General features: G+C 69.1%; 55 protein-coding genes, 1 tRNA gene and 1 pseudogene (1 of these 57 cut by a window edge). 29 read left to right on the top strand and 28 right to left on the bottom strand.

What is annotated here, in order from left to right; all coding sequences use genetic code 11:
* A protein-coding gene (locus NS3_RS02510) for a hypothetical protein (protein ID WP_067852913.1) crosses the window boundary here: on the top strand, positions 1-8 show its end. 448 nt of this gene lie to the left of the window's left edge; only the last 8 of its 456 coding nucleotides appear in the window; its start codon lies beyond the left edge, outside the window; its stop codon occupies positions 6-8.
* Positions 9-77: 69 nt separating this feature from the next.
* Positions 78-653, top strand: coding sequence for a TerD family protein (locus NS3_RS02505; RefSeq protein WP_067853501.1), 576 nt, complete (start codon positions 78-80; stop codon positions 651-653).
* A gap of 43 nt (positions 654-696) precedes the next feature.
* On the opposite strand, the gene NS3_RS02500 is transcribed toward NS3_RS02505, so the two are convergent.
* The 5 genes from NS3_RS02500 to NS3_RS02480 form a co-directional block, all read right to left on the bottom strand.
* A complete protein-coding gene (locus NS3_RS02500; RefSeq protein ID WP_067852912.1) occupies positions 697-2,094 on the bottom strand; it encodes an MATE family efflux transporter in 1,398 nt (465 codons plus the stop codon).
* Positions 2,095-2,140: 46 nt separating this feature from the next.
* Complete coding sequence (locus NS3_RS02495) at positions 2,141-3,175, bottom strand: PLP-dependent cysteine synthase family protein (RefSeq protein WP_067852910.1); 1,035 nt, start codon at positions 3,173-3,175, stop codon at positions 2,141-2,143.
* Between the two features lie 100 nt (positions 3,176-3,275).
* Positions 3,276-5,027 (bottom strand): alanine racemase, encoded by a 1,752-nt coding sequence (locus tag NS3_RS02490; protein ID WP_245649441.1) that lies wholly within the window; start codon positions 5,025-5,027, stop codon positions 3,276-3,278.
* Positions 5,018-6,028, bottom strand: coding sequence for an ornithine cyclodeaminase family protein (locus tag NS3_RS02485; RefSeq protein ID WP_174550426.1), 1,011 nt, complete (start codon positions 6,026-6,028; stop codon positions 5,018-5,020). Before NS3_RS02485 ends, NS3_RS02490 begins: the two co-directional genes overlap by 10 nt.
* On the bottom strand, positions 6,000-7,211 hold the full coding sequence (locus NS3_RS02480; RefSeq protein ID WP_067852908.1) for a TauD/TfdA family dioxygenase: 1,212 nt from the start codon (positions 7,209-7,211) through the stop codon (positions 6,000-6,002). Before NS3_RS02480 ends, NS3_RS02485 begins: the two co-directional genes overlap by 29 nt.
* Positions 7,212-7,443: 232 nt before the next feature.
* Between NS3_RS02480 and NS3_RS02475 the strand changes: the two genes are divergently transcribed.
* From NS3_RS02475 to NS3_RS02445, 7 genes are all read left to right on the top strand, one after another.
* Positions 7,444-8,169 (top strand): lytic transglycosylase domain-containing protein, encoded by a 726-nt coding sequence (locus tag NS3_RS02475; protein WP_373865273.1) that lies wholly within the window; start codon positions 7,444-7,446, stop codon positions 8,167-8,169.
* Between the two features lie 122 nt (positions 8,170-8,291).
* Positions 8,292-9,578 (top strand): phosphopyruvate hydratase, encoded by a 1,287-nt coding sequence (eno, locus tag NS3_RS02470; protein ID WP_067852906.1) that lies wholly within the window; start codon positions 8,292-8,294, stop codon positions 9,576-9,578.
* Positions 9,579-9,593: 15 nt separating this feature from the next.
* Complete coding sequence (locus NS3_RS02465) at positions 9,594-10,256, top strand: FtsB family cell division protein (protein ID WP_067852904.1); 663 nt, start codon at positions 9,594-9,596, stop codon at positions 10,254-10,256.
* Entirely contained in the window at positions 10,253-10,771 is a 519-nt protein-coding gene (locus NS3_RS02460) for a DUF501 domain-containing protein (RefSeq protein WP_067852902.1), read from the top strand. Before NS3_RS02465 ends, NS3_RS02460 begins: the two co-directional genes overlap by 4 nt.
* Before the next feature lies 1 nt (position 10,772).
* Complete coding sequence (locus tag NS3_RS02455) at positions 10,773-11,720, top strand: Ppx/GppA phosphatase family protein (RefSeq protein ID WP_067853492.1); 948 nt, start codon at positions 10,773-10,775, stop codon at positions 11,718-11,720.
* 124 nt (positions 11,721-11,844) lie between these two features.
* The gene (locus tag NS3_RS02450) at positions 11,845-13,311 is read left to right on the top strand and encodes a peptide MFS transporter (protein WP_067852901.1); all 1,467 of its coding nucleotides are present in this window, start codon (positions 11,845-11,847) and stop codon (positions 13,309-13,311) included.
* A gap of 17 nt (positions 13,312-13,328) precedes the next feature.
* Entirely contained in the window at positions 13,329-14,843 is a 1,515-nt protein-coding gene (locus tag NS3_RS02445) for an amino acid permease (protein ID WP_067852899.1), read from the top strand.
* 155 nt (positions 14,844-14,998) lie between these two features.
* Here the strand turns inward: NS3_RS02445 and NS3_RS02440 are convergent, their stop codons facing one another.
* Together NS3_RS02440 and NS3_RS02435 are read right to left on the bottom strand one after the other, a co-directional pair.
* Positions 14,999-15,424 (bottom strand): tautomerase family protein, encoded by a 426-nt coding sequence (locus NS3_RS02440; RefSeq protein WP_067852897.1) that lies wholly within the window; start codon positions 15,422-15,424, stop codon positions 14,999-15,001.
* A 37-nt stretch (positions 15,425-15,461) separates the two neighbouring features.
* Positions 15,462-16,163 carry an SDR family oxidoreductase gene (locus NS3_RS02435; protein WP_067852895.1) on the bottom strand — a complete coding sequence of 234 codons (702 nt, stop codon included), beginning with the start codon at positions 16,161-16,163 and terminating at the stop codon, positions 15,462-15,464.
* Positions 16,164-16,256: 93 nt separating this feature from the next.
* Here NS3_RS02435 and NS3_RS02430 point away from each other — a divergent pair, with 93 nt between their 5' ends.
* Entirely contained in the window at positions 16,257-16,793 is a 537-nt protein-coding gene (locus NS3_RS02430) for a winged helix-turn-helix transcriptional regulator (protein WP_218018186.1), read from the top strand.
* Positions 16,784-16,857, top strand: a tRNA-Leu gene (locus NS3_RS02425). The genes NS3_RS02430 and NS3_RS02425 overlap by 10 nt, the downstream gene beginning before the upstream one ends.
* Positions 16,858-16,995: 138 nt before the next feature.
* On the opposite strand, the gene NS3_RS28810 is transcribed toward NS3_RS02425, so the two are convergent.
* On the bottom strand, positions 16,996-17,133 hold the full coding sequence (locus NS3_RS28810) for a hypothetical protein (RefSeq protein ID WP_157101129.1): 138 nt from the start codon (positions 17,131-17,133) through the stop codon (positions 16,996-16,998).
* Positions 17,130-17,378 carry a hypothetical protein gene (locus tag NS3_RS02420; protein WP_067852893.1) on the bottom strand — a complete coding sequence of 83 codons (249 nt, stop codon included), beginning with the start codon at positions 17,376-17,378 and terminating at the stop codon, positions 17,130-17,132. Before NS3_RS02420 ends, NS3_RS28810 begins: the two co-directional genes overlap by 4 nt.
* A gap of 207 nt (positions 17,379-17,585) precedes the next feature.
* On the opposite strand from NS3_RS02420, the gene NS3_RS02415 reads away from it, so the two are divergent.
* Entirely contained in the window at positions 17,586-18,674 is a 1,089-nt protein-coding gene (locus NS3_RS02415) for a helix-turn-helix domain-containing protein (RefSeq protein WP_245649440.1), read from the top strand.
* A gap of 122 nt (positions 18,675-18,796) precedes the next feature.
* Here the strand turns inward: NS3_RS02415 and NS3_RS02410 are convergent, their stop codons facing one another.
* Positions 18,797-20,884: a GmrSD restriction endonuclease domain-containing protein gene (locus NS3_RS02410; RefSeq protein WP_245649439.1), complete on the bottom strand. Its 2,088-nt coding sequence runs from the start codon at positions 20,882-20,884 to the stop codon at positions 18,797-18,799.
* Positions 20,885-21,579: 695 nt separating this feature from the next.
* Here NS3_RS02410 and NS3_RS02405 point away from each other — a divergent pair.
* On the top strand, positions 21,580-22,770 hold the full coding sequence (locus tag NS3_RS02405; protein ID WP_067852890.1) for a helix-turn-helix domain-containing protein: 1,191 nt from the start codon (positions 21,580-21,582) through the stop codon (positions 22,768-22,770).
* A 139-nt stretch (positions 22,771-22,909) separates the two neighbouring features.
* On the opposite strand, the gene NS3_RS02400 is transcribed toward NS3_RS02405, so the two are convergent.
* Positions 22,910-23,335, bottom strand: a complete 426-nt coding sequence (locus NS3_RS02400; RefSeq protein WP_067852888.1) for a nitroreductase/quinone reductase family protein — start codon at positions 23,333-23,335, stop codon at positions 22,910-22,912.
* A 90-nt stretch (positions 23,336-23,425) separates the two neighbouring features.
* On the opposite strand from NS3_RS02400, the gene NS3_RS02395 reads away from it, so the two are divergent.
* On the top strand, positions 23,426-24,679 hold the full coding sequence (locus tag NS3_RS02395; RefSeq protein WP_067852886.1) for a serine hydrolase domain-containing protein: 1,254 nt from the start codon (positions 23,426-23,428) through the stop codon (positions 24,677-24,679).
* Between the two features lie 16 nt (positions 24,680-24,695).
* Here NS3_RS02395 and NS3_RS02390 read toward each other — a convergent pair whose 3' ends face one another.
* From NS3_RS02390 to NS3_RS02375, 4 genes are all read right to left on the bottom strand, one after another.
* Positions 24,696-25,955: a serine hydrolase domain-containing protein gene (locus NS3_RS02390; RefSeq protein WP_245649438.1), complete on the bottom strand. Its 1,260-nt coding sequence runs from the start codon at positions 25,953-25,955 to the stop codon at positions 24,696-24,698.
* 146 nt (positions 25,956-26,101) lie between these two features.
* On the bottom strand, positions 26,102-27,319 hold the full coding sequence (locus NS3_RS02385; RefSeq protein WP_157101128.1) for an MFS transporter: 1,218 nt from the start codon (positions 27,317-27,319) through the stop codon (positions 26,102-26,104).
* Complete coding sequence (locus NS3_RS02380; RefSeq protein WP_067852882.1) at positions 27,319-27,960, bottom strand: GntR family transcriptional regulator; 642 nt, start codon at positions 27,958-27,960, stop codon at positions 27,319-27,321. Before NS3_RS02380 ends, NS3_RS02385 begins: the two co-directional genes overlap by 1 nt.
* Positions 27,961-28,057: 97 nt before the next feature.
* Positions 28,058-28,285 (bottom strand): DUF6480 family protein, encoded by a 228-nt coding sequence (locus NS3_RS02375; protein ID WP_067852880.1) that lies wholly within the window; start codon positions 28,283-28,285, stop codon positions 28,058-28,060.
* 332 nt (positions 28,286-28,617) lie between these two features.
* Here NS3_RS02375 and NS3_RS02370 point away from each other — a divergent pair, with 332 nt between their 5' ends.
* Positions 28,618-29,079 (top strand): hypothetical protein, encoded by a 462-nt coding sequence (locus NS3_RS02370; RefSeq protein WP_067852878.1) that lies wholly within the window; start codon positions 28,618-28,620, stop codon positions 29,077-29,079.
* A 16-nt stretch (positions 29,080-29,095) separates the two neighbouring features.
* On the opposite strand, the gene NS3_RS02365 is transcribed toward NS3_RS02370, so the two are convergent.
* Both NS3_RS02365 and NS3_RS02360 read right to left on the bottom strand, forming a co-directional pair.
* Entirely contained in the window at positions 29,096-29,629 is a 534-nt protein-coding gene (locus NS3_RS02365; protein ID WP_067852876.1) for an Rv2240c family protein, read from the bottom strand.
* 140 nt (positions 29,630-29,769) lie between these two features.
* Positions 29,770-30,381 (bottom strand): AMIN-like domain-containing (lipo)protein, encoded by a 612-nt coding sequence (locus NS3_RS02360; protein WP_067852874.1) that lies wholly within the window; start codon positions 30,379-30,381, stop codon positions 29,770-29,772.
* 73 nt (positions 30,382-30,454) lie between these two features.
* Here NS3_RS02360 and NS3_RS02355 point away from each other — a divergent pair, with 73 nt between their 5' ends.
* Positions 30,455-31,606 carry a class I SAM-dependent methyltransferase gene (locus NS3_RS02355; RefSeq protein ID WP_245649437.1) on the top strand — a complete coding sequence of 384 codons (1,152 nt, stop codon included), beginning with the start codon at positions 30,455-30,457 and terminating at the stop codon, positions 31,604-31,606.
* 131 nt (positions 31,607-31,737) lie between these two features.
* Entirely contained in the window at positions 31,738-32,607 is an 870-nt protein-coding gene (locus NS3_RS02350; protein WP_067853480.1) for a Bax inhibitor-1/YccA family protein, read from the top strand.
* 86 nt (positions 32,608-32,693) lie between these two features.
* Here NS3_RS02350 and NS3_RS02345 read toward each other — a convergent pair whose 3' ends face one another.
* Together NS3_RS02345 and NS3_RS02340 are read right to left on the bottom strand one after the other, a co-directional pair.
* Positions 32,694-33,914 carry an acetyl-CoA C-acetyltransferase gene (locus NS3_RS02345; protein ID WP_067852870.1) on the bottom strand — a complete coding sequence of 407 codons (1,221 nt, stop codon included), beginning with the start codon at positions 33,912-33,914 and terminating at the stop codon, positions 32,694-32,696.
* 288 nt (positions 33,915-34,202) lie between these two features.
* Positions 34,203-34,664 carry a hypothetical protein gene (locus tag NS3_RS02340; protein ID WP_067852868.1) on the bottom strand — a complete coding sequence of 154 codons (462 nt, stop codon included), beginning with the start codon at positions 34,662-34,664 and terminating at the stop codon, positions 34,203-34,205.
* A gap of 73 nt (positions 34,665-34,737) precedes the next feature.
* Here NS3_RS02340 and NS3_RS02335 point away from each other — a divergent pair, with 73 nt between their 5' ends.
* Together NS3_RS02335 and NS3_RS02330 are read left to right on the top strand one after the other, a co-directional pair.
* Entirely contained in the window at positions 34,738-36,126 is a 1,389-nt protein-coding gene (locus NS3_RS02335; protein WP_067852866.1) for a cystathionine beta-synthase, read from the top strand.
* A 164-nt stretch (positions 36,127-36,290) separates the two neighbouring features.
* Complete coding sequence (locus tag NS3_RS02330; protein WP_067852864.1) at positions 36,291-37,436, top strand: cystathionine gamma-synthase; 1,146 nt, start codon at positions 36,291-36,293, stop codon at positions 37,434-37,436.
* An 84-nt stretch (positions 37,437-37,520) separates the two neighbouring features.
* On the opposite strand, the gene greA is transcribed toward NS3_RS02330, so the two are convergent.
* Together greA and NS3_RS02320 are read right to left on the bottom strand one after the other, a co-directional pair.
* Entirely contained in the window at positions 37,521-38,015 is a 495-nt protein-coding gene (gene greA, locus NS3_RS02325) for a transcription elongation factor GreA (RefSeq protein ID WP_040798294.1), read from the bottom strand.
* Between the two features lie 343 nt (positions 38,016-38,358).
* Positions 38,359-38,799, bottom strand: coding sequence for a DUF4307 domain-containing protein (locus NS3_RS02320; protein ID WP_067852862.1), 441 nt, complete (start codon positions 38,797-38,799; stop codon positions 38,359-38,361).
* A 103-nt stretch (positions 38,800-38,902) separates the two neighbouring features.
* On the opposite strand from NS3_RS02320, the gene mca reads away from it, so the two are divergent.
* The 4 genes from mca to NS3_RS02300 all read left to right on the top strand — a co-directional run bounded on the left by mca (position 38,903) and on the right by NS3_RS02300 (position 42,979).
* On the top strand, positions 38,903-39,787 hold the full coding sequence (gene mca, locus NS3_RS02315; protein WP_174550425.1) for a mycothiol conjugate amidase Mca: 885 nt from the start codon (positions 38,903-38,905) through the stop codon (positions 39,785-39,787).
* A complete protein-coding gene (locus NS3_RS02310) occupies positions 39,784-40,068 on the top strand; it encodes a hypothetical protein (protein WP_067852858.1) in 285 nt (94 codons plus the stop codon). The genes mca and NS3_RS02310 overlap by 4 nt, the downstream gene beginning before the upstream one ends.
* A 242-nt stretch (positions 40,069-40,310) precedes the next feature.
* Positions 40,311-40,874: a TIGR03086 family metal-binding protein gene (locus tag NS3_RS02305; RefSeq protein WP_067852856.1), complete on the top strand. Its 564-nt coding sequence runs from the start codon at positions 40,311-40,313 to the stop codon at positions 40,872-40,874.
* Positions 40,875-40,927: 53 nt separating this feature from the next.
* Positions 40,928-42,979, top strand: a complete 2,052-nt coding sequence (locus tag NS3_RS02300) for a thioredoxin domain-containing protein (protein ID WP_067852855.1) — start codon at positions 40,928-40,930, stop codon at positions 42,977-42,979.
* Between the two features lie 132 nt (positions 42,980-43,111).
* Here the strand turns inward: NS3_RS02300 and NS3_RS02295 are convergent, their stop codons facing one another.
* Positions 43,112-44,716 carry an adenylate/guanylate cyclase domain-containing protein gene (locus NS3_RS02295; protein WP_067852853.1) on the bottom strand — a complete coding sequence of 535 codons (1,605 nt, stop codon included), beginning with the start codon at positions 44,714-44,716 and terminating at the stop codon, positions 43,112-43,114.
* A 114-nt stretch (positions 44,717-44,830) separates the two neighbouring features.
* A complete protein-coding gene (gene trhA / locus NS3_RS02290; RefSeq protein ID WP_067853477.1) occupies positions 44,831-45,454 on the bottom strand; it encodes a PAQR family membrane homeostasis protein TrhA in 624 nt (207 codons plus the stop codon).
* A 219-nt stretch (positions 45,455-45,673) separates the two neighbouring features.
* Between trhA and NS3_RS02285 the strand changes: the two genes are divergently transcribed.
* Entirely contained in the window at positions 45,674-46,462 is a 789-nt protein-coding gene (locus NS3_RS02285; RefSeq protein ID WP_067852851.1) for an isoprenyl transferase, read from the top strand.
* Positions 46,463-46,492: 30 nt separating this feature from the next.
* On the opposite strand, the gene coaA is transcribed toward NS3_RS02285, so the two are convergent.
* Positions 46,493-47,425, bottom strand: a complete 933-nt coding sequence (gene coaA / locus NS3_RS02280) for a type I pantothenate kinase (RefSeq protein ID WP_067852849.1) — start codon at positions 47,423-47,425, stop codon at positions 46,493-46,495.
* A 192-nt stretch (positions 47,426-47,617) separates the two neighbouring features.
* Here coaA and NS3_RS02275 point away from each other — a divergent pair, with 192 nt between their 5' ends.
* Entirely contained in the window at positions 47,618-48,829 is a 1,212-nt protein-coding gene (locus NS3_RS02275; RefSeq protein ID WP_067852847.1) for a hypothetical protein, read from the top strand.
* A 41-nt stretch (positions 48,830-48,870) separates the two neighbouring features.
* On the opposite strand, the gene NS3_RS02270 is transcribed toward NS3_RS02275, so the two are convergent.
* The gene (locus NS3_RS02270; RefSeq protein WP_067852845.1) at positions 48,871-49,320 is read right to left on the bottom strand and encodes a PaaI family thioesterase; all 450 of its coding nucleotides are present in this window, start codon (positions 49,318-49,320) and stop codon (positions 48,871-48,873) included.
* 147 nt (positions 49,321-49,467) lie between these two features.
* Here NS3_RS02270 and NS3_RS02265 point away from each other — a divergent pair, with 147 nt between their 5' ends.
* Together NS3_RS02265 and glyA are read left to right on the top strand one after the other, a co-directional pair.
* Positions 49,468-50,055 carry a TetR/AcrR family transcriptional regulator gene (locus NS3_RS02265; protein ID WP_067852843.1) on the top strand — a complete coding sequence of 196 codons (588 nt, stop codon included), beginning with the start codon at positions 49,468-49,470 and terminating at the stop codon, positions 50,053-50,055.
* Positions 50,056-50,085: 30 nt separating this feature from the next.
* Entirely contained in the window at positions 50,086-51,381 is a 1,296-nt protein-coding gene (gene glyA, locus NS3_RS02260; protein ID WP_067852841.1) for a serine hydroxymethyltransferase, read from the top strand.
* Positions 51,382-51,469: 88 nt separating this feature from the next.
* On the opposite strand, the gene NS3_RS02255 is transcribed toward glyA, so the two are convergent.
* From NS3_RS02255 to phoH2, 3 genes are all read right to left on the bottom strand, one after another.
* A complete protein-coding gene (locus tag NS3_RS02255) occupies positions 51,470-52,336 on the bottom strand; it encodes an acyl-ACP desaturase (protein ID WP_067852840.1) in 867 nt (288 codons plus the stop codon).
* A gap of 114 nt (positions 52,337-52,450) precedes the next feature.
* Positions 52,451-53,038, bottom strand: a complete 588-nt coding sequence (locus tag NS3_RS02250; protein ID WP_067852838.1) for an LGFP repeat-containing protein — start codon at positions 53,036-53,038, stop codon at positions 52,451-52,453.
* A gap of 185 nt (positions 53,039-53,223) precedes the next feature.
* The gene (phoH2, locus tag NS3_RS02245) at positions 53,224-54,642 is read right to left on the bottom strand and encodes an RNA 5'-3' helicase PhoH2 (RefSeq protein ID WP_373865272.1); all 1,419 of its coding nucleotides are present in this window, start codon (positions 54,640-54,642) and stop codon (positions 53,224-53,226) included.
* 315 nt (positions 54,643-54,957) lie between these two features.
* Here phoH2 and NS3_RS02240 point away from each other — a divergent pair, with 315 nt between their 5' ends.
* Both NS3_RS02240 and NS3_RS02235 read left to right on the top strand, forming a co-directional pair.
* Entirely contained in the window at positions 54,958-55,248 is a 291-nt protein-coding gene (locus NS3_RS02240; protein WP_245649436.1) for a hypothetical protein, read from the top strand.
* 130 nt (positions 55,249-55,378) lie between these two features.
* A pseudogene (locus NS3_RS02235) lies at positions 55,379-56,779 on the top strand (hypothetical protein); the annotation flags it as partial.

Here is a 56,779-nt window from a genome sequence, read left to right as displayed (position 1 = left end):
CGAACTGATTCGCGAACCCGACGGAAAACTGTCACATCGAAAACCCCGTGCGAGGAAGCGCGGACGGAAAGGGGATCATGAGCGTCACACTGGCCAAGGGCGGCAACGTCTCGCTGTCGAAGCAGGCCCCGAATCTGACGAAGGTCGCGGTCGGCCTGGGTTGGGATGTGCGCACCACGACCGGTGCGGACTACGACCTCGACGCCAGCGCCCTGGCATGCGGGCCCAACCTGAAGGTGCTCTCGGACCTGCACTTCGTCTTCTACAACAATCTGCGCTCCCCGGAGGGCACCATCGAGCACACCGGTGACAACCTCACCGGTGAGGGCGACGGCGACGACGAGGTGATCAATATCGATCTGGCGGCCACCCCGCCGTCGATCACCAACATCTTCTTCGCCGTCTCCATCCACGACGCGGACGCGCGCGGTCAGTCCTTCGGGCAGATCCGCAATGCCTCCATCCGCGTCGTCGATCTCAACACCGATGCCGAACTGGCCCGCTACGACCTGTCCGAGGACGCGTCCACCGAGACCGCGATGATCTTCGGCGAGCTGTACCGGCACAACGGCGAGTGGAAGTTCCGCGCCATCGGCCAGGGCTACGCCTCCGGTCTCGGCGGCATCGCCCGCGACTACGGCGTCAACGTCTGACCTCGCGAACTGTCCGGCCGGACTTCCGGCCGAGCTACCCGGGCTACCCGGCCAGGGTCTGCGGCACCCGCCGCGGCCGTGGCCGGGCATGTTCGTCGAGCAGCGCGAAGTAGCGTCGCAACATCAGCACGGCGGTCGCCGCGAGCCCGGCGGTCAGCCCCCACCAGACACCCGCCGCGCCCAGTCCCAGCGGCAGCGCGAGCAGCAGCGCGCACGGCAGGCCGACGCCCCAGTAGCCGATCACCGAGAGCCGGAAGCCCGCGCCGGTTGCCTTCAATCCGCGCAGCAGGCCGGTGCCGATGTTCTGGGCGGCGTCGAAGAACTGCAACACGATGCCGATGAGCAGCAGGGTGCGCGCGACCTCCAGCCCGGCGATGTCGTCGGCGGCCAGGAACGGCCGCAGCACCAGGTGCGGCGCGAGCACATACGCCACGCCGGTCACCACGGCGACCACGCCCGCGTAACGCAGCGCCAGCCAGGCCAATCCACGGGCCCGCTCGTGCTCCTCGCGTGCCACGGCCCGGCTGACCAGGATCGAGGCGCCGTGCGAGATGCCGATGGCGACCTGGAACACGATGTAGATGATCTGGTAGACGACATTGTGGGCGGCCAGCGCGGCCGGGCCGAGGGTGCCCATGACCAGAGCCAGCACCGAGAACATGCCCGCCTCGGAACCGTAGGTGAGCGCGATCGGCGTGCCGAGCCGCAGCTCCGATCCGACCGTGGCGCGACGGACCGGCCACGGCCGCAGCGACAGCATCGGCGCGAGATCGTCGTCGCGCCGCACCATCGCCCAGAAGACGCCGAAGGTGATCAGGAAGACCAGCGAGGTCGCCACACCGATGCCGGTCAGTCCCAGCGCGGGCAGGCCCGCCCAGCCGTGAATGAACGTCAGCGCCAGCATCGCGTTCAGGGCGATCGAGCCGAGTGTCACCGTCAGCAGGGCCTTCGGCCGTTGCATCCCGACGGTGTACTGGCGCAGCACCTGGAACCACAGGCAAGGCAACAGCCCGGGCGCGAGCGCGATCATGAGCGGACGCGCGTCGGCGAGCACGCCCGCGTCCTGGCCGAGCCACGGCAGCGCCCAGCCGAGCCCGACCAGCAGCGCGCCGCCGAGCAGACCGGCCACGGTGGCGATGAGGACGCCGGCGCGCACGATCTCGCGCACCTCGCGCTGCGCGGATTCGCCCCGCTTGCTCGCGCCGCCGACCGCCGCGGCGACTCGATTGCCGGTGCCGGTGATCAAGCCGACGCCCATGGTGCGGATCTGGTTGAACAGCACCAGCGCCAGACCGCCCGCCGCGACCTCGCGGACGCCGAGCGTGCCCATGAGCGCGATATTGGTGGTGGAGACGGCGACCTGTGCCAGTTGGGTGAGCGCGATCGGCGTGGCCAATGCGGCCAGCCGCCGTCCGTCCGGGGTGATCGCGGCGAGATTCATGTGTCCACCTCGTCGGGAACGGCCGGATCCGGTTCTTCGCACTCGATCATCGGGCATCCGCCAGATCGGTGCGCCGGGTGGCGGGCGCGTACCGGCGCACCATGGCGCGCACCCGTTCCTCGGCGGCCGGATCGAGCAGTTCGCGCTCGCCCATCCAGCGGTCGTCGAAGACGGTGTCGAGGTATTTCTCGCCGCCGTCGCACACAATGGTGACCACCGTCGAACCGGGCGGGAACTGCTCGAGTCGTTCCAGGCCGACGAAGACCGAGCCGCCCGCCGAGCCGCCGATCATCAGGCCCAGCTCCGCGGCCACCGCGCGGGCGGTGGCGAAGGCGTCGACGTCGGAGACCTTCACGCCCTCGTCGAGCAGGGAGTAGTCCACGGCGGTGCCGATGGTGGCGCCCGGCGGAGTGCCGGTGCCGGATTGCCAGTACGGCCCGCCCGGCCCGCCGAAGGCGATCGAGCCCACCGGCTCCACGCCGATCACCCGCGCGGGGCAGCCCAGCTCGCGCAGCCGGGTCGCGGTGCCGAACAGCGAACCGCCGGTGCCGACCGCCGAGAGCAGGATGTCGACTCGCTCGACGTCCGCCAGCAATTCCTCGGCGACAGGGTAGTAGCCGACCGCGTTGGCGTCGTTGTTGTGCTGCTCGGTGAAGTAGGCCCCCGCCTGCCCGGCCACCATCGCCGCGGCCAGGTCCTCTCTGGCCGAGGTCGCCAGGTCGTCGTCGCCGTCGTCGGCGACGAATACCAGTTCCGCACCCATCGCTCGCATCGCGCGCAGTTTGTCCTTACAGGCGTGGTTGTCGACTACCGCGGTGAAGCGGTACCCACGTTCGGCGGCCACTACCGCCAGACCGAGCCCGGTGTTGCCGGACGTGGACTCGATGATATGCCCGCCAACTTCCAGCAACCCACGACGCTCCGCGTCGAGCACCATCTCGCGGGCCATCCGGATCTTGGCCGCGCCGGTCGGGTTGAACTGCTCGAGTTTGAGCAGCAATCGGGTGCCGGAGTCGGTGACGGCGAGTTCGAACAGGGGGGTGCGGCCGATCAGATCGGTCACGCGCGTGACGAGCGGCATGGCTGTCTCCTCGGGAACGGGGGCGGTCAGGGCGCGGCTGATCGGCGCGCGGGCATGACCGATGGGTCGTGGGTCGGCGGGGCGTGGGGGTGGGGCGCGCTCAGCGGGCGTCGAGAGCCCAGCGCAACCGGTCGCCGTCGGTCTCGTGCAGCACGACCTTCGGCGGGAGGGGGAGTTCGTGGAAAGCGGACTCGTTGGAGTCCATCTGGTAGCCGGCCGTATTCGGGTAGACCAGCAGGTCACCCGGCTCGGCGGGGCGCGGGAGCGGGATGCGCCGCCAGCTGACCATGTCCGATTCCAGGCAGCTCGACGCTCCGACGCTGGTCGGCGTCTCGCGCCCGTCCCGGCGGGGTGGCCACAGCAGCGGGTCGGGCAGGTATTCGCTGTCGAACCACTGCTCGGACAGGCTCAGGCTGGTGCCGTCCACGGTCAGCAGCCGGTAGGGACTGCCGTGCGCGTGACGGGTCTTGGCGCCGCGCACCCCGAAGACCGTGCTGCCCGCGTGCGCGAGCAACGCCCGGCCCGGCTCGACGGCCAAGCGGATGTCGTTGTCGCGCAACGCCTTCGCGAGATCGCCGTGGGCGGGATTGCCGTGGGCCAGATCGCCGTGGGCCGGTCCGTGGTGGGTCAGGATCGCCGTGAGCATGGCCGCGCCGGGGACCGGGAAGTGATACGGGTAATAGGAGGCGAAGGACTTGCCCGCGTGGAACCGGGTCGGCGCGGCCTGCGCGGTGAACTGTGACCACGCGTCGGCGGGCAGGTAGTCCACGCCGAAACCGCCGCCGATGGACAGTGTGGTGATGTCGTGGCCGAGTTCGCGCGCACGGACGCACCGATCGACCAGCTCGGCGGCGAACACGGCACGCGCCGCCGCGTCGTAGCCGGACAGGTGGAAGCTGAACCCTGTCAGGCGAACTGCCGTATCACCGGCGAGCCGCTCGACCGCCCGATCGAGTTCCTCCCCGGTCATCCCGAATCGACTGCTCGACCCGTCCGGCAACGCTCGCAGCAGTATCCGCGCCGCCGGGCCGGAGTTCAGCAGCCGATCCAGTTCGTCGAGCGCGTCTATCGCGATCAACGCGCCGTGCCGAGCCGCCAGCCACAGCAGCTCCGCCGACTTGGCGGGGCCGGTGACCATCAGCTCCTCACCGCGCACCCCCTGCGCCAGCGCCGCCGTCAGCTCCCCGACGCTGGACACGTCGACACCGGCGCCCTGCTCCGCGCACGCCCGCGCGACACACGCCGCCTTGTTGGCCTTCTTGCCGTAGTAGACGACGCCGTCCACACCCGCTCGGTCGAAGGCTCGCTGGAACTCGGCGATATTGCGCCGCACCCGCGCCGGATACATCAGGTGGAAGGGGGTGCCGACCGCGAAAGCGATGTCGCCCAGCAGATCCGGGTCCGCCAGCACCCGCTCCTCCCACGGGTCCAGATACGCGGGCATCGGAGCTGCCGTGATCGCCGCCTCGCCCTGCGCAACCACTCCCTCGGCAGAGGTACCGGGCACGCCAACCTCGCCACTGTCCGGTGCGTCCGCGGCCTGCGGCTCGGCGACCGGTGTATCGACGGGGTGCGCGACCTCTTCGGCCGCGCTGCCCGCGGATTCGCCGACCGGGGCGTCGGTCGGCTGCGGGGTGGAGGCGGGCATCGGCCACCCCGGGATCGGCAGCGGTTCGGTCATGTCGGGCAACGGCTCCGGTTCCGGAGCGGGAGCAGGCGGGTCGTCGTGCGTGTCCGGCGGCGGGGCCACCCGCTGGGCCGGGTCGACCTCGAAGAGGACCATGTCCTCGGTGACCTCGAAGAGGACCATGTCCTCGGTGGCGGCGAGGTCGACGGCGGTCTCTAGTCCCACAGCGCGACCTCCGTGCCGCGCCCCTGGGAGATGGCGAGTTCGGCGAGGGCGTGCGCGACGGCGATGTCGGTGAGCACCAGGCCGCTGTTGTAGACGAAGATCTTCTCCTCGTCGGAGCGTCGGCCGACCGCGCGCCGGTCGAGGATGCGCGCCAGTTCGGCGTCGACGTCGCGCAGCCTGCCGTCCGGCCCGGCCATGTCGGTGCCGGTCAGGCGCATCTGCTCGGCGCTGGTGGCGATCACCCGGTCGGCGCCGGCCAGTGCCGAGGGCGCGAGCCCGTAGCCGACCAGCACGGCGGTCGATCCGGGCGCGAGATCATCGGCCTCGAGGGCGACTTCGGTTCCCGGCCCGGCCGTGGCCAGCACCACGTCCGCGCCCGCGGCGGCCGCCCGCGGATCGTCGACGGTCTCGAGCACCGCGTGCCGGTCGTATTCGGCCAGTTGACGATGCACCGCCGCGAGTCCTTCGGGGTGCGTGCCGTACACCATGAGTTTGCGCAGTTGCGGATTCGCCGCCAGCAGGTGCGGCAGCGCGTTGCGGCCCTGCGTTCCGGTGCCGATCAGCAGCACGCTCTCGGCGCCGCGTCGGACGGTCTCGCGCACCAGCAGCGCCGACACCGCGGGCGTGCGCAACGCGCCGACGCGCGCGCAGTCCATCATGGCGATGGGCGCGCCGGTGGTGTCGTCGTAGAGAGTGATGGTCGTGTAGTAGCGCTTGGTGCTGCGGTCGTGGCCCGGATCGAACTTGTAGCTGGTCTTCATGGCGACCACCCGTCGCCTGCCGTCGCGGCCGAGCATGGCGTAGGCGACCGACCAGCCGTCCGGATTCGCCACGCTCAACTTGCGTGGGTTGTCCGAATCGCCCGCCGCGAAAGCCAGATACGCGTCCTCGACGGCGCGGACCACCTCGCCCGGAGTGATCGGCACATCGGCCAGATCGCTGCGGCTGAGCACGCGCAGGGGCGTGCTTCGGTCACGAGTGTTCACGGCGTCCTCGTCCATCAGGTGTCGTTTCCCGCTCTGCTACCGCTCGGCCTGTTCGTGCCCCGAACGGGGCTCGTCCGAACGGGGCCCGTCCGAACGGGGCTCGTCCGAACGGGGCTCGTCCGAACGGGGCAACGGTGTGCTGCCCGTACCCATTCTCGTCGGCTTCGGCCCTGCGACGCTTGCGATCCGGCACGCGGATGTTGACCCGCTTGAGCCAGCGGTCGGTGCCGTCGTATCGCGCGGTGAACGGTACCCGGCCGTGGACGGCGACGTCGTTGTCCACCAGCAGGAGTTCGCCCGGCGCCAGCACGACGGTGACGCAGACCCGTTCCAGCTCCGCGCCCAAGCGGGCGTAGGCGCCGCGGAAGGCCGGGCACGCGTTGTCGAGCGGTGTGTAGGCGGGATCGTAGCGCAGCGTGGGATGCGTTGTGTCCGTGCCGTTCCCGGCATCGTTCCACAGTGTCGGCAGGGGCGGGGCGGCGTAGCCGAGGTGGGCGTCGCCGTAGGAGACGTCCGGCAGGATCGGCACCGTCGGTGTGCCGAGCAGCGCCCGGTCCGTCGCGTCGAGATCGACCCGGAGAACCGAGGACACGGTGGTGCCGACCGCATCGGGATTGCGCAGGCACGCCAGCATGAGCAGATTCGCCCGATCCGGGTGGAAGGCGTCCTCGGTGTGCGGGCTGAGCAGGGTCGTGCTGCTGGCCCCCGACTGCTCGAGTTCGTGACCGGGGGTGGGCAGGATGTTGTTGACCAACCGGCCCGCCTGCTGTCCCGCCCAGCCGAACGGTTCGCCCACGCACCGGGCCAGCAGCAGCACCGCGATATCCAGGTTCAGCGATTCCCGGTGTCCCGGTCCACCCGCCTGCCGGGCGGCATCGCGCCAATTGTCCGGCGTGGCACCCAATGTCGCGTCGGACACCGGTAGTGTGCCGAGGATCGCCGCCCCGGCCGAGCCCTCGGGTGGGCGGACCGCGGCGCGCACATCCCCCGGCAGTTCGCCGACGCGTTGGTCCACCAGGTCGATCAGTGCCGGATCGGTGAGCGTCCGGCTGCACTCGGCGGGTTCGGATAATCGGGTCAGTGTGTCGGAGATCTCAGCGGCCAGCGCGCGCACGGCGCGCGCGGCGGCGGGGGCGAGCTCGCGTCGTTCGATGTCCAGCGGGTGAAGCGTCTTACGTTCGGGGAGAACGCTTTTCACCTGGGGTTCCCTTCTTCGCATCGGGTCGAAAAGCGGTGGGGGCGAACGGAATGCGAAGTTAGTCGGTCACTTCTGCTTAAGCAAGCCTTACCTAATAATGTCGCCGGAAAATAGCGAAATTGTATGAAAGGCTAGAGCCTTCGGCGGTCTCGGGGCGTCATCGACCGGGCCCGCCGAAGGATGTGCGATCGCGCGGCACGGCGTCCGTCGCCGAAATCGGCATTATTGAGAGGTGTTGTCGAAGAATTCCGGCGGTCTGATCGTCACAGCCGCGCTGGTGGCCGCCGTGGTCACCGGATGTGGGGTGGGCCGGCCGCCGATCCCGGAGGGCATCCCGCCAGGGCCGGGTACGCCGCTGCCCGTCATCGACGTGGACGCGCCGGGGCGCGCCGCGCTGCAACTGCGCTCCTGGGCCGAGGAACAGTCCGGCGCGCTGAGCATCCCGACCGTCGCGCTGGAGGCCTACGGTTACGCCGCCGCGGTCATGGCCGCCTCCCGGCCGGCCTGCGGCATCGCCTGGACCACGTTGGCAGGCATCGCCAGCGTGGAGAGCAAACACGGCACCCACCGCGACGCCGACCTCCACGACGACGGCGTGGTGCGCCCGCCGATCATCGGCATCGCTCTGGACGGCGCCCCCGGCGTGGCGACCATCACCGACACCGACGGCGGCACGCTCGACGGCGACTCCGTGCACGACCGGGCCGTCGGGCCGCTGCAGTTCATCCCGGAGACCTGGCAGCGCTGGGCCGTCGACGCCAACGGCGACGGCGTGCTCGATCCCCAGAGCATCGACGACGCCGCCCTGACCGCCGCCCGCTATCTGTGCGTCAGCGGCGGCGACCTCACCTCGCGGGGCGGCTGGCAACAGGCGGTGCTCACCTACAACCAGTCGACCAGCTACCTGAACACCGTCCGCCACCGCGCCGCGGCCTACAGCGTCGGCCGCCGCGTGTGAGCTCGCGCGAGCGGCGCTCGGAGTGCCGGTTACCTCGTGGGCGGCCGGGACGCTAGGCTCGGCACCGCACGGCTCAACCCCGTCAGACCCACCGTGCCAGCAGCCGAAGGAGAGTCGTTTTCGTGGCCATCATCGAACAGGTCGGAGCGCGCGAAATCCTGGATTCCCGCGGAAATCCCACCGTCGAGGTCGAGATCGCCCTCGACGACGGCACCCTGACCAGGGCCGCGGTGCCGTCCGGCGCCTCCACCGGCGAGCACGAGGCCGTCGAGCTGCGTGACGGCGGCGACCGGTACCTGGGCAAGGGTGTGCTCAAGGCCGTCGAGGGTGTCCTCGACGAGATCGCCCCTGCCGTCATCGGCCTGGACGCGGTCGAACAGCGCACCGTCGACCAGGTTCTGCTCGACCTCGACGGCACCCCGGACAAGTCGCGCTTGGGCGCCAACGCTCTGCTCGGCGTCTCGCTCGCGGTGGCGCGCGCTGCCGCGGAGTCCTCGGGCCTGGAGCTGTTCCGCTACCTGGGTGGGCCGAACGCCCACGTGCTTCCCGTCCCGATGATGAACATCCTCAACGGTGGCGCGCACGCCGACACCGGTGTCGACGTCCAGGAGTTCATGGTCGCGCCCATCGGCGCGCCGACCTTCAAGGAGTCGCTGCGCTGGGGCGCGGAGGTCTATCACGCGCTGAAGGCTGTGTTGAAGTCGAAGGGCCTGTCCACCGGCCTGGGCGACGAGGGCGGCTTCGCTCCCGACGTGGCGGGCACCCGTGAGGCGCTCGACCTGATCGGCGAGGCGATCGCCAAGACCGGTCTGAAGCTGGGCACCGATGTCGCGCTGGCGCTCGACGTCGCCGCCACCGAGTTCTACACCTCGGGCAGCGGCTACAAGTTCGAGGGCACCATCCGTTCCGCCGAGGAGATGGCGCAGTTCTACGCCGAACTGCTCACCGCCTACCCGCTGGTCTCCATCGAGGATCCGCTGTCGGAGGACGACTGGGACGGCTGGGTCGCGCTCACCGATCAGATCGGCGACAAGATCCAGCTGGTCGGCGACGATCTGTTCGTCACCAACCCCGAGCGCCTCGAGGACGGCATCGCCAAGGGCGCGGCCAACGCCCTGCTGGTGAAGGTCAACCAGATCGGCACCCTGACCGAGACCCTCGACGCCGTCGAACTCGCGCACCGCAGCGGCTACAAGACGATGATGTCGCACCGTTCCGGCGAGACCGAGGACACCACCATCGCCGACTTGGCCGTGGCGGTGGGCAGCGGTCAGATCAAGACCGGTGCGCCCGCTCGCTCCGAGCGCGTCGCCAAGTACAACCAGCTGCTGCGGATCGAGGACGCGCTGGGCGATTCCGCCCGATACGCCGGGGACGTCGCGTTCCCGCGGTTCGTGTTCGAAGGGTAAGGACCGGGAAGTTTCATGACGGAGCGACGTGCGCGCGGGAGCAGCCCGGCAGGGCGCGGTGACCGCCGCACGTCGCGTTCCGCCCGTTCCCGTCCCCGCCCGGACGCCGACGCCGCGGCTCGTCCGGCCGCCGCGCGCCCCCGCAAACGCGTCGAGTCCGGGGACAAACTGCGCGCCGAACCCCGCAAGATCGCCGCGCGCCGTGCCGCGGACAAACAGGAACACACGATCCTGGGATTGTCCCGCGGCAAGGCGATCATCCTCGCGATGGTCGTGTGCGCGCTGGCGTTGACCTTGTCGGTGCCGATGCGCACCTATTTCAGCCAGCGTGCCGAGGCCACCCAACTGGCCCAGGAACGCCGCGAGCTCGAAGCCGATCTGGCACGCCTGCGCGATCGCCGTGCGCAGCAGCGGGATCCGGCCTTCATCCGCGCCGAGGCCAAGGACCGGCTGCGCCTGGTGATGCCCGGGGAGACCCCCTACATCGTGCAGGTGCCCGGCATCGAGGCCCCGCCGCGGCCGTCGGGGCCGACCCGGTCCAAGACCCCGGACCCCTGGTACACCGACCTCTGGCACACCATCGCCGAGCCGCCGCCCGCCGCGCCTGCTCCAGAATCTCCCGACCCGGCGGCCGGATCCGTTCCGCCGCCCCCGCCCGCTCCGGAAGGACCACGGTGAGCGCACCGACCGACCGAGACCTCGAGATCGTCGCCGAGCAGCTCGGCCGCGCCCCCCGAGGCGTGCTCGCCATCGCCTACCGCACCCCGGACGGGGTGCCCGCCGTGGTCAAGACCGCGCCCCGGCTGCCCGACGGCACCCCCTTCCCGACCCTGTACTACCTGACCGATCCGCGCCTGACGGCCGAGGCGAGCAGGCAGGAGTCGGCCGGCGTCATGCGGGAGATGACCGAACGCCTCGCCACCGACCCCGAACTGGCCGCCGCCTACCGCGCCGCGCACGAGAGCTACCTGGCCGAGCGCGACGAGATCGAATCGCTCGGAACGGATTTCACCGGCGGCGGCATGCCCGAACGGGTCAAGTGCCTGCACGTGCTCATCGCGCATTCGCTGGCCAAGGGGCCGGGGGTGAATCCGCTGGGCGACGAGTCGGTCGCGCTGGCCGCCGCGCACGGTATGCGCGGCACCGTCGTTCCGGCAGACTGGCCGGAGTACTCACGCGAGGATGGAGCCTGAGATGTCGAACAGGGTGGCCGCGGTCGATTGCGGCACGAACTCCATCCGGTTGCTGATCGCCGACGTGCGGCCCGACGGCCGCCTCACCGACGTGCACCGGGAGATGCGGATCGTGCGCCTCGGCCAGGGCGTGGACGCGAACGGCGCGTTCGCCGCCGAAGCCATCGAGCGCACCCGCGCCGCGCTGGCCGACTACGTCGACACGATGGTCGACACCGGGGTCACCCGGGTGCGCATGGTCGCCACCTCCGCCACCCGTGACGCCGCCAATCGCGAGGATTTCTTCGCCATGGCCCGCGCCGAGCTGGGTCGGGCGGTGCCCGGCGCCGAAGCCGAGGTCATCACCGGCGACGAAGAGGCCAGGCTGTCGTTCACCGGGGCCATCGGCGAATTGTCCGGCAGCGCGGGCCCGTTCGTGGTCGTCGACCTCGGCGGCGGCTCCACCGAGCTGGTGTTCGGCGACGCCGACGGCGTCCGGTTCGCCGTCTCCTGCGACATCGGCTGCGTCCGCATCACCGAACGCTGCCTGCACGACGACCCGCCCACCGCCGAGCAACTCGTGGCGGGCCGGGAATTCGCCGGCGAGCGACTGGCGAAGGCCTTCGAGACCATCCCGCTCGAGCGCGCCCACACGTGGGTCGGCGTGGCGGGCACCATGACCACCCTCGCCGCGGTCGCCCTCGAATTGCCCGAATACGACGCCGAGCGCGTCCATCTCGCCGAGCTGCCGCTGGACAAGGTGCACGAGACCTGCCGTCGCCTGGTCTCGCTCAGCCATGACGAGCGCGCGGCACTGGGGCCTGTTCATCCCGGCCGGGTCGATGTCATCGGCGGCGGCGCGGTGATCACCGAACTGCTCGCCGACGAACTGTCCCGCCGGGCGGGCATCGGCGCGCTGACCGTCAGCGAACACGACATTCTCGACGGCATCGCGCTGTCGATCGCCTGAATCACACCGGTGCCCGCGGGCACCGAATCCGGCGCCGACCGGGAACCGCCCTACCACACACGTGCTCTCCCACTTACGGCGTGGTGATCACTGGCCGGTAGCTGGCATGTGAAATCGTCGATCCATGTCTGCAGTCGTCCGATCCGATGTGGTGGTGCCGACGCGAACGTTGTTCGGGCACCCGGTCGGGCTGGCCAACCTGTTCGGTGTCGAGCTGTGGGAGCGGTTCTCCTTCTACGGCATGCTCACCATCCTGGGCTACTACCTGTACTACTCGGTGACCGACGGCGGTCTCGGGATGGAACAGGACACCGCCGTCGGCATCGTCGGCGCCTACGGCGGTCTGGTCTACCTGTCCACCGTGCTCGGCGGCTGGATAGCCGACCGGCTGCTGGGTATGGAACGCACCGTCTTCTACGGTGGCGTCGTCGTGGTCGCCGGTCACGTCGCGCTGGCGGTGCTGCCCGGCCTGTCCGGTGTCGGCGTCGGTCTGACGCTGGTCGCCCTCGGCAGCGGCGCCCTCAAGGCCAACGCCTCCTCCCTGCTCGGCACCCTCTACACCCCCGGAGACGCCCGCATCGACGGCGGCTTCACCCTCTTCTATCTCGGCATCAATCTCGGCGCGTTCATCGGCCCGCTGCTCACCGGCCTGCTGCAGACCCACCTGGGCTTCCACTACGGATTCGGCGCCGCCGCCATCGGTATGACCCTCGGCCTGACCCAGTACGCGATCTTCCGCCGCAATCTGGGCACCGCGGGCCGGGAGGTGCCCAATCCGATGCCGCGGCGTCAGTTCGTCCCCATCATGGGCGCGCTGGCCGCGGCCACGGCGGTCGCCGTCGCGGCCTGGTCGATCGGCGTGGTCTCCCTCGCGAATCTGGCCGAGGTGACCACCGGCGTCATCGTGGCGGTCTCGATCGTCTACTTCGTCGTCATGCTGCGCAGCCCGACCGTCACCGCGCGCGAACGCAGCCGGGTGCGCGCGTTCCTGCCGCTGTTCGTCGCCAATGCCGTGTTCTGGTCGTTGTTCCAGCAGATCTTCACCGTGTTCGCCGTGTACTCCGACGAGCGGATGAACTGGAACATCTTCGGCTGGACCGCCCCGAGCAGCTGGATCGGCTCGGTGGAGCCGGTGTGGATCATCGTGTTGTCGCCGTTGTTCGCGCTGATGTGGACGCGCCTGGGTAACCGCGCCCCGAGCACCCCGAACAAATTCGCGCTGGGGGTGATGGGGATGGGCGCGGCCTTCCTGTTGTTCGTGCCGCTGGCCGGATTCGCCGACGGCGCGGTGCCCGCGCTGCTCGTGTTCGTGGTCATGGGCGGATTCGCGGTCTCGGAACTGCTGTTGTCGCCGATCGGGCTCGCGGTCACCACCCAGCTGGCGCCCGAGGCGTTCCGGGCTCAGATGATGGCTTTGTATTTCTTCTCGGTGGGTATCGGTACTTCTATGTCCGGCGTACTGGCCCGTTTCTACGATCCCGCCCACGAGGTCGCCTACTTCGGCGTCATCGGCGCGGTCGCGATCGGGGTCGGGGCGCTTGTGGCCGCCGTGGGTCCGTGGATCAGCCGCGCGATGGCCGGCGTCCATTAGCAGTGAGGAGTGAGTTGATGTCGATCACCAACAACGGCGGTGCAGCCAATCGGCTGCGCGTGAAATCGGTGGAGCAGTCGATCCGCGACAGCGACGAGCCCGACTCCAAACTGCGCAAAGACCTCACCGCCTGGGATCTGACCATCTTCGGCGTCGCCGTCGTCGTCGGCGCGGGTATCTTCACCCTCACCGCCCGCACCGCGGGCAACGTCGCGGGCCCCTCGGTGTCGCTGGCCTTCGTCTTCGCGGCTGTCGCCTGCGGTCTGACCGCCCTCTGCTACGCCGAATTCGCCTCCACCGTCCCGGTGGCAGGCAGCGCCTACACCTTCTCCTACGCCACCTTCGGCGAATTCGTGGCATGGATCATCGGCTGGGACCTGATCCTGGAATTCGCGCTCGCCGTCTCCGTGGTCGCCAAGGGCTGGTCGCAGTACCTCGGCTCGGTCCTCGGCGGCATATCGACCACCGTCTCCCTCGGCGGCATCCGCTTCGACTGGGGCGCCGTGCTTCTCATCGCCGTGCTGTGCGTGCTGCTGGCTATCGGCACCAAGATCTCCTCGCGGGTCTCGGCCATCGCCGTGGCCATCAAGCTGGGCGTGATCGCCCTGGTCATCGCGGTCGGTCTGGCCTACTTCGACATCGGCAACCTCTCGCCCTACATCCCGCCGTCGGAGACGGGCGAGGGCGACACCGGCATCCACCAGTCGTTGTTCTCCTGGCTGACCGGCGCGGGTAACAGCACCTTCGGCTGGTACGGCCTGCTCGCCGCGGCCAGCCTGGTCTTCTTCGCCTTCATCGGCTTCGACGTCGTGGCCACCACCGCCGAGGAGACCAAGAACCCGCAGCGCGACATCCCCCGCGGCATCCTCGGTTCGCTGGCCATCGTCACCGTGCTCTACGTCGCCGTCGCCCTGATCCTCACCGGCATGGTGTCCTACAAGGAACTCCAGGGCACCGACGCGACCCTGGCCACCGCCTTCGCCCTGAACGGCGTCACCTGGGCCGAGAAGATCATCTCCGTCGGCGCCCTGGCCGGCCTCACCACCGTCGTCATGGTCCTCTACCTCGGCCAGACCCGCGTGCTGTTCGCCATGTCCCGCGACGGCCTGCTCCCGCGCAAGCTTGCCCACACGGGTAGGCATGGCACCCCCGTCCGCCTGACGGTCATCGTCGGCATCGCCTGCGCCGTCCTCGCCGGTTTCGTCGACATGGGCGCCCTCGAGGAAATGGTCAATATCGGCACCCTGTTCGCCTTCGTCCTCGTCGCCGTCGGGGTGATCATCCTGCGTCGCACCCGCCCCGATCTGCCCCGCGGCTTCCGCGTCCCCTGGGTGCCCGTCGTCCCGGTTCTGGCGGTGCTGGCGTGCCTGTGGCTGATGGTCAACCTCTCCATCGAGACCTGGATCCGCTTCGTCGTCTGGATGGCGCTCGGCCTGCTGGTCTACTTCGTCTACAGTCGCCGCCACTCGCTGCTCGGCAAGCAGCTGTCGGCGACCACCGCCGACGTGGAGCTCCGCAACGACCCTGCCTGACGTCCGGCTGACATCGAGGCGCGGGCTCCACGCCGCGCCGATCATTCAGCAGGGGCGACGCTCGGCAGGGCGATATCCGACAGCACCGAGGATCTGATCGTCGGCATGGTCCGGGCCGAGGTGTCGATCGACATCGCCGCCGAAGCCGCCGAGGTTCAGTAGGGCGAGGCAGCGTTGTGTCGCACCCAGTTCAGCTCGGCCTCGGAACCGCCCGGCGGCGGCGCGATCCCGTTGATCATCCACATGTCGGCGCTGGTCTCGTCGACGTGGAACTCCCAGTGCAGCCCTGTGCGCCCGGTGAGGTGGGGCCGAAGCATGCGGTTGATCCAGCGGGCGGTCTGCTTGCGCGACTGCTGGTCGGGCGCGGCCCGGGCGATGTGGTCGATGACGATCCGGACGCCGACCTCGGTCGGTTCGCCGCCGACGAAGAAGTCCGTCGGCCTGGTCTCCTGGAACAGCGTGATCACGTAGAACCGGGGGAGCCCGACCTGCTCGTAGTGGTCGGTGATATGCGCGGCGAGCGCGTGCTTCTCCGCGCCGGTGAAGATGCCGGGCGTGTGGTGGAAGGTCCACAAAGGCATGGCGGTTCGTTCTCCTTCGATCGATGCAGGATGTGGTTCAGCCGGCGGAGGCGAAGGTCAGCCGTTCGACCGGCCCGCCCAGCGCCGCTTTGACAGCGACGGTGACGTCGTCGGCGAGCACTTCGCTCTCGCCCGCTTCGAGACCGTCGAGGATGCGCGCGGCGATCTCGGCGGGCGTGGCCTTGGGCCGGGGGATTGCGGCCACCATCTCGGTGTCGATGAACCCCGCGTGCACACCGACCACCTGCGTGTTCTGCCGTGCCAGCTCGAGACGCAGCGAATTCGTCATCGACCACGCCGCCGCTTTGGACGCACCGTAGGCCCCGCTTCCGGCCAGCCAGGACAGCACGGAATGCATGTTCACCAGCGCGCCTCCACCGTTGGCGGCCAGGATCGGCGCGAACGCCCGCGCCACCCGCAGCGGTCCGAGCGTGTTGACCTCGAAGGTCTCGGTGATGCCGTCGAGATCGCCGCTCAGCAATGCCTCGGGCACCAGCACGCCCGCGTTGTTGAACACGATCTCGGCATCGCCCGCCCGCGCCGCGAGCGCCGCCACCGATTCCGCCGAGCGGACCTCGAGCTCGGCGGTGATCACTTCCGGCCGTTCGTCGGCGAACCCCGAGCGCGCCGTGGAGTACACCTTCCGTGCTCCGCGCGCCAGCAACTCCTCGACCAGCGCCGCGCCGAGCCCGCGCCGCCCGCCGGTCACCACGGCCACCTTGCCCGCTACTTCGACCATCTCTGTCCTCCATCTGGGTAATGATGTCGTTAGTTAGATGAGAGCATGGCACGCATGGCTAACGCAACCGTTAGTTAGAATGTCCGCATGGCGATGGAGTTCGAAGAGCGCTTGCGTGACCGGGGTGCCTGGTCGATCGGCGACGGTTGTTCGGCCGAGCGCGCGCTGGAACTGCTGAGCACCAAGACCGTGTTCCTCGTTGTTCGCGAATTCTTCTACGGGACAACGCGGTTCGAGGATTTCGTCACCCGTGTCGGCACATCCGCTCCAGCCATCTCCCGGGCGCTCAAACAGCTGGAATCCGCGGGGATCGTCACCCGCGTGCCCTATCGGGAACCGGGCAGCCGCGCCCGCCAGGAGTACCGGTTGACCGAGGCGGGCGACGACCTCCTGCCGGTCTTCCTGTCGCTGATGCAGTGGGGAGACAAGCACCTCCAGGACGGCCGCCCGCCGTTGTCGTTCGTCGAAACCGGCACCGGACGTCCCGTCCGCGTCCGCGTCACCGCCGACCCGGTCGCCGACGCCGAGCCCGAGCGGATCGAGATCCGGCTGAACCCGGATCGACGGCAGGACCGTGCCCGATCTCAGGACGCTCGTACGGCTGGGTACTCTGACCCCACGCCCCTATAGCCCAATTGGCAGAGGCAGCGGACTTAAAATCCGCACAGTGTCGGTTCGAGTCCGACTGGGGGCACCGGAGAACAGGTGCTGCCTTCGCTGACGAAAACCGCGACCGGTCGGCCTCGCGTCGGCGGGCCGCCGATCCCGTATTTTCCTGCCCGCCGTAGCCACGAGCTGGGGTTTCGGCATGCCCAGACCCCGCCGGCGGACCTCAGTCGTAGTCGGACGGCCAGAAGATCATGGCTGCGACGACCGCGAGAGGTAGCGCGATCACGAAGGCGAGTCCGATGTCCGTCCCGGTCACCGGCGCACCCCGCTCAATGGTGACCAGCGGCCGAACGATGCTCATGGCGCGGCGCATTCGACGTCGGCGCGCGACATCAGGCGGTCCAATGTCACGACGTCGATGTGGGCCGACGACGACAACAGGACCACCTCGGCTCCGGCCGCCTCGACCTGCTCGACCAGTCCGAGGGCGGAAGCGGGATCGGCCCACCGAAGCGGATACCCCAACCGGCGTGCCAACCGGCGTATCTGCGCGGTATCCCATTGCGGTGTCGGCGAGCACGGGTCTATCCATCCGAGCGCGTTCATCCCCTGCCTTCCCCTGGCGTTGTTGGTGACACCCGCCGCCGAGGAGCGCCGCGCTCGACCCGGCGGCGGGTGTTGCGGCCCAGCGTCGCGGGAATCGTTGTCGGGGAGTGACAGTCGAGTGACAGAGCCGGGATGACCAGGCGTAACTCGGTTAGGCTCGATGTGTACCAACGTGAGAGACCGCCCCCGAACATCGGAGATTCCGCGGTGACTACCACAGGGGACCGCATCGCCGGCCTGCGCAAGCTCGCCGGCCTGAAGCAGGTGCAGCTCGCGCAGCGCGCGAAATACAGCGTCTCGATAGTGCGCGCTGTCGAACAGAACCGGGAACCGGCCTCACCGGGATTCGTCGCCGCGGTCGCCGCGGTCCTCGGAGTCGAACCGGAGTATCTGACCGGAGCCCCGTACTACGACATCATCGAGGAAGGTGGCCCACTCGACGGTCTGGCCGAACTGCGCGCCCTGCTCGCCGAGGGGCCGTATGTGCGCGGTGTCGAGCCGCCCCTCCTGGCCGAACTCGCCGCCGAGATGGCCGCAGTGGACACGGCTTACCGCAACGACAAGGGCCGCCTGGCTCTCGCCCGCCTGCCGGTGCTGTTGCGTCAGCTCTACGGCGCACTGCACGCCGCGAGCGACGACGACCGCGGCAAGGTCGCTTCACTGTTGTCGGCCGCATACGTCACCGCGGAACGGCTGTACTCGGCACAAGCCAAGATCAAGCGCGCGCGAATCCTGATGTATCACAACGGAACGGACACCGGCCTAGCTCTGGTGGAGAACGCGCTCGACGACGTCGAAGGCGACAGCGAAGCCGCGAACGCGGTACGCGGCTACGGTCACCTGTGCGGCGCGATCGTCGCCGCCCGCGGCTGTCGGCCCGACACCGCGGCCGAGCACATCGAGCACGCGCGCCGGATCGCCCCGGCGATGCCCGGTGAGTCCGACCTCTACGGCACCCTGTTCGGCCCCGGAAACGTCGGCATCCATGCGTGCGCCGTCGCGCTCGAATCCGGCGACCCCGACCGCGCGGCGCGCGAAGGCTCGGCGCTGTTGCTGCCCGCGGGCATCGCACCACCGCGCGCAGGCCACCACTGGCAGGACGTGGCGCGCGCCTGGGTTCTCGTCGGCCAGCCGGACAAGGCGCTACGCGCGCTCAACGCCGCGCGCGCCGTGGCGCCGCAGCAGACCCGACTCCACCCGTCCGTCCGTGAGACCCTGCACGCGGTCGCAGCGGCCGAGCGGCGGCGCACCGACAGCCTCGCGAGCTTCGCTCGGTGGGTGAACGTCAAGATCTGACGACCGCGACTTGCAGACAGTAGCCTGAACATTCCCGGTGCTGACGTGCCTGAATCAAGCCGGACGCGCATGGCGGCGCTGCATGAGTGGAGCTGGGCGGCAGCCTCATTCTCGGTGATCGGCTACGAACGGGATTCCGCTTGCGGCTCCGAGTCATCATCTGCAGCTGTCCGCAATCGCTCGAGGGCGGACAAGCTGAGACGTTGTGAAGGCGCCGCCCGGCCGGAGCCGGAAAAACGAACTCCCTCCATTTCGAGCACCTGCCGCGGATCCTGTGTGCGTCCGGCCTCGGGCCATCGAAAGGCCGCAGAGATTTCGCCGTTCGCATTGAGGACCCGGTGAGCGTTGGGAGCCGGTACGGTTGCCAGGCGGGTTCCTATCGGTTGGGCGGCAGTACCGATAACTTTCGCCAAGTCGCCATAGCTCGTCCAATGACCTGTTGGAAGAAGGGCCAGTATGCGGTTCAGCGATTCCCAGAGCGGATTGTCGTCCCGCGCTTTGCCGGCCTCCGCGAGGGGGCCGGGCCATGCTTCGATCACGAGTTGCGAAAGTTCGCGTCCACGTTGTTCGATCTGTTTGGGCCCCCAAGCGTTGTGCTCGGCAATGCGCTGATTCATTCGGATGCTACTGGCTCGTAGTATTTCACGTTTCCGTTCGAAGTTCTGATTGCCCAGATTTTCGTTGTATCCGGTGAGCGTGAGGTTTCCGAGCGTGTGGACGAGGCGATCATGGAGATCGTCGATGTTGTCCTCGCCGTACTCTTCGCTGAGCTGTGATCGCCATTCTGGAGAAAGCGTCTGGGGCATGACGTGCTCGATGGTCAGTGTTTCGGGGGCGACTCGCTCTTTCGCAGCGAGCAGGCGTTCGATCCACAACATGATCGTCTTGCGGTGAGCTGCCCGGCCGGTCGTATACAACGGTGCGGTGAGAATGGCTTCGGACAGCTTCTCGTCGGTTGCATAGTGCTTGCGACCTTCTGACAGGTATCGGTGCAGTCCTTCATCTACCGGGAGTGATGCGTCGAGTTCCTGGACTGCGGCTGGGAATAGCCGGTTGAGTCCCTGGGTGGCGCGGCCGATGAGGAATCTACGTACTACCAGCGATTCGATGTACAAGAGTGCCTGTGCGACCTGCTTGCTGGTGGCCGCCCCCCGGTCGCGCAGCACCAGCAGGTGAAGAACCAGAGGCGCCGGTGTGGACGAGTCCCATTCCGCCAATCGAGTGAGCCGCTCACGGACGGCAGGATCCGCCTCCTCACCTGGGTGCAGCATCAGACGATAGAGATGTCCGAGGCGAGCGATGCGTTCGATCTCCTTGACGATTTGGTCCTCGGTAGTGAACCGTTCCAGTCGGGCCTGCTGCCCGGCGAAGGTTTGTGACTGCTTCACCTGTGGCTTGGTATGCAGCAGGTCGAGCCAGAACAGCGTTTCGATACGCTCGTTGTCCTCCAGCGCATTCTGCAATGGCAACCAATGTGTCCGGTAGACCTCATCGCTTCTCGTGGGCAATCGCATGAACAGATAGTTGCGCAGCAGATCACCTTGAGTGAGCTTCAATCCAGTGTTGTTGAGCGACTGAAAAATGCGATGGACATTGTCGCCGGGATGTGTGCTGATAGAGACCACCGATAGTCCGGCAGTCACCGCCTGGGATATCTGGAGAACATCGTAAGGCGCATCAGGATTCGGCTCCGACAGGCGAGCGCGAAAAAAGCGATAGGCAGCACCGATGTTGTCGTCTCCGCCCGCAGTAGGGGCGCGGTCGATGACGGCGGCGTAAGCTTCGCGGTCCGCCTGCGTCGGAAGGAGTTTCAAACGATACGGGTCGTCCTCATACTGGTTGGTGAGCAGTTGGTTGTGTATGCGGTCGGCGTCGCGCCGAGCTCCGTTCGGGTCTTGCTCGAGATGGTCCCGTATGGCTGCCAACAGCAAGGTCAGAGTTGTGAGACGCTGCTGGCCATCGACAACGAGGTATCGAGTGATCGATCCGGCGACTCCGCCCGGCGTCGGCGCCAACACCAGCGAACCGATGAAGTGCGTGGTCTCGGGGTCGTCGAGTCGGTCCTCGGCCAATTGAGTGACGTCGCGCCAAAGTTCCTTGAAATTGTCCGGACCCCACTGATAGGGGCGCTGGTACAGAGGGACCAGATACTGAGACGTACCTTCCAGGATCTTCTGCAAATTCGTCTCCTGCGCCGCGACCACGAACATGCCTCCTCATCGACCGATGCAGCGAAATCACTGCTGTGAGAGCAACATAGCTGCGCCAACCGACAGCTGCTCCCCAATGGCATATTCCTCCGGAGTAGCTTCGGAGGGCGCAGAGAGCGCGAGGGGCTCGGTTGCGATCGGCTGGTCGGTCCCGTGGCTGCAGATGTATGGATGCGATGCAGGTCAGGCGCGGCGGCAGGTACGACGGCGAGGTGACCCGCCTGCCGGGCTTCAGTTGTAGTCGGACGGCCAGAAGATCATGGCCAGGACGACCGCGAGCGGGAGCGCGATCACGAACACGAGTCCGAGATCGGTTCCGGTCATCGGCGAATTCCGCTCAATGGTGACCACCGGCCGAATGATGCTCGCGGCGCGGCGCATTCGACGTCGGCGCGCGACATCAATCGGTCCAAGGTCACGACGTCGATGTGGGCCGAGGACGACAACAGAACGACCTCGGCTCCGGTCGCTTCGACCTGTTCGACCAGTCCGAGTGCGGAAGCGGGGTCGGCCCACTGGAGCGGGTATCCCAACCGGCGTGCCAGTCGGCGAATTTGCGCGGTATCCCATTGTGGTGTCGGCGAGCACGGGTCTATCCATCCGAGTGCGTTCATCCCCTGCCTTCTCCTGGTGTTGTTTCAACCCTGTCGCTCGGTGCTCCTGCGAAGTGGCACAGCGTGTGTCACCGTGGAGGGGTGGACGACGCCGGGATAGGGGATCGGACTGCCAGGGCACGCAAGTTCGCGCGGCTGACACAAACGCAGCTCGCGCTGAAGGCCAACGTGTCGCTATCGCTGCTGCGCAAGGTCGAGCAGGGCTCGCGCCCGGCATCACCCGCGTTCATGGCTGCCGTCGCGCACGCGCTCGGCGTGAACATCGAGGACTTGACGGGCCAGCCCTACATCTCGGCCCGCGACGACGCTGCCGCGCACGCCACCATTCGCGAGCTGCGCCGTAAGTTGCTGGCTTTCGATGATGAACCGATCATTGATCCGCGCTCGCTCGAGGAGCTCAGCGCCGCGCTCGAGCGAGTGGTCGAAGCGATGCGCCGGGCACGATACGGCGACCTGACCGCCGAGCTGCCCGATGTGATTCACGGGCTACACGTCCTGGCCGCCGACGAACAGCCCGGGCAGCGACTCGAGCGGATCCACGCCACGCTCGCCCGCGCCTACAACCGTGCCTCGTCGATGGCCTACCGCTACGGCTACCTCGACCTTGCCGGACTGGCCGCCGAGCGGTGTGTCTGGGCAGCCGAACGCAGCGGCGATCCGGTCTGGCCGATCGCAGCGGAGTATCACCGCGCGCTGATCCTGCTGTTCTCCGGCGCCTACGCCAGCGGTGTGCGTGTCATCGACCGCGCCCGCGACTCGAGCGAGCACCTGTCCACCACGCCGGGGCTGCTCGCAGTACGGGGTGCGCTGCACCTGCGTGGGGCGATCCTGTCCGCTCGCGCTCTCGATGGCGATACCGCCGACGAGCACCTACGAGAAGCGCGCCGAATCGGTGAGGCGATCACCGCGCCCGCAGGATTCGAGGACTACGACACACAGTTCCAGTTGCCGAACGTCGCGATTCACGCCGTGGCGGTCCCGGTCGAACTCTCCGACGGCGCCACCGCGGTTGCCCGTGCCGAGCGGATTCGGCTGCCGGCATCGGTCACTCCGTCGCGCGCCGGCCACCACTGGATAGACGTTTCTCGCGCGTGGCTGCTCCACGGCGATAAACACCGCGCGCTTTCGAGCCTGGCCGAAGCCCGCAAGGTCGCGCCTGACCTGACTCGCAACCATCCCCAGGTCCACGAGACCGTGCGCGTGCTCGCTCACACGCGCCGGGGAACCGACGCCTTGGCGAGTTTCGCCAAGTGGGCCAACGTCAAGATCTGACGCCCTGCGGGCGCCGCCTGGGTCGGGGACTCCGCGTGATGTGCCCGTGGTGCTCTAGGCAAAATGCGAACCCGACGAGCCTTTCACTTCGACGCCGCTGTAGCGAAGCGATTCCCAGGCGCGAGCCGGTCGAGGACATTCAGGGCTTCAGGAGCACCAGGGGGATCTCGCGGGTGGTCTTGCGCTGGTAACCGGCGTAGAAATCGGAGGCGGACACAACCCTGGGCCAGAGTTCGGCGCGTTCTTCCGGGGTCGCGATGTGGGCGGTCATCGTCTTGCGCGGTCCCTGCTGGACCGACACTTCGACGGTCGGGTTGTCGCGGAGGTTGAGGAACCAGGCGGGGTGGATCGGGTCGCCGCCGCGGGAGGCCACGACCACGAGGGTGTCGCCGTCGACGACGGGGGCGGTCAGCAGGACGCTGTGGGGGCGGCCGGACTTGCGGCCGATGGTGGTGAGTTCGAGGGTAGGCATGCCGGCCATGCTGCGGCCGACCCTTCCTCCGGTGAGCTTCAGCAGGGCACGGTGCAGGGTGTTCTGCATCTTGAGGACGCGGTCGCTGGGCATGAGACGATCCTGTCGCATCCTGGTCACGGCGTCGAGAGGTCAACGCTGAGAGCGAACACGGTGGGTCGATACGTGACTATCCTGGCGGAAATGAGTGCAGACGCCCCCGCGCTGGTGCCGATCGCCGACGACCTCGACTCCGTGACCTGTATCGGTCACGAGGACGACCCTGCCGAGGCCGGGCTGCGCCGGGCCGATGTGGACGCGGTGTGGGCCTTCGTGCAGGACTGGTATCGGATGGGGACCTCGCCGGCGATCCAGGTGTGTCTGCGACGCAACGGCAGGATCGTGCTGAACCGGGCGATCGGGCACGAGCGGGGGAATGCCCCGAAGGACGGGCCCGAGGCCGAGAAGGTGCCGGTCACGACCCGGTCGCCGTTCTGCGGGTTCTCGACCGCCAAGGGGGTGGCGGCGGCGGTCACGGCGATGCTGATCGAGGACGGGGCGTTCGCGGCCACGGACCCGGTGGCGGACTACATCCCGGGGTTCCACGCGAATGGCAAGGGGCGCATCACCATCGGTGACGTGCTGTCGCATTCGGCCGGGATTCCGTTCGTGACGCCGCCGTATCGGGGGTCGGAACTGGTCGTGGACGAGGAACTGGCGCTCCGGGGGCTGGTGGATCTGAAGCCGAGCTGGCCGCCGGGGCGGTTCCGGGTGTATCACGCGCTGACCAGCGGGTTGATCCAGCGGGCGGTGGTGCGCGCGGCCACCGGCAAGCGGATGCGGGAGCATCTGGCCGAGCGGGTGCTCGGCCCGTTGGGCTTCCGGTGGAACAACTTCGGGGTCGCGGCCGAGGATGTGCGCGCGGTGGTACCGAGTGTGAAGACGGGGCCGCCCGCGACGAGAGTGTCGTCGTTCCTGGCGCGTAAAGCGCTCGGCGGGGGCATGGACGGGCGGGTGACGGGGGAGAAACTGCGCGGTTTCCTGACCGCGGAGCTGCCCTCGGGCAATCTGGTCACCACGGCCGAGGAGCTGTCGCGGTTCTACGAAATCCTCGCGCGCGGAGGCGAACTCGACGGCGTGCGCATGCTGTCGCCGGATGCGCTCAGGGCGGCGGTGCGCCCCGCGCCCCGGCTGCCGGGAGTGGCGGGGCGGGTGTCGTGCGCGGGATACGAGCTCGGCGCGAAGCGGTCGAAGTTCGGTCGCGACACCGAGGCGCATTTCGGGCGCAGCGGCCTGACCACCCAGTACGGCTGGGCCGATCCGGCGCGCGGTCTCTCGGGTGCCTTCCTGACCAGTGGGAAGGCCAGGATCGACGGGGATCGGCCGGGGCGGTTGGTCGCGCTGATCTCCGCGCGACTGGCTCCGCTGCCCCCGGCCGATCGGGTGTTCGACCTCTGAGAGCTCGGGCTCCGGCTCAGCCGTTCGGGCGCGGGGTGAAGCAGCCGAGGATCACGCAGCCGCTCGGCCAGTCGTCGAACGGCGGGGGGAGCGGCTTGCCGAGGCAGACCACGGGGTCGCAGCCGGGGTAGGCATAGGGGCCCAGACCGAGGGCGGCGAAGGTGGCGGTCGGGTCGGTCATGTCCGGGTCCAACAGGCTGACGTCGGGCCCGGGAACGTACTCGCCGGGATCGGGCAGCACCGGATCGCGGAAGGCGGCGGTGAGGGCGCGCAGCGAATCGTACGGGTAGGTGACCGCGCTGCCGGGAACGGTGACGCCGGTCCAGCTCAGCACCATGCCGAGGCTGGGGACGATGAAGTTGTCCTGGCGCAGCATTCCCGACATCTTCAGCGAGTCCTTGGGGAGACCGGCGAACTCCGTCTCGCACTTCTCGCCGTTGACCACGAACAGGAAGCCCCAGCAGCTCAACGACGGTGAGGGCTGGGCCGCCGCGGTCAGGTACTCCGACGAGACGATCCGCCGGTCGCCCCACCGGCCCCGGTCGGCCACCAGCAGACCGATCTTGGCGAAGTCGTCGGGGGACATCAGCAGGTGGGCATGGCCGTAGGTGTTGCCGCTGCGGTCACGGGCCCAGTGGTAGGTGGAGGGATCGATGCCCAGCGGGTCGAACAGTTCCCGCTGGGCGAAGGTCTGCAGGTCTTCCCCGACCGCTCGGGAGACGACGTAGGCGAGCAGGTCGACGCCGCGCTGGCTGTAGCCGTAGGTGGTGCCCTGCTCGTGCACGACCGGGGTGCCCAGCGCTTGGGCGACCACATTGGAGTCCAGGCCGGCGATGCCGGTGATGCCCTCGGAGAGGACCGCGACATCCATCCCGGTGGACTCGGTGAGCATGTTGCGCACCAGGATCGCCCGGTGTTCGGCGCTGCCGAGACCCTCGGGCAGGTAGGCGCCGATCGGGGTGTCCAGACCGAGCTTGCCCTGGTCGATCGCGATGCCCGCGACCAGCGAGAGCACGCTCTTGGTGGCGCTCCACAGATTCCACGGCAGGTCGGCGGAACGGTCGTTGCCCGCGCCGGTCGCGATCAGGCAGTTGTTGCGGAAGAGCTTGATGTTCAACCGGGTCGGGTTGTCGATGGCGAACATCGCCTGCGCCAAGGCGGCCGAGTCGATGCCGACCTCTTCCGGTGTGGCGGACTCGAACTCCCGGCCTTGTGGCGGAGCGCAGTGCTTCAGGCTGTCGGCGGCGGCGGGCGCCGGGCCGGTGACCGCGCCCATGGAAATAGTGGCTAGCGCTAGAGCCGTACACGTGATAGCCAGTGCCGCAATGGATTTGAATGATCGCATGCGTTCTTTTGTCCCTCGGTTCGGTTGCTTCACCATCACATCGGGGGATTCCGGACGATGTTACGCACGAGTACGATTCAGTTCCGGTAGTTGCGCAGCAGGACGGGCAGACCGCAAGCGGCGAGGCCCGCCAGCCCGAGGTACATGACCGGGTAGCCGAGGCCGAAGCGCTCGCTCAGATACGACAGCAGGGCGGGCAGGCCGAAGCCGAGGTAGGCCAGAGAGTAGAAGACCGCGGTGAGGCCGGCCAGATCGCGCGGACCGGCCATCCGATCGACCTCCAGCAGGCCCGCGACCAGCGTGATGCCGTAGGCGGCGCCGAGCACGACCGTGGTGAGGATCGCCGCCCAGAGGGTGAGCGTGCCGAAGGTGAACGCGGCCAGGAGCAGACCGCCGGTCACCAGGAGCAGGCCGACCACCGAGGCGCGGGCGGTGCCGGGCCGGTCGATGCGCCTGGCCGCCGACTGGATGGCGAAGCCGCACCCCAGCGTGACGACGGTGAGCAGAGCGGAGAAGGCGATCGGCGCGCCCGGGACCTGCTCGGCCATCAGGCTCGGCAGCACCGCGTAGGCGGTGGCGCTGCACGCGAACACCCACACCGCGGTCGGCAGCACGATCTGCCGGAAGCGCGGCTCACGCAGGCCGGAAATCTTCAACTCCGACAGGAGGCCGTCCCGGCCGTGCTGCCTCGCCACGGTCTCCGGGGCGTCGGCGATCCAGGCGGCCGCGCCCAGGCAGAGCGTCACATTGACCAGGTAGGGCAGCACGTCCGGCAGCGGACCCCACTGCGCGAGCACACCCGCCACCCCGGCGCCGACGGCGAAGCCGCCGGTCAAACTCATCGCGGAGCGGCGAGGCCCGCGCCCCGGCGGGGACAGTTCCTTCAGCCAGCTGCCGCCGACGGCCATGGCCAGACCCAGCGCCACTCCGGAGAGCACCCGCCCCGCCGCGAGCAGCGCCACCGAATCGCCGCCGCAGGCCAGCAGCAGCGAACCGGTCGCCGCGATCAGCGGGGCGGGCAGCAGCAGGGTGCGCCTGCCGAAGCGGTCCGAGAGCGGGCCGCCGATCAGCAACGCGGGCACGATGCCGAGCACGTAGTAGAACAGCAGCAGGTCGACGGCGGTGCCGGGCAGGCCGTCGTTCTTGTACATGACCAGCAGCGGGGTGAATTCGTTGCCGCCCCACGCGATCGCGAAGACGGCGGCGGCCACGCCCCACCAGGCCCGCCGGTGGGCCTGGGGAGCGGCGTAGCGGGTGGGTTCGCGAGTTGTCGCCGCCTGTGTCGTCACCGTCATCACAGGCCCCGTAGCTCCAGTTGGTGCACGCCGGCGAAGTGCTCGACGAGCGCGGTGGCGAAACCGTCCGCGTCGCGATCGGCGATGAGGCCGGCGAGGTGGACGTGCTGGTCGATGATCTGCGCGATGTCGAGCGGTCCGCGGCGCAGCGCGAGGCTGTTCATCCGGCGCTGGCGCTCACGCAGCGAATCGTAGAAGTCGGTGAGCAGGGGATTGCCGCCCGCGACGACGTAACCGCGATGGAAGTCGGTGTCGGCCAGGGCGAAGGCTTCCAGATCGCCCGCCTCGGCCAGCTCGCGCTGCCTGACGATATTGGCGGTGAGCTCCGCGGTCAGCGCGGCGGGATCGCCCGAGGTGACGGCGCGTACGGCGGCGGTCTCCACGACGTAGCGGGCGTGGGCGACGTGCTCGGCCTCGTCGGGCGGAACCGGTACCACGAGTGCGCCGCGCTTGGGGTAGAGCTTCATCCACCCCTCGGTCTCGAGGCGCAGGAAGGCCTCGCGGACCGGGGTGCGCGAGGTGCCCAGCTCGGCGGCGATCTCGCCCTCGCTGATCAACTCGCCGCCGGTCAGGCCGCCGGAGAGAATGCGCTCCTTGACCGCCCGGTAGGCCGATTCAGCCGATGAATACGTCTTAGACACAAGTTGTATCTTAGACGGGCGGGAATGCGGACACGCCTCGGGGTGGCCGATCCATCGGATCGGCCACCGTCTGGTGGGACGCCGAGCGCCCGGCGGGTCAGATGATCGTGACGATGATGCCGATGGCGACGACCAGGAACACCACGGCCAGGATGACGATCAGCGCGACCGCGCCGACGCCGGTCGGGGGGAAATTGTTGCTGGTGCGCGGCTCCGGCGCGGACAGCCCCGAGGTCTGCGGAGTGTCCGGCGGGGTCGAGCCCGGGCGGACGCCGCCGCCGGGTTCGAGGTCGGGCGTGCGGTCCGGATCAGGATCCATCGACATGACTCACTTCCCGTCGTTGCCGGGAACCTCCGGGGTCCCCGGCTCGCTGCCGCGGCCCTTGGCCTTGCGGGACAGGATCACCGCACCCACCAGCACGGCGATTCCGACGATCACGAGTATCTCCATGCATGGCGCGTACCCCCGTTCGGAAGGGTCAATCGGCCTCGGGGAGTTGTGCCGGGTCCCCGCCCCCGCGCAGGTTCGCTGGTGATCGTCCCATTGATGGGACAACCTGTTGTCCTGCGGCGCCGATCCGGTCACGATCGAGTCGGAACCCGTGTATGTGTTACGGGTCACTCTCCGGTCACGAGCGAATGTGAAGGCGGACTTCGATGGCGGTGCGGCACAGCTACCTGACCTATCGGGATACCTACGGATTCCCGGTTTCCTCGTCGGGACGCCAGGTGATGCTGCGGGTGGGCGCGATAGGGGTGGTCGCACTGCCCGATGCGCTCGGCGCGGTCGTGCAGAATCAGCTACAGCCCGAGCAGCTCGCCGGACCGGTGTTCACCGACCCGAGCGCGGGTCGCTGGTTCTTCCTGCTCGACGGGCCGCCGGTCGTCGCCCCCGCCCACCACGTGCTGCTCGCCGACGCGGGCGCGCGCATCCTCGCCAGGGACGAAGAGGTCACCCTGCCGGTGCTGAGCGAGGCGAGCGCGGCCCCTGGAGACGAGCGGCGCTGGCTGTGGCCGCCTGGTTACCAGCTTCCCCAGCCCGCGCCGTTCGTCACCGAATTGCTCGCCGCGGCACGGCGTTTCGACCTGCGTGAGCGGTCGCGAGCGCTGAGCTGGTGAGCGCCGCGCAGCGGGCTCAGTACGCGCGGCAGGCGTCGCGGGCGCCGTCCTTGGTGGCGTTGAACTTGTCGATGGCGGCGTTGAGGGTGTCGACGTCGGCGCGGCGCTCGAGGGTGTCGGCCAGGGCGTTGGTGTCGTCGCTGTAGGCGCGCAGCGGGTCGGCGACGGCGGCGGGCACGTCGCGGGTGATCTTGGCCTCGACCGCGCTGGCGCCCGCGCGCAGCTGGGTCACCGCGGCGTTCGCCTTGGCTTCCTGGTCGGGCGCGTTGTTGTTGCTGGCCTCGATGTAGACGTTGAAGGTGTCCACCGCGGTCTCGTTGTTCTCGGCGAAGGTGTCACAGGCGGTGCTCGCGGCCCGCTCGATGGCGGCCGCTCGCGACGAGGACGCTGCCGCCGACGACGCCGCCACCTCGGAGACGTAGGCGGCCACTTCGGACGGATCCGCGTCGGCCCTGCCCGAGATCTGGTTGGAGCAGGCTCCGATGAGCGCCAACCCGCTCACGGTGGACATCACCGTCGCGACCAAGCCCATGCGTTCGAGACGTCGCATGTCCGATCCGCCCTTCTGTTCGTTCTCCCCCGTCAGGGATCCGGTGCGGCGCCGGACCTTCCGAAAGTACTCGCACCGGGGCGGCTCGGCAGGTATAGGTGGCAGAACCGATCACCGAACCGATATCGAAGGCGCGCGGCTCAGCCCGCGGTGGCGATGTCGACGACCAGACGGGTGGGATTGCTCAGCGCGGTGACCGAGAAAGCGGGCCGTTCGCCGGTCACGCCGATGAACGACTGGCTGATGCCTTCGAACACGAGCGGGCTGGAGACGCCCACGATGCCGGGAACCGCCGGATCGGTAACCGGATCGGGGCCCGAGTAGGGGCTCACCCCGGAGTCGAACGGGTAGGCCGATCCGGTGATCCTCACCTCGAGTACGGAGTCGCCCGCCACGTCGAGTTCGCGCCCGCTACCGTCCTGCACCGCTCGATCGGTGTATTCGACGAGCCAGCCGGGTGTTCCCGAGCCGCCGAGGTCGTAGACGACCCGATCGAACCCGTCGTGGCTGCCGATACGGACGCCCGAGACGGTCAGACGGGCTTCGGAGGACGGCTCGGCGCGCTTGGGGTTCGCGTCGACGGGCACGGGGGCCTCGCGCAGCGGCGCCACGGCGGTGGTCGTGGAGGCGGCGGCCGATGTCGCGGAGGTCCTCGGCCCGGCGTCGGGGCGGGCGTCGTCGCAACCGGTCAGCACTCCGCAGGCCAGGGCCGCCGTCGCCACCGTCACCAGGACCGCCGTCTTGTTACCCATGGGGCCGATGGTAGTGCGCCGCGGCCCGGGGGCGGTCGATATCGGGCGGCAACGATCGAGCACACTTGACGGTGTGCACGATGTCGAGGACATTCTCGCCCGCCTGCGCCGTTATCCGGACGTGGAGGCGCTCAACCTCTTTGCCGTCGACGCCGCCGACCGGCTGATCCTGGATGCCGCCGCCGAGATCGTCGATGCGTCGGAGGACGGGCGTGTCGCGGTGATCGGCGACGCCTACGGCGCGCTCACCCTGGGCGTGATCGCGCGCCACGACCTGCGCGCGGTGCGGGTCCATCAGGATCTGCTCACCGGTGAACTGGCGCTGGCGGGCAACGCCCGCACCCTCGGGCTGGCCGACCGCTACACCGCTCACCCGCTCACCGGCGAACTGCTCGACGGCGTGCGGGTGGTGCTGATGCGGCTGCCGCGCGCGCTGTCCGGGCTCGCCGAGATCGCCGAGGCCATCGCTCGCCACGCCGATCCGGAGGTGCTGGTGATCGCGGGCGGGCGCGACAAATACCTGACCAAGACCATGAACGATGTGCTGGCCCAATCCTTCTCCGAGGTCACCGCCAGCCGGGGCAGGCAGAAGTCCAGGACGCTGACCGTGCGCGGCCCCAAACCGGTGGGCGAGCCGCGGTTCCCGGTCCGTGAACATCTGGACGAACTCGATCTCGATGTGATCGCGCACGGTGCCGCCTTCTCCGGCGCCCGCCTCGACATCGGCACCCGTTTCCTGCTCGATCACCTCAAGCTCATGAAGCCCGACGCCCGCGAGGCCATCGATCTCGGCTGCGGCACCGGGATCCTCGCGGTGGCGCTGGCGCGCTCGCGGCCGGGCATCCGGGTGGTCGGCACCGACCAGTCCGCCGCCGCGGTCGCCTCGGCCGCGGCGACCGCGGCCGCCAACGGGGTCGCCGACCGGGTGAGTGTGCTGCGCGACGACGCGATGTCCTCGCTGCCGGACAACAGCGCCGATCTGGTGGTCTGCAATCCGCCGTTCCACGTCGGCGCGGCGGTGCACACCGGATCCGCGATCAAGATGTTCTGCGAAACAGGTCGCGTCCTGCGTCCGGGCGGAGAATTGTGGACCGTGTACAACACGCACCTGAATTACCAGGGCGTGGTGGAGCGGATGGTCGGGCACACCGATGTGGTCGGGCGGAACAAGAAGTTCACCGTCACCCGGTCGGTGCGTGGGCTGCACGACGCACGCCCCCGGTAGAGTCCGAATTGTCTGCCTCGTTGGGTTCCGCGGAACTACTCGGCGGAGTCCTACGTTGAACAGGGCAATAGATGGAGATCGAGCGTCAGGCTCGACACGACAGTCGCAACGACTCCAGAAAGGCACTCACGGTGCGCAGTACTAGCAATCCGATCTTCAAGAACCTCCCGAAGCAAGAGCAGACGGGCGGATACGCCAACTTCGGTTCGGGTGTGGCGGGTGCCGGGCAGTTCGGGCAGCAGTTCGGCAACCAGTACACCGATCAGTACGGCCGGCCCGTGCAACAGCCGTACCAGCAGGTCCCCGCCACCAGGTCGATGACCATCGACGACGTGGTGACCAAGACCGGCATCACGCTCGGTGTACTCGCGCTGTCGGCGATCCTGTCCTTCGCGCTGAGCTCGGCCAACTCCGGTCTGGCGCCGTTGTTCGTCATCGGCGGCGGCCTGGTGGGCCTGGTGCTGGTGCTCGTCGCGAGCTTCGGCAACAAGATGGACAACCCGGCGATCGTGCTGTCCTACGCGGTGGCCGAAGGTCTGTTCCTCGGCGCGCTGTCGCTGATGTTCACCGGCGTCGAGTTCGGCGGCGCGGGCGGTAGCGCGCTGATCGGGCAGGCGGTGCTGGGCACCTTCGGCGTGTTCGCCGGCATGCTCGTGGTCTACAAGACCGGCGCGATCCGGGTCACCCCGCGCTTCACCCGCATGATCGTCGGCGCCATGATCGGTGTCGTGGTGCTCATGCTGGGCAACCTGGTGGCGAGCTTCTTCACCGACGGCGGTTTCGGCCTGCGGGACGGCGGCACGCTGGCGATCGTGTTCAGCCTGGTCTGCATCGCCATCGCCGCGTTCAGCTTCCTGCTCGACTTCGACGCCGCCGACCAGCTGATCCGCGCGGGCGCGCCGTCCAAGGCGGCCTGGGGTGTGGCGCTTGGCCTGACCGTCACCCTGGTGTGGCTGTACGTCGAGATCCTGCGTCTGCTGAGCTACTTCCAGAACGACTAGTAGCTTCCACCCGACAGGAAAGGGCGGCCGCCGGAGATCTCCGGCGGCCGCCCTCGTCGTTCACCCGGTGGGTGCTCGTCCGCCGATCAGCTGAGGCGCTCGAGCACCATCGCCATGCCCTGACCGCCGCCGACGCACATGGTCTCGACGCCGAACTGCTTGTCGTGGGTCTGCAGGTTGTTGATCAGCGTCGCGGTGATGCGGGCGCCGGTCATGCCGAACGGGTGGCCCAGCGCGATCGCGCCGCCGGAGACGTTGAGCTTGTCCTCGTCGATCTTCAGCTCGCGCGCCGAGCCGAGCACCTGCACCGCGAAGGCCTCGTTGATCTCGAACAGGTCGATGTCGGAGACCGTCTTGCCCGCGATCTTCAGCGCCTTGCGGACCGCCTCGATCGGGCCCAGACCCATGATCTCCGGCGAGAGGCCGGACACGCCGGTCGACACCACGCGGGCCAGCGGGGTCAGTCCCAGCTCCTTGGCCTTGGTGTCGCTCATGATCACCAGGGCGGCGGCGCCGTCGTTGAGCGGACAGGCGTTGCCCGCGGTGACCGTGCCGTCCGGGCGGAAGACCGGCTTGAGCTGCGAGATCTTCTCGTAGGTGGTGCCCGCGCGCGGGCCGTCGTCGGTGGAGACGACGGTGCCGTCCGGCAGGGTCACCGGGGTGATCTCCCGCTCGAAGAAGCCGGACTCGATGGCTTCCTCGGCGCGGTTCTGCGACCGCACGCCCCAGTGGTCCTGGTCCTCGCGCGAGATGCCGGTGAGCTGGGCGACATTCTCGGCGGTCTGGCCCATCGCGATGTAGATGTCGGGCAGCTCGCCCTTCTCGCGCGGGTCGGTCCAGGCGTCGGAACCGGCTTCGGCACGCTGCACGGTGCGGGCCTCGGCCTCGGCGAAGGCGGCGTTGTGGGAGTCGGGCCAGCCGTCGGAGGTGCCCTTCGGGAAGCGCGAGACGGTCTCCACGCCCGCGGAGATGAACACCTCGCCCTCACCGGCCTTGATGGCGTGCAGCGCCATGCGGGTGGTCTGCAGCGACGACGAGCAGTACCGGTTGAGGGTGACGCCGGGCAGGAAGTCGTAGCCGAGGTGGGTGGCCACGACCTTGGCCATGTTGAAGCCGGCCTCGCCGCCGGGCTGGCCGCAGCCGAGCATCAGATCGTCGATCTGGGTCGGGTCGAGCGCGGGGACCTTGTCCAGCGCGGCGCGGACCATCTGCGCGGCGAGGTCGTCCGGCCGCATGCTCACCAGCGAACCCTTGCCTGCGCGGCCGATGGGGGAGCGTGCGTACGAAACGATGACGGCCTCGGGCATGAGGACTCCTTATGTCTCGGAGCGCGCACGGTGGTCGCCGACCTGATCGTGCGCTACTCGCGGGTACGGATCACTTCGAATCTACGTCGCATCCGTCCGTGGGAGAACATCCGGTGGGCTCTCGATTCCACTCAGCGGGAAGCCCCGCTGTCTCCCCTCGGCGCGGTCCGCCCGGAATGCGGATTCACTTGTTCGGATCCGTCTGCAGCGAGCTGGTAGCCGTCGGCGGAGGGGGAAGCCGTCGGCGGAGAACATCCGGTCGGGCGCGAGCCGTGCCGAGGGAACGGCTCAGGAGGGGACGGTGAACAAGCCCTTGGCGGGCACGCTCGGCGCGTCGGTGGTCACGGTGACCACGACGCGGCCGGGGCCGGTGTCCTGGAACAGTGAGTACAGGATGCTGCCGTAGATGCCGGTGACCACGATGTTGTCGAACACCCCCGTCGCGCCGGTGTCGAGATTGCGCCAGGTCATCGTGGCGCGGACCTCGCACAGCGGGGCGAACGGGTAGAGACCGGACCCGACGCCGGCGACCGGTTCCGCCTGCATGTTCAACACCGCGCGGCCCGGCCAGTCGGGGCCGGTGTCGGCCCAGGTCTGCAGGGAAGTCCAGCACAGCCCGCCCCTGGCCATGGTCGGTACCTGCGGGAATCTCACGGTGTCGGCCTGCGCCTGGGCGCTCGATCCGGCCACCACGGTCGCCGCGACTGCGGCGAGTACCGCGGCGACCCGGCGGAAGTGGGTCTGCCTCATGCCTGCCGATCCTAGGGCGCGAAAGAGGTGACGTGCGCGAACTCACACAGGGTGCTTCTGCAACGATGGAGCTATGCGCATCGCGGACCACGTAGTCGACCTCATCGGCAATACGCCCCTCGTCCGGCTGAACTCCGTCGTCGGACCGGACGCGGGACTGGTCGCCGCCAAGATCGAATACCTCAATCCGGGCGGTAGTTCCAAGGACCGGATCGCGGTCAAGATGATCGAGGCCGCCGAGAAGTCCGGCGAGTTGAAAGAGGGCGGCACCATCGTCGAGCCGACCTCCGGCAACACCGGCGTCGGTCTGGCCCTGGTCGCCCAGCAGCGCGGCTACAAGTGCGTGTTCGTCTGCCCCGACAAGGTGTCCGAGGACAAGCGCAACGTGCTGCGCGCCTACGGCGCCGAAGTGGTGGTCTGCCCGACCGCCGTCCCGCCGGATCACCCGGACAGCTACTACAGCGTCTCCGACCGCCTGGTCCGCGAGATCGACGGCGCGTGGAAGCCCGATCAGTACTCCAACCCGGGCGGCCCGGAAAGCCACTACGAGACCACCGGCCCGGAGATCTGGCGCGACACCGACGGCAAGATCACCCACTTCGTCGCGGGTGTCGGTACCGGCGGCACCATCACCGGCACCGGCCGCTACCTCAAGGAGGTCTCCGGCGGCAAGGTGAAGATCATCGGCGCCGACCCGGAGGGGTCGGTCTACTCCGGCGGCACCGGCAGGCCCTACCTGGTCGAGGGCGTCGGCGAGGATTTCTGGCCCTCGGCCTACGACCCGTCCATCCCGGACGAGATCATCGCGGTCTCCGACGCGGACTCCTTCGAGATGACCCGCAGGCTGGCTCGCGAGGAGGGCCTGCTGGTCGGCGGCTCCTGCGGCATGGCCGTGGTGGCCGCCATCGAGGTCGCCCGGCGCGATCCCGATGCGGTGGTGGTCGTATTGCTGCCCGACGGCGGCCGCGGCTACCTGTCGAAGATCTTCAACGACCAGTGGATGAGTTCCTACGGCTTCCTGCGCACCCGCCTGGACGGCAGCCCGGAGCCGCTGGTCGGTGATGTGCTGCGCGGCAAGTCCGGTGAACTGCCCGATCTGGTGCACACCCACCCGTCGGAGACCCTGCGCGACGCGATCGAGATCCTGCGCGAGTACGGCGTCTCACAGATGCCCGTGGTCGGCGCGGAACCGCCGGTCATGGCCGGTGAGGTGGCGGGCAGCGTCACCGAGCGCGACCTGCTCTCGGCGGTGTTCGAGGGTCGCGCCCAGCTCACCGACTCGGTCGCCCAGCACATGAGCCCCTCGTTCCCGCTGATCGGCTCGGGTGAGCCCATCTCGGCGGCCACCAAGGCGCTCTCGGACACCGACGCGCTCATGGTGGTCGAGGAAGGCAAGCCGGTGGGCGTCATCACCCGTCACGACCTGCTCGGTTTCCTCAGCACCGGCTCCATCGGGCACTGATCTTCCCTGGGCCAGGCGATGCGCGAGGCCCGCGACGAACGTCCGTCACGGCGAATCCGTGGCGGACGTTCGTCGTTGCCGGCGCGCATCTCGCGCCGACACGGTAAGGTCACGGACCCCCTCCGGCGGAAAGCCGCCGAGACGCGACCTCTACGCTGTCGTCTATGAGCGAGCTGGGATTCTCCACCAGGGCCGTGCACGCCGGGTTCGACCCCGATCCCCAGACCGGCGCGGTGAACGTTCCGATCTACGCGAGCTCGACCTTCGCCCAGGACGGCGTGGGCGGTATGCGCGGCGGATTCGAATACGCCCGCACCGGCAATCCCACCCGCAGCGCGCTCGAGGCCAACCTCGCCGCGCTCGAGTCCGGTCGTCACGGTCGCGCCTTCGCCTCCGGCATGGCCGCCACCGACTGCGCGCTGCGCGCCACCCTGCGCCCCGGCGACCACCTCGTCATCCCCGACGATGCCTACGGCGGCACCTTCCGTCTCATCGACAAGGTGTTCAGCCAGTGGGGCATCGAGCACACGCCCGCACCCATCGCCGACGTCGACGCCATCCGCGCGGCCGTGCGGCCGAACACCAAGCTGGTGTGGGTGGAGACCCCGACCAATCCGCTGCTCAACATCGGTGACATCCCGGCGCTGGCCGAGGTCGCGCACACCGCGGGCGCGAAGCTGGTGGTCGACAACACCTTCGCGACCCCGTACCTGCAGCAGCCGCTGCTGCTCGGCGCCGACATCGTGCTGCACTCGACCACCAAGTACCTGGGCGGGCATTCCGACGTGGTCGGCGGCGCCCTGATCACCGACGACCCCGAACTCGACGCGGCATTCGCCTTCCTGCAGAACGGCGCGGGCGCGGTGCCCGGCCCGTTCGACGCCTACCTGACCATGCGCGGCGCGAAGACGCTGGCCGTGCGGATGGAACGGCACTGCGACAACGCCGAGGCGGTCGCCGAACTGCTCGCCCGGCACCCGGCCATCTCCCAGGTCATCTACCCCGGCCTGGTCGAGCACCCCGGCCACGGTGTCGCCGCCAAGCAGATGCGCCGCTTCGGCGGCATGATCTCGGTGCGGCTGCACGGCGGCAAGGACGCGGCGCTCGACTTCTGCTCGCGCACGAAGATCTTCACCCTGGCCGAATCGCTGGGCGGTGTGGAGTCGCTGATCGAGCATCCGGGCGCGATGACCCACGCCTCGACCGCGGGTTCGCAGCTCGAGGTGCCCGCGGATCTGGTGCGGCTGTCGGTCGGTATCGAAGATGTCAGCGATCTGCTCGCCGACATCGAGCAGGCGCTGGCGAAGTAGGAGCCGGTGCACATGACGAAGCGGCCGCACTCGTATCCGAGTGCGGCCGCTCGCGTCTGTGCCGGGTTCGGGGGAGGGGCGCGGTCAGCCGTGGTAGGGCTCCGCGCTCACCAGAGTCACCTTCATGATGTTGCCGTTGGGCAGCGTGTACTCGCGAGTCTCGCCGACCTTGGCATCGATCAGGGCACCGCCCAGCGGGGAGTTCGGGGAATAGGTCTCGAGGTCGGAATGACCGAGGCCCTCCTCGCGCGTGGCGATGAGGAAGGTCTCGGTGTCACTCTCGTCGCCGTCGTAGTAGACCTTGACCACCGAGCCGGGCAGCGCGACGCCGGACTTGGTCGGCGCGACGCCGACCTTGGCGTTGTTCAGCAGCTCCTGCAGCTGGCGAATGCGAGCTTCCTGCTGGCCCTGTTCCTCACGCGCGGCGTGGTATCCGCCGTTCTCCTTGAGGTCGCCTTCTTCGCGACGCTCGTTGATCTCCGCGGCGATGACCGGACGGTTGGCGATGAGCGCGTCGAGCTCGCTCTTGAGCCTGTCGTGCGATTCCTGGGTCAGCCAGGTCACATTCGTCTCGGTCATCTCGATCACTCCCTCGTAGTTGTTCCCGGCATGCCGGGATTCCCTGAAACCGGCGCGCGACCCGTCCGAGGGCGGGCACGCACCAGCCGACGACAGACGCAGAAACCGGGGGTCATGGCTTCGATGACCCCGACGTGCGCGGTAACCGGACGAACCCGTGAAGCTCCGGTCAGCGCGCTGCGCCTGCCGCCAATGCAGCAAACACGGCTCCGAGGCACGGAACCGTGTATCACGCCATTTTAGCATGATTAACAAAGATGCAGGTGAGAATATATTTTTGCCGCGCCGAGCGTCGTTTCGGGCCACCGAGCGTGCCCTCGGTCGGGCACCCGGGTAGCGGCGGTCAGTGTGCGCGCAGATACTCCGGAACGGTTGCGCTGCACCCGTAGACGCTGCCCGAGGAGGAGCGCGAGGAGGTGCGGATCTCGGTGGTGACCTCGACCGTGCCGTGCTCGGATCCGGTGATCAACACCTCACGCCTGCCGACCTCGGTGGTGTCGCGATCCATCGCCCGCACGAAACACACCACGTCTCGGTGCGGATCCGCGCGGGTCACCTTGAACCGCAGCGACACCGTCGAGTCGTCGACGACCGTGTACCCGAGTTCCTCGGCTTCGATCTCGGCCGGCCCGTACTTCTGAAAGCCCAGGTAGGCGACCCCGGCGCCGACCGCGAGCACCACCAGTGCGATGAGCGGAACCAGCCACTTCGGCCGCCCTCCCGGCGTGGCCCCGTACCGGTCGGCGGGGCGCGCGCCGACGCCGTTCGGTACTGGATCGCTCATGACGGCTCGCTCCCGGGGGGTAGGTCGGAACAACGAAGGCTCGAATGGAACTATAGGTAATGACGAGCCGACACCCGCGACCGAGAGCGACGGTGAACAAGACGTGAGTGGCCTTCGCCTCATGGCGGTACACGCACACCCGGACGACGAATCGAGCAAGGGTGCTGCCACGACCGCGCGTTACGCCGACGAGGGGCATCAAGTCCTCGTCGTGTCGTTGACCGGCGGCGAACGCGGCAGCATCCTGAACCCGGCGATGGACACCCCGGGTGTCCTCGACCGTATCCACGAGATTCGTCGCGAGGAGATGGCCGCGGCCGCTCGCGCCCTCGGGGTCCAGCATCGCTGGCTCGGATTCGTCGACTCCGGCCTGCCCGAGGGCGACCCGCCGCCCCCGCTGCCGGAGGGCTGCTTCGCGCTGGTGCCGCTCGAGGAGTCGACCGAGGCCCTGGTGCGCGTCGTACGCGAGTTCAAGCCGCACGTCATCACCACCTACGACGAGATGGGCGGGTATCCGCATCCCGACCACATCGCCTGCCACAAGGTGTCGGTCGCGGCGTTCGAGGCGGCGGGCGATCCCGAGCGGTTCCCGGACGCCGGGGAACCGTGGACCCCGCTCAAGCTGTACTACAGCCACGGTTTCATCATGCGCCGGCTCGAGGTCTTCGCCGAGGAGTTCGAGCGGCTGGGCCGGCCGTTCCCGTTGCAGGAATGGCTGGACATGAGCCGCACGAGGGCGGGCGCGCGCGGTGACATCATGGGCCGGGTCACCACCCAGATCGACTGCGGGAAGTACTTCCCGCAGCGTGACGACGCCCTGCGCGCGCACGCCACCCAGATCGACCCGAACGGCGCGTTCTTCGCGATCCCGGTGGAGCTCCAGCAGCGTCTGTGGCCGACCGAGGAGTTCGAATTGGCCCAGACCAGGGTGCGCACAGCCATCCCGGAAACCGATCTGTTCGCAGGTATCGAGGAAGCGCAGCGGTGATCGTCGAGTTACTCGCCCAGACCCCAGGGACCCCGACCGGCCCCGAATTCGGCAAGGCATCCCCCCTCGGCCTCGCCATCGTCCTGCTCCTGCTGGTGGGCACCTTCCTGCTGGTCCGCTCCATGAATCGGCACCTGAAGAACCTTCCGCCGACCTTCGAGCCCGAGCACCCCGAACCCGATCAGGTGGCGGACGAGGGCACCGATCCCGGCGCGGTGCCGGTGCAGAAGTCGCCCGACGATGCCGAACCCGGCACGCCGGACAAGAAGCGGACCGAGTGAGTTCGCCGCCCCGCTGACGAAGGATCTTCCGCGAGTGGCCGGGGTTCGTCCCGGCCACTGTCGTCCGTCCGGCCTGTTCGCCGTGCTGCAGCCGGACGCGGCCGAGTAGTGCAGCCGGACGCGGCCGAGTAGTGCAGCCGGACGCGGCGGAGTAGTGCAGCCGGACCGAACGGGGTTGCGGCAGTCGGGCATTCGTCGGGCGCCCGTGTTTGAATGTTTACCCGAACGACCGAAGGACGCCCATGGACACTGTGCTCGGCCGGATCGACCGCGCTCTCGACACGACCGCCGCGATCGTCTCCGCTGTGGACGACGATCAGCTCACCGCGGCGACGCCCTGCGAGGACTGGGATGTGCGGACGGTGCTCAACCACCTGGTGGGCGGGATGCACGTCTTCGCCGCCAAGCTGAGCGGCAACGACTCCGGTGCGGGCAACGCCGAGGGGTGGCTCGGGTCGGATCCGCAGACCGCCTACGCGGCGGCGGCGGAGATCGATCGGGCGGCATGGCGGCGTCCGGATGTGCCGACCGCGACGGTGCACCTGGGGATCGGGCCGGTGCCCGCGCCTGCGGCGGTACAGATTCATCTGACCGAGATCGTGGTGCACGGTCTGGACCTGGCGCTGGCGATCGGCCGGTCGGATCTGATCGACGACGCGATGTGCGCGGAATTGCTGGAGACGATGCGCAGCTACGGCGGGATCGACGTCTACCGGGAGGCGGGCATTTTCGCGCCCGCGCTGCCGGTGGACGACGACGCCCCCGCGCATCGCGCGCTGCTGGCATACACCGGCCGCAAGTGGTGAACCGCCGCCGGTAGCCGCACAGGTCCACCCCGGCATCCGCCGGATGTGGAAGGGTGAGGACTGTGAACCGATTGATCGGTGCGACCTCGCCGTATCTGCGTCAGCACGCGGACAACCCTGTGCACTGGTGGGAGTGGGAACCCGCGGCGCTGGCCGAAGCGCGGGATCGCGATGTGCCGATCCTGCTGTCGGTCGGTTACGCCTCCTGCCACTGGTGTCATGTGATGGCGCACGAGTCGTTCGAGGACCCGGAGACCGCGGCGCTGATGAACGAGAATTTCGTGTGCGTGAAGGTCGATCGGGAGGAACGTCCCGACATCGACGCGGTGTACATGAACGCCACCGTCGCCATGACCGGTCAGGGCGGCTGGCCGATGACCTGCTTCCTGAGTCCCTCCGGCGAGCCGTTCTACTGCGGCACCTATTACCCGAAGACCTCGCGCGGCGGCATGCCCTCGTTCACCCAGTTGCTCACCGCGGTCGCCGACACCTGGCGCAACCGTCGCGAGGAGGTGGATCGGGCGTCGGCGCAGGTGGTCGAGGCCCTGCGGGCGCAGAACTCGGGACTGCCCGAGGGCGAGCTCGTCATCACCCCGGAACTGCTCGACCACGCGGTCGCCGCGGTACTGCGCGACGAGGACGCCGAGCACGGCGGATTCGGATCCGCGCCGAAGTTCCCGCCGTCGGCGCTGCTGGAAGGTCTGCTGCGCAGCTGGGAGCGCACCGGTGATCCCGCCGTTTTCCGGGTGGTCAGCCGCACCGCCGAGGCGATGGCGCGCGGCGGCATCTACGACCAGTTGCGCGGCGGGTTCGCCCGGTACTCGGTCGACCCGGCCTGGGTGGTGCCGCATTTCGAGAAGATGCTCTACGACAACGCCCAGCTCTTGCGCGCCTACGCCCATCTCGCGCGCCGCACCGACCTCGCCGACACCGATCTCCCGGCCCGGGTCGCGCGGGAGACGGCGCGATTCGTTCTCGACGATCTCGGCACCGAGCACGGCGGGTTCGCCTCCGCGCTGGACGCCGACACCCACGTGAGTCCCGGCGGGCCCGGGGTGGAAGGCGCGACCTACGTGTGGTCGCCTGCCGAGCTGGTCGCCGAACTCGGACCGATCGACGGCGCGTGGGCGAGCGAGATTCTCGGTGTGACCACCGGCGGCAACTTCGAACAGGGCGCCTCGGTGCTCACCCGCTACAAGGACCCCGACGACACGCGTCGGTTCGAGCGGGTGCGGGAAGTGCTGCGCGCCGCCCGTCAGCGCAGGCCGCAGCCCGCGCGCGACGACAAGGTGGTCACCGCCTGGAACGGGCTGGCGATCACCGCGCTCGCCGAAGCCGGGGCCGCGCTCGGCGAACCGGAGTGGATCGACGCGGCGGTCGCCTGCGCCCGGTTCCTGCTGGCCGAGCACGTGCGCGACGGGCGGGTGCGCCGCGCGTCGCTGGGCGGGAAGGCGGGCGCCTCGCCGGGCGTGTTGGAGGACTACGCCTGGCTCGCGACCGCCCTGTCGGCCCTCTATCAGGCCACCGCCGAAGCGGATTGGCTGGTGCAGGCCCAGCTCGTCCTCGACAGCGCGCTGCGCCATTTCGCCGATCCGGAAGCGCCGGGCAGCTGGTTCGACACCGCCGACGACGCCGAGACGCTGGTGGCCCGCCCCCGCGACCCCATCGACGGCGCCACCCCGGCCGGTGCGTCGGCGCTGGCCGAAGCCCTGTTGACCGTGTCGGCGCTCGCCGACCCCGCCCGCGCGACCGGCTATCGGGAGGCGGCCGAGCAGACCCTGCGCAGAGGCGCGCTCGTCCTGGCCCGCGCGCCACGCTCGGCGGGCCAGTGGCTCGCGGTGGCCGAGGCGGCGCTGCGCGGGCCGATACAGGTCGCGGTCGCGACTGCGGCGGAGCGTCCCGAGGACGGTGCGCCCTTGCTCGCGGCGGCCCGTGCCGCGGCGCCCGGCGGTAGCGTGATCGTCTCCGGCGCCGTCGATTCCGCCCCCCTGCTGGCCGATCGCGGGCCGGTCGGATCCGCGGCGGCCGCCTACGTGTGCCGCGGCGCGGTGTGCGACCTGCCGGTGACGAGCGTGGCGGCACTTCGCGAATCGCTTGCCGGATAAGGGCGTCCGGCAGCAGGTGTCGTGGGCGACAGGTTCGCTGTCGGCGGCGCCGGTCCGTGGCGCGGTCGTCGGGCGCGTCCCGGCGCCGCCGTCATCGGAACCCCTCGACTGCGGTCGTTGCCCGACCGCCGTCTACGGCTGCTCGTCGTCGGTTGTGGCGGATCGGATTTCGGTGATGGCGCTGCTGGACGGCTCGCCCGCGGTGTCGAGCGCTTCCGCCTCGGCGGGCGCTTCCGCGGAAGGTACGGTGGCAGCTTCGGTGACGTCGACGTCCGTCCAGGTGGCGGTCGGCTCGCTCATGCCGCGCAGCAGGATGCGTTCGTGGACTGTCCACTTCACCCGCTCGTGCGGCGCCGCGGCCTCGATGAGCGAGCCGCTGACCAGGATTCGGCGGGGAGCCTGTTTGGCCTCGCCGGTCAGCCGGGCGGCCTCGTTCACCGCGTCGCCGATGACGGTGTACTCGAGGCGGCTGGCGGTGCCGACGTCGCCGGCGAACACCTGGCCGCGCGCCACGCCGATGCCGATGTCGAGTTCGCCGAGGGCCAGCACTTCGTCGCGAATGCGCCGGGCGGCGCGCAGCGCGGGAGTCGCGTCGTCGCCCAAGGCGACCGGCGCGCCGAACACACACAGCGCCGCATCGCCCTCGAACTTGTTGACCAGGCCGTTGTTGTCCTCGGTCGCCGCCACCACGATCGCGAGCAGACGGTTCAGCTTGGCCACGAACTCCTCGGGCGCCAGTTGCGTCGACAGTGTCACCGAGCCGGTGACGTCGACGAACAGCGCCGACACCACCCGGACGTCGCCGGTCAGCTTCGCCCCGCCCGCCAGCGCGCGTTCGGCCACCTCGGCGCCGACGTGCCTGCCGAACACCGCCCGCATCCGATCGCGCTCGCGCAGGTTCGCGGCCAGCGCGTTGACCGAGTTCTCCAGCCTGCCGATCTCGCTGGCGCTGCCGACCGGCACGCGCACATCGGTCTCGCCGTCGCTGATCCGCTCCAGCGCCAGGCGCAGCGTGCGCATCGGTGTGGCGACGGAGCGGGCCAGGAACGCGGTGGCCAGCGCGCCGACGGAGATGCCGACGGCCGACAGGTAGACGGCGGTGCGGATACGGTCGGGTGCGCCCGCGGCCGGGTCGGCCAGCACGACGATCAGCATCAGCAGCGGCAGCGCGCCGGAGACCGCCCAGGTGACGACCACCCGCGACAGCACCGAGGAACTCCAGTGCATGGTCGCGCCGAGCACCTGCGCCACCACCGGAATGGCCGGGCGGGTCATGCGGTCGACGATGAGAAAGGTCAGCGCCGCCGACTCGAAGGCGCCGATGGTGATCAGTGCCGTCGTCACCGCGGGATCGTTCTCCGGGGTGAACTTCGCGAACAGCGACACCGAGATGATCACGCCGGGAATCCACAGCCCGAGCGCGCGAGCGGAGACCACGATCGGCAACCGCAACAGCCGATGTGCCTGGTCGGGCGTCGGTCTTCGCTTCTGATCTATCCAGCCCAGGTGGATCGTGCGATCACGGAACGCCAGGATCACGCCGGTCAGCAGGCCGAGCACCGGATAGATCGAGATCAGCGCCAGCGTGTGTGGCCACTCCGGGCCGATCCGGCCGAGGAAGCCGCTGAGCCACAACTGGGTGAGGATGACCGCGACGCCGGCCAGATTGGCGGTGGTGACCACGGTGGCCAGCCCCCAGCGGGCCCGCAGCGCCCACGCGATGAGCTCGGCGATCACGATCAGCGCACACCCGCTCCGGGCATGCGTCGGCGATCACGCGGTGACGTGCGGCACTGAGGGGACACGAAAAGTCAGCATAGTGGCCCCGGTCGGCGTGGCCGGGCGCATTGCTCAGCGCAGCACGACCATCCAGATCGCGATGTAGTGGCACAGCGCCGCCAGCACGGTCGCGGCGTGGAAGAACTCGTGATGGCCGAACACCAGCGGCCACGGATTCGGCCACTTGGTGGCGTAGAGGATCGCGCCAACGCTGTACATGACACCGCCGAGCGCGAGCAGGATCAGCGGCGTCCAGCCGATCGCGTCGAGCAGCGTTCCGGCCACCGGCACGATCGCCCAGCCCAGTACCAGATACAACGGCACGCCCACCCACGCGGGCGCGGTCGGCCACAGCAGCTTCAGCGCCACGCCCGCCAGCGCGCCCGCCCAGACCACCGCCAGCAGGATCTGCCCGGTGCGCCCCGGCAATCCGAGCACCGCGAACGGCGTGTAGCTGCCCGCGATGAACAGGAAGATCATCGAGTGGTCGGCGCGCTTCATCCTGATGCGGGTGCGTGGGGTCTTCCAGGTGACCCGGTGATAGATGGCGCTGATGCCGAACAGCAGGCAGACCGAGACGCCGTAGACCAGTGTCGACCAGCCCGCCGACGCCGAGATGCCCGCCGCGACGTAGACCAGGACCGCGACCGCGACGGCGGAGACGGCCAGTGCCCAGGTGTGGATCCAGCCGCGCATGCTCGGCTTGGCCAGCGCGTCGACGGCCTCGGCGGGCGAGGCGGCCACCAGCGCCGAGTCGGTGTTATCGGTGGCGTCGGATATATCGGTTGCGTCGGACACCGGACGTACCTCCTGTAAACCGATGAGTAACTTACGGTAACGTAGGTTTACCCCGGGCACCACTGCCCGGCACTGTGATCGCGGCCGCTGCGGCGATCCCGGCGATGAGGCGTACTGTTGGTCGCCGTGGAGTTTCGGAACCGGGTGCGTGGCCTTCCGTATCGCATCTACGAGGCCAGATTGTCCAAGCAGCTGGCCGGAAAACAACATCCTCGGCATGTCGCGGTGATGTGCGACGGCAATAGACGCTGGGCTCGCGAGAACGGATTTACCGATGTCAGTCACGGCCATCGGGTCGGTGCGCTGAAGATCGCCGAGTTGGTCGAGTGGTGCTCGCAGTCCGGCATCGAGATGGTCACCGTCTACCTGCTCTCCACCGAGAACCTGCAGCGCGATCCCGAAGAACTCGAGACGCTGTTCGAGGTCATCACCGACGTGGTCGAGGAATTGTCCGCGCCCGAGCGCGAGTGGAGCGTGCGCATCGTCGGCTCGCTCGTCGGCTTTCCGGAACTGATCGCCAAGCGCATCCGTACCGCCGCCGAGCAGACCGAAGGCCGCCGTGGCGTGCATGTGAACGTCGCCGTCGGCTACGGCGGTCGCCAGGAGATCGCCGACGCGGTGCGCTCGCTGGTCCGGCAGGAGATCGCCGCGGGGGAGACCGGCGAGGATCTAGTGCAGTCGATCACCGTCAACGCCATCGGTCAGCACCTCTACACCTCCGGCCAGCCCGATCCGGACCTGGTGATCCGCACCTCCGGCGAGCAGCGCCTGTCGGGCTTCCTGCTGTGGCAGAGCGCGTATTCCGAGATCTGGTTCACCGAGGTCTACTGGCCGGAGTTCCGCAAGGTCGACTTCCTGCGCGCACTGCGCGACTACGCCGCCAGGCACCGCCGCTTCGGCGTGTAGAGCCCACTCCCGCGCACTCCGGAGCGCGGCTCAGAGTTTGCGCAGGCGCAGCCGGTTGATGGTGTGGTCGGCGTCTTTGCGCAGTACCAGGGTCGCGCGCGGGCGGGTGGGCAGAATGTTCTCCACCAGATTCGGCCGGTTGGTCGAATTCCAGATCTCCTGCGCGGCCAGGGTGGCCTGGTCGTCGGTCAGATCGGCGTAATGGTGGAAATGCGCTTCCGGATCGGCGAAGGCGGTCTTGCGCAACGCCAGAAAGCGCTGGACGTACCACTTCTCGATGTCCTCGATGCGCGCGTCGACATAGATCGAGAAGTCGAACAGGTCCGACACCATCAGCCGCGGTCCGGTCTGCAGCACATTGAGGCCCTCGACGATGAGAATGTCGGGCTGGTGCACGCAGTGCATCTCGTTCGGCACGATGTTGTAGGAGATGTGCGAATAGACCGGCGCGCACACCTCCGCGGCGCCCGATTTCACCTCGGTGACGAAGCGCAGCAGCTTGCGCCGGTCGTAGCTCTCCGGAAAGCCTTTCCGATGCATGATGCCGCGCCGGGTGAGTTCCGCGGTGGGGTAGAGGAATCCGTCCGTGGTGACCAGATCCACCCGCGGATGGTGTTCCCAGCGCGCCAGCAATGCCTGCAGCACGCGGGCGGTGGTCGATTTGCCGACCGCCACGCTGCCCGCGACGCCGATGACGAAGGGCACCTGCCGATCCGGGTGCTTCTCCCCGAGGAAGGTCGCTGTGGCCGCGAAAAGGCGCTGCCTGGCGGCTACTTGGAGATGTATCAGTCGAGCGAGCGGGAGGTAGACCTCGGCGACCTCCTCGAGGTCGATCTGTTCGCCGAGACCGCGCAGGCCGGTCAGTTCGTCCTCGGTGAGCACCAGTGGAGTCGAGTTGCGCAGTGTTCGCCACTGCTTCCTATCGAATTCCACATAGGGGCTCGGCTCGCTCATTCGTGCCACTTACCCGACGCTCCGTTTCGGCAAACACGCACACATGCCGAGGGGGCACTGTGACTTCCGGACCAGCTCTCGCCGCATGTGGCGAATTGTCCTCCCGGCTCTCGGCACGGAAAACTGGGGGTACCGCTACCGGGAGGTAACCGCAGGTACACCGGGCGGACAGCGCCGCGGGTGCGCAGTATCGTCGCGGGCATGGATGCGCATCCGCTCGTGACCGACTATCTGCGGCTCGGTCTGGGTTTCGACCGTCTCGAAGAAGGTTTCGTCGACGCCTTCACCGGCGACCCGGACCTGCGCCGCGCGGTGCAGAACGCCCCCGCGCCGCAACCCGAGGAGCTGGCCCGTAAAGCCGCCGAATTGCGTTCCGCCCTCCCGGATTCCGGGCTCGACGAGCAGCGGGTGGAATTCCTCGACGCGCATCTGCGCGCACTGGAATGCTCCGGACGCAAGTTCGCCGGCGAGGACATCGGCTTCGTCGAGGAAGTGCGCGCCTATTTCGATGTCGAGATCGCGCCCGGCGAGGTCGAGGACTACCTGGACGCGCACCGGCAGATGGACGAGGTGCTGGCGGGGGAGGGCATGCTGGCCGAGCGTATCGCCGCGCACCGGCGTGCCGACGCGATCCCGCCGGAACGGCTCTCGGCCTGTGTGGAGGCGTTCTCGGGCGCGCTGCGCGAGAAGGTGCGCGAGCGCTACCCGCTGCCCGACCACGAGCACGTCACCTACGAGGTGGTCGGCGACAAGCCGTGGTCGGGGTTCAACTACTACCTGGGCAACTACCACTCCCGCGTCGCGATCAACTCCGATCTCCAGCAGCACATGGCGAACCTGCCGCACCTGATCGCGCACGAGTCCTACCCGGGTCACCACACCGAGCACTGTCGCAAGGAGGCCGGGCTGGTCGCCGCCGGGCAGGCCGAGCAGACGCTGTTCCTGGTCAACACCCCGCAGTGCCTGATGGCCGAGGGGCTGGCCGACCTGGCGCTGCGCTCGATCGTCGGACCCGGCTGGGGCCGCTGGGCGCAGGAGATCTACGCCGACCTCGGCCTGCGTTTCGACGGCGAACGCGCCGAGCGGCTCTCGCGCGCCTCGGCGAAACTGCTCTCGGTCCGTCAGGACGCCGCGCTGCTGCTGCACGACCGTCGCCGCACCGAGAGCGAGGTCGCGGAGTTCCTGCAGCGCTGGAGCCTGGTCACCCCGGACCGGGCGCGACAGCAGTTGCGCTTCCTGTCCTCGCCGCTGTGGCGGGCCTACATCTCCACCTACGTGGAGGGCTACAAGCTGCTCGGCGACTGGCTGGATCGCGCGGCCGACGCGGCGGAGCGCAGCGAGCGATTCCGCCGGCTGCTGGACGAACCGCTGACCCCTGCCGCGGTGCGCCGGGAACTGGTCGGCGTGGCCTGAGCAGCGGGCCCGCCGATGGCCCGGCCGGGTGGTCGAATGGCTCAGCGGAAGATGGCGCAGGTGGTGGTCGCGTGGGCGACGAGCTTGCCGTCTTCGTCGACCACCCGGCCCTCGGCCGTGGCGGTGGTGCGGCCGACGTGGATGGTGGTGCCGGTCGCGGTGAGGCGGCGGCCGTCGGTCGGCGCGGAGCGGATGTAGTTGACCTTCAGTTCGAGGGTCGTGTAGCCGACGCCCGCGTCCAGGGTGGTGTGCACGGCGCATGCCATGACCGAGTCCAGCAGGGTCGCGCAGATGCCGCCGTGCGTGGTGCCCAGCGGGTTGGCGAAGTCCGGGCGGGTGCGGACCGCGAAGACCGCCTTGCCGTGCTCGAGTTCGTCGACCTCCATGCCGAGCAGGTCGCCGATGAACGGCGGCCGCTCCGGCACGGAGAACGTGGCGCGCAGCAGTTCCAGGCCGGACAGCGAGGCCAGGTCGATGTCGGTGGAGGTCATGTCGTTCCTTTCGGTGAACCGATCGGTTCACATCTGTCATGATTGCAGCATGGACCGATCGGTTCATGCAACCGTGGTGGCGGTGCCCCGCGGCGACATGGTTCGGTGGTCGAGGTGAAGGACGGCACGGATGGACAGGGGAAGCGGATGCGCAACGGACCGCGTGACCGCCTGATCGAAGGCGCCATCGCCCTGGTGCGCGAACAGGGCGTCCAGGGTGCGGGTCTGGCCGCGCTGCTGGCCCGCACGAACACCTCGAGGAATTCGCTCTACCAGCACTTCCCCGGCGGAAAGAGCGAGCTGGTGCAAGCCGCGACCTCGGTCGGCGGTCAGCGGGTCTCGGCGCACATCGACCGCGTCGTCTCGACCGGCGAACCCGCCGATTGGGCGGTGGCTCTGGTCGGCTGGGGCAGATGGTTGTTGAGCTCCGGTGACTTCGGGGCAGGCTGTCCGGTCGCGGGCGCGGCGCTCGCCCAATCCGAACCCGGGGTGCAGGCGGCCGCGGCCGCCGCCTTCGAGGACTGGTCCACCCGCCTCGCCGCGGCGCTGGAAGGCGCGGGCTTGACTGCCGCCCGCGCTCGCTCGCTGGCGGGTTTCCTCGTCAGCACTGTGGAAGGCGCGATTCTGGTGGCCCGCGCGGCGAAGTCGGCTCGGCCGTTGGACGAGGCCGAGGAGAATCTGCTGCTGTTGCTGGCCGCGGAACAACGGCACGCCACCCAGCAACCCCCCGCGTGAGCGCTGCCGAGGTCCCCATAGACTGAACCGGTGACGCAGACGACCGCCTCTGTCAATACCCAGTCTCTCGGTGAGCTCGATCCCGAGCTCGCTGCCGCGATGGCAGGCGAACTCGCCCGCGAGCGCGACACCCTCGAGATGATCGCCTCGGAGAACTTCGTGCCGCGCGCGGTGCTGCAGGCTCAGGGCAGCGTGCTGACCAACAAGTACGCCGAAGGTTACCCGGGCAGGCGCTACTACGGCGGCTGTGAAGACGTCGATGTGGTGGAGAACCTCGCCCGCGAGCGTGCCAAGGAGCTGTTCGGCGCCGAATTCGCCAATGTCCAGCCGCATTCCGGCGCGCAGGCCAATGCCGCGGTGCTGATGTCGCTGCTGAACCCGGGCGAGAAGATGCTCGGCCTCGACCTCGCGCACGGCGGTCACCTCACCCACGGCATGCGGCTGAACTTCTCCGGCAAGCTCTACGAGGTGCACTCCTACGGGGTGAGCAAGGAAGACCACCGCGTCGACATGGACGAGGTGCGCACCATCGCCCTCGAGGCCGAGCCGAAGGTGATCGTGGCCGGCTGGTCGGCCTACCCGCGTCACCAGGACTTCGCCGCCTTCCGCGAGATCGCCGACGAGGTGGGCGCCTACCTGTGGGTGGACATGGCGCACTTCGCCGGTCTGGTCGCCGCCGGTCTGCATCCCTCGCCGGTGCCCTACGCCGACGTCGTCTCCTCCACGGTGCACAAGACCCTCGGCGGTCCCCGCTCCGGCCTGATCCTGGCCAAGCAGGAATTCGCCAAGAAGATCAACAGCGCGGTCTTCCCCGGCCAGCAGGGCGGCCCGCTCATGCACGCCGTCGCCGCCAAGGCCGTGGCCTTCAAGATCGCGGGCACCGAGGAGTTCCGCGACCGCCAGGCGCGCACCCTCTCCGGCGCCAAGATCCTCGCCGAGCGCCTCACCGGCAGCGATGTCGCGGGCAAGGGCATCAGCGTGCTGACCGGCGGCACCGACGTGCACCTGGTGCTCGTCGACCTGCGCAACTCCGAACTCGACGGTCAGCAGGGCGAGGATCTGCTGCACGAGATCGGCATCACCGTCAACCGCAACGCGGTCCCGTTCGACCCGCGCCCGCCGATGGTGACCTCCGGCCTGCGCATCGGCACGGCGGCGCTGGCCACCCGCGGTTTCGGCGACACCGAATTCACCGAGGTCGCCGACATCATCGCCACCGCGCTGGCGGGCGGTTCGGATGTGGCGACCCTGCGCGGCCGGGTCGCGACGCTGGCCCAGAGCGTCCCGCTCTACCAGGGTCTCGAGGACTGGCGCCTGCTGGGCTGAGTCCCGCGCGAGTCCGCGCCCCTGGCGCAGCTCCCGAGCACGAGAAAGGCCGGACCCGGTGAGAACCGGGTCCGGCCTTTCTCGTGTGTCAGGAAGCGAACGCGCGCAGGCGCTCGAGTTCGGTGCGGGCTGCCTCGCCCTCGGGCCCGAGATCGGTGCGCCCGAACACATTCCACCGGCGCAGCAGCGGAGCGAAGACCTGCTCGTCCTCGACGGCCGGGTCGTAGATGCCCGCCTCGGCCAGCATCGTGTCGCTGGAACGACCGTCGGGCAGCTCCACCTTCGGCACCGAGAACCCGGCGACCCGATCGGCGACCGCGCGCATGGTCTGGTCCGGCGCCAGCTCGAACGCCGCGGCGACCATCGAGGCGAAGAACTCCGACTGCAGCGCGTCGTCGGCGGCGATGCGCTCGGCGATCGCCGTGACCAGCGGGTTCTCGTTCAGCGCGGCGGTATTGCGGTGACGCAGCGCCGACGCGGCCTCCTCGAAGGCGTTGACGGCCAGCACATCGAGCAGATGCAGCGGCTCGCGGCCGAAACCGAGGGTCATGTGGCTCATCCGGGCGCGTTCCAGCTCGACCGGATCGACCGACCGGGTGACCATCAGGTAGTTGCGGATGAGGATTTCGTGCCGATTCTCTTCGGCAGTCCACCGGCCCACCCAGCGCCACCACGGACCGGTGCGCAGGTACTTGCCCAGCTCGCGGTGGTAGGAGGGGAGGTTGTCGGCGATCAGCACGCTCACGGTCAGCGCGACCACGGCGACCTCGCTGAGCCGGGCCTGGCCGGGCTCCCAGTCGGTCCCGCCGAGGAAGGCGAAGTTGCGCCCGTCGTCCCACGGGACGAGATCGTGGGGCTGCCATCCGTCGGCGACGGCGACATGACGACGCAGATTCAGTTCCGCCTCGTCGGCGAGTGACTCCAGCAGCTCGCGATCGGTCAACAGTGTTTGCACGAGGACAACCTAGCCGTTGTGCGCCCGAGATGGGGGAGCCGGGCGAGAATCGCGCCGGGACCGGGGAGAGCCCGGACCGCGTCGGGCGCGGTCCGGGCGGGTCGGAGACTCACGTCAGCTGGGCGTGACGGTGATCCGGCCGTCCACCCAGGTGATGGTGCCGCCGCTGAACGTGCTCTGCTTGCCGCCGGGGATGTCGCTCTCGTCGGAGGTGGGGTAGCCGAGTTCGCCTGCCGCGCCGCCGTTGTCCTCCCACGCCTCGCGGATCGCGCCCCACACGATGTGCGGTTCGCCCTCGGCGGGCTCGTAGATCGTGCCGCCCTCGAAGTCCTGATACCTGCCGCCGTCGGGAGCCGCTTCCTCGGGCTCGAGCGGCATGCCGAGCGGGCTTGCCGGGCCGCCGCTCGCCCGGTACTTCTCGTAGATGTCGCCGGACACGGTGATCTCGGCGCCTCCGGGCGTGACGATCCGGGTCTCCTCCGAGGCGCCGGCGTCGGTGTCGTTGTCGGCGTCGCCGGTCGAGGTGGGGGAGGTGGGTGAGGTCGCCCGTCCCTCGGCGGGGGCGGTCATGGTGGCCATCGGGGGAGTGGTCATGGTGACCACGGTGGTGTCGTCGTCGCTGTCGTCGGAGCAGCCTGTGAGAAGCAGCGCGGTGGAGGCCACTGCCGCTACGAATCCGGCCGAGCGTCGAGTGTGGTGCATTCGAATCCCTCTCGTCGGATTCCGTGCGACGCCGCGGGAACGCGACGCCGCACGGAACCTTGGCCGAGAACGGCAACGAGTCGGCGAATCGGCTCACGGGGGACCGAATCGATGCCGAACTGGTAACTCGGCGGATATTACTCCTCGACGTGTGGTTCGAAACACACTCTGAGTGTTCGCTGGACTCAGGAGGTCGGGCCGTACTCCTCGAGCATCTCGGTGACCAGCGCCGCGATCGGCGAGCGCTCGCTGCGCGTGAGCGTGACGTGCGCGAAAAGCGGATGGCCCTTGAGCTTTTCGATCACCGCCGCGACGCCGTCGTGTCTGCCGACCCGCAGATTGTCGCGCTGGGCCACGTCGTGGGTGAGCACCACCCGCGACCCCGACCCGAGCCGGCTCAGCACCGTGAGCAGCACGTTGCGTTCCAGCGACTGCGCCTCGTCGACGATCACGAACGAGTCGTGCAGCGACCGGCCGCGGATGTGGGTCAGCGGCAGGACCTCCAGCATGTCCCGGCTGAGCACCTCCTCCATCACCTCGGGAGAGGCCAGACCGTCGAGGGTGTCGAACACCGCCTGGGCCCACGGGCCCATCTTCTCGCTCTCGCTGCCCGGCAGGTAGCCCAGTTCCTGCCCGCCCACCGCGTACAGCGGCCGGAACACGACCACCTTGCGCTGGGAACGGCGCTCCAGCACCGCTTCCAGCCCCGCGGTCAGCGCCAGCGCCGACTTGCCGGTGCCCGCCTTGCCGCCGAGCGAGACGATGCCGATGCTCTCGTCGAGCAGCAGGTCCAGCGCGATGCGCTGCTCGGCGGAACGTCCGTGCAAACCGAAGGCTTCGCGTTCGCGCACCAGTTGCACCCGCTTGTCCGGGGTGACCCTGCCCAACGCGCTCGAGCTGCTGCCGAGCAGCCGGATGCCGGTGTGGCAGGGCAGCTCCCGTGCCTGCTCCAGATCCAGGACCGATTCGGCGTAGAGCTGGTCGATCTGGGTGGAGGCCACGTCGAGTTCGACCATGCCGGTCCAGCCGGAGGTCACCACGTCCTGTGCGTGGTAGCCGTCGGCGCGCAGACCGACCGCGCTCGCCTTGACGCGCAGCGGAATGTCCTTGGACACCAGCACGACCCGGCGGCCCTCGGCCGCGAGATTCAGCGCGCAGGCCAGGATCCGGGAGTCGTTGGTCTCGGTGCGGAAGCCGACCGGGAGCACCGAGGGATCGGTGTGGTTCAGTTCCACCTGCAGGGTTCCGCCCTCGACGCCGATCGGCAGCGGCTCGTCGAGCCTGCCGTGCGCGACGCGCAGGTCATCGAGGTTGCGCAGAGCTTCCCGCGCGAACCAGCCCAGTTCGTGATGGTGCCGTTTACCTTCCAGCTCACTGATGACGACCAGCGGCAGGACGACGTCGTGCTCGCCGAACCGGGTGAAGGCCCAGGGGTCGGAGAGCAGGACCGACGTGTCGATGACGAAGGTCTTGGATGCCGTGTGATGCGGGGCGCGGGCTTCCTCGGGCTCGCTCGAACCGGCAGTTCTCGTTCCGGGGTTTTCCCCGATACCGGTGGAATGGGAGGTCGCCGAGGAGGCGGAAACGGAGCGTGCAGCAGTCACGGTGGGCTCCTTTTGCGTTCGCCCGGCACCCGTGCGAACGATCTCGCTGGACCGGTCCGTCCTGATGACCCGACGTCAGTCGTGGTCATGAGGGCCGGGTGCCGGCCCCCTCGAACTGAATAGTTCAGTCAAAGTCAGGACCTCCCGTACGAACCACACCAACGCGATCCGCATCATCGACGCTACAGGTCGTTGCCGGGTCCGCGCTCGATGATCAGCGATGCTGCTGGGTGAAGTTCCGGTTAACTCGCAGCTCACCAGGGCTGTGCTGGAGAACTCGAGGCGTCGTCGCCGGGCGGGCGATAGAGTCGCGGCATGGCCGGTGACACGGAGATGAGCAAGTACGAGGAGCTGGACAAGCTCTCGTCCAAGGAGCTGCACGAGCGTGCGGTGAAGACTGCGGTGCGCCGGGTCGACGTGAAGTACCTGTGGGAGTTGCTGACTCTCATCCCCGCCGCCGAGGCCGCCGCGGGCAATCTCTCCGAGAGCGAGCTCGACATCAAGTACCTGCCGCCGCTTCTCGACGACTACCTGCATGCCGGTGACAGCGAGATCGCCGACCAGTTGCGCCCCTTCTACATCCGCTACCTGGCAGAGCACTCCTAGCCGTCCCCGCCGCTCCGGTCCGCCGGGCGCCCGTAGGTCCGGTGCCGGACCCGGACAACGGAATTCGGCGGAACCGTGCACGGGTCGGCCGCGTCTAACCCGATCGACGACATCGATGCGAGGGGGCGCGATGCACACCCACGGAACCGACGGCCGGGTCATCTCCGATACCGAGAACCCGCACAACTTCTCCCACGCGCGGATCGAGCAGGCCGCGAGCAGGTTCGCGCCCGGCGACATCACCGCCGCCGTCGACGCGTGGACCGAGCTCGCCGCCATCGTGTCCGCCGCTGCCGAACGCTTCGAGGCGGCGGTGAGCACGGCGGTCGGACTCGGCTGGGAGGGCGCCGCCGCCGACGCCGCGCACCCACGCGTTCGCGACCTGCTCACCGGCCTCGGCACGCTCGCCGCCGCACTGGGGGCCCAGACCGCCCCCGTGCAGGCCGCCGCCGACGCGGCCGCACGTTTCCGCGCCGCCATTCCCCCCGCCGTCGAGGCCGCGACCGGGTCGGATGCCGCCCGTGCCCGCAATGCCGCCGAGGAACAGGCCCGCGACGACATGGCGAATCTGTACCTGCGGGCCTACACCGCGATCGCCCCGACATTGCCGAGCTTCCCGTCACCCGTCGCGGGTGTGCTCGCCGGTCCCGGTTCGGGATCGGACGAGGGGGTGGGTGATCCGCAACAGTTGCTCGGCGCCTCCGGGGCCGGCGGGAACTCGGCCGATGCCCCCGGCGACGAGGATCCGGCCGAGGGCGGCGCCGGGTTGCCGGAGCACGACATCCCGGAGACGGAACTGACCGACGGCGCCTCGCCGGCTGCCGGGATGCCGGTCGGTTCTCCGGGGGAGGGGCAGAGCGCTCTCGCCGACAGCAGCCTCCCCGGCCACGCCTTCGACAGGGATACCGACCTCGGCGGGCAGGTGCGGGACGAGCCCGCGCCGGGGACTACGACAGCGCACGATGCGCCGACGCCCGGGGGCGCCGCGGCGCCGGGCACGGACACACCGCACTCGGACGGGGACGGTACGCCGGGAGACGGTACGCCGGGAGACGGTGCGCCGGGAGACGGTGGGCCGGGAGACGGTGGGCCGTTCGCGGAAGGGCAAGGACGCGCGGGGCAATCGAGCGCGGGGGACAGCGAGGGCCCTGCCGCTGAACGCCAGGACGCCGCGTACGGTGGCGACCCAGGCGACGGGCGTGGGGACGATGTGCCGGAGAGCGAGGCGTCGGCCCTCGGTCCGGGGGAGACGACCGCGGCGAGTGCCGGGCCGGCCGCGAACGCGCATTCCGGGGACCCCTTGGGGAGGCAGCCTGTCACGTCCGTGTCGCCGCCGCCCGGCCCTGCCGCGCCGGTGGCTGCTGTCCCCGCCTCCCCGCTGTCGTCGGCCACCGCCTCTCCGGTGACACCGTGGGGTGGCGGCACACCGCAATACAGCGCGCCCGCCGTCTCGGCGCCCGCCGCTCCCGGTTTCGGCGCCTCCACACCGCCTGCTCCCGCCTCGGCGGCGCCGACTCCCGCCCCACCCGGT

Origin of the sequence: Nocardia shimofusensis NBRC 100134 (assembly GCF_001613125.1) — a bacterium.
Taxonomy (GTDB): domain Bacteria; phylum Actinomycetota; class Actinomycetes; order Mycobacteriales; family Mycobacteriaceae; genus Nocardia; species Nocardia shimofusensis.
This window is presented reverse-complemented; position numbering and strand designations above follow the sequence as displayed.

Coding starts and splice junctions, on each gene's coding strand:
- NS3_RS02435 (WP_067852895.1), bottom strand. CDS start 16,163: ATGGTCGAAGTAGCGGGCAAGGTGGCCGTGGTGACCGGCGGGCGGCGC.
- NS3_RS02375 (WP_067852880.1), bottom strand. CDS start 28,285: ATGTCGATGGATCCTGATCCGGACCGCACGCCCGACCTCGAACCCGGC.
- NS3_RS02505 (WP_067853501.1), top strand. CDS start 78: ATGAGCGTCACACTGGCCAAGGGCGGCAACGTCTCGCTGTCGAAGCAG.
- NS3_RS02465 (WP_067852904.1), top strand. CDS start 9,594: ATGACGGAGCGACGTGCGCGCGGGAGCAGCCCGGCAGGGCGCGGTGAC.
- NS3_RS28810 (WP_157101129.1), bottom strand. CDS start 17,133: ATGAGCATCGTTCGGCCGCTGGTCACCATTGAGCGGGGTGCGCCGGTG.
- NS3_RS02305 (WP_067852856.1), top strand. CDS start 40,311: ATGGACACTGTGCTCGGCCGGATCGACCGCGCTCTCGACACGACCGCC.
- NS3_RS02275 (WP_067852847.1), top strand. CDS start 47,618: ATGGATGCGCATCCGCTCGTGACCGACTATCTGCGGCTCGGTCTGGGT.
- NS3_RS02250 (WP_067852838.1), bottom strand. CDS start 53,038: ATGCACCACACTCGACGCTCGGCCGGATTCGTAGCGGCAGTGGCCTCC.
- NS3_RS02265 (WP_067852843.1), top strand. CDS start 49,468: ATGCGCAACGGACCGCGTGACCGCCTGATCGAAGGCGCCATCGCCCTG.
- NS3_RS02485 (WP_174550426.1), bottom strand. CDS start 6,028: ATGGACGAGGACGCCGTGAACACTCGTGACCGAAGCACGCCCCTGCGC.
- NS3_RS02395 (WP_067852886.1), top strand. CDS start 23,426: ATGAGTGCAGACGCCCCCGCGCTGGTGCCGATCGCCGACGACCTCGAC.
- NS3_RS02385 (WP_157101128.1), bottom strand. CDS start 27,319: ATGACGGTGACGACACAGGCGGCGACAACTCGCGAACCCACCCGCTAC.
- NS3_RS02455 (WP_067853492.1), top strand. CDS start 10,773: ATGTCGAACAGGGTGGCCGCGGTCGATTGCGGCACGAACTCCATCCGG.
- NS3_RS02420 (WP_067852893.1), bottom strand. CDS start 17,378: ATGAACGCGCTCGGATGGATAGACCCGTGCTCGCCGACACCGCAATGG.
- NS3_RS02430 (WP_218018186.1), top strand. CDS start 16,257: ATGGAGTTCGAAGAGCGCTTGCGTGACCGGGGTGCCTGGTCGATCGGC.
- NS3_RS02370 (WP_067852878.1), top strand. CDS start 28,618: ATGGCGGTGCGGCACAGCTACCTGACCTATCGGGATACCTACGGATTC.
- NS3_RS02495 (WP_067852910.1), bottom strand. CDS start 3,175: ATGCCGCTCGTCACGCGCGTGACCGATCTGATCGGCCGCACCCCCCTG.
- NS3_RS02330 (WP_067852864.1), top strand. CDS start 36,291: ATGAGCGAGCTGGGATTCTCCACCAGGGCCGTGCACGCCGGGTTCGAC.
- greA (WP_040798294.1), bottom strand. CDS start 38,015: ATGACCGAGACGAATGTGACCTGGCTGACCCAGGAATCGCACGACAGG.
- NS3_RS02400 (WP_067852888.1), bottom strand. CDS start 23,335: ATGCCCAGCGACCGCGTCCTCAAGATGCAGAACACCCTGCACCGTGCC.
- NS3_RS02410 (WP_245649439.1), bottom strand. CDS start 20,884: ATGTTCGTGGTCGCGGCGCAGGAGACGAATTTGCAGAAGATCCTGGAA.
- NS3_RS02320 (WP_067852862.1), bottom strand. CDS start 38,799: ATGAGCGATCCAGTACCGAACGGCGTCGGCGCGCGCCCCGCCGACCGG.
- NS3_RS02270 (WP_067852845.1), bottom strand. CDS start 49,320: ATGACCTCCACCGACATCGACCTGGCCTCGCTGTCCGGCCTGGAACTG.
- NS3_RS02445 (WP_067852899.1), top strand. CDS start 13,329: ATGTCGATCACCAACAACGGCGGTGCAGCCAATCGGCTGCGCGTGAAA.
- NS3_RS02335 (WP_067852866.1), top strand. CDS start 34,738: ATGCGCATCGCGGACCACGTAGTCGACCTCATCGGCAATACGCCCCTC.
- NS3_RS02390 (WP_245649438.1), bottom strand. CDS start 25,955: ATGGGCGCGGTCACCGGCCCGGCGCCCGCCGCCGCCGACAGCCTGAAG.
- NS3_RS02440 (WP_067852897.1), bottom strand. CDS start 15,424: ATGCCTTTGTGGACCTTCCACCACACGCCCGGCATCTTCACCGGCGCG.
- NS3_RS02450 (WP_067852901.1), top strand. CDS start 11,845: ATGTCTGCAGTCGTCCGATCCGATGTGGTGGTGCCGACGCGAACGTTG.
- NS3_RS02365 (WP_067852876.1), bottom strand. CDS start 29,629: ATGCGACGTCTCGAACGCATGGGCTTGGTCGCGACGGTGATGTCCACC.
- NS3_RS02340 (WP_067852868.1), bottom strand. CDS start 34,664: ATGAGGCAGACCCACTTCCGCCGGGTCGCCGCGGTACTCGCCGCAGTC.
- NS3_RS02500 (WP_067852912.1), bottom strand. CDS start 2,094: ATGAATCTCGCCGCGATCACCCCGGACGGACGGCGGCTGGCCGCATTG.
- trhA (WP_067853477.1), bottom strand. CDS start 45,454: ATGCGCGGCTGGATCCACACCTGGGCACTGGCCGTCTCCGCCGTCGCG.
- NS3_RS02345 (WP_067852870.1), bottom strand. CDS start 33,914: ATGCCCGAGGCCGTCATCGTTTCGTACGCACGCTCCCCCATCGGCCGC.
- NS3_RS02360 (WP_067852874.1), bottom strand. CDS start 30,381: ATGGGTAACAAGACGGCGGTCCTGGTGACGGTGGCGACGGCGGCCCTG.
- NS3_RS02240 (WP_245649436.1), top strand. CDS start 54,958: ATGGCCGGTGACACGGAGATGAGCAAGTACGAGGAGCTGGACAAGCTC.